Annotated in this window: 47 protein-coding genes; 31 read left to right on the top strand and 16 right to left on the bottom strand. The window is 42.8% G+C overall.

Features of this window, described 5'->3' with window-relative positions; translation table 11 throughout:
* Positions 1 to 29 precede the first annotated feature (29 nt).
* The 9 genes from yihA (at position 30) to nifJ (ending at position 12,579) form a co-directional block, all read left to right on the top strand.
* Positions 30 to 635 (top strand): ribosome biogenesis GTP-binding protein YihA/YsxC, encoded by a 606-nt coding sequence (gene yihA / locus NBH06_RS02350; protein WP_195634033.1) that lies wholly within the window; start codon positions 30 to 32, stop codon positions 633 to 635.
* Positions 636 to 863: 228 nt separating this feature from the next.
* Positions 864 to 1,334, top strand: a complete 471-nt coding sequence (locus NBH06_RS02345) for a nucleoside deaminase (RefSeq protein WP_195242106.1) — start codon at positions 864 to 866, stop codon at positions 1,332 to 1,334.
* Positions 1,335 to 1,377: 43 nt separating this feature from the next.
* Positions 1,378 to 1,842, top strand: coding sequence for a DUF4494 domain-containing protein (locus NBH06_RS02340; protein WP_040295839.1), 465 nt, complete (start codon positions 1,378 to 1,380; stop codon positions 1,840 to 1,842).
* Entirely contained in the window at positions 1,839 to 2,519 is a 681-nt protein-coding gene (locus NBH06_RS02335) for a YggS family pyridoxal phosphate-dependent enzyme (protein WP_155012153.1), read from the top strand. The genes NBH06_RS02340 and NBH06_RS02335 overlap by 4 nt, the downstream gene beginning before the upstream one ends.
* Positions 2,520 to 2,702: 183 nt before the next feature.
* Entirely contained in the window at positions 2,703 to 3,989 is a 1,287-nt protein-coding gene (locus NBH06_RS02330; RefSeq protein WP_021891911.1) for an MFS transporter, read from the top strand.
* A 133-nt stretch (positions 3,990 to 4,122) separates the two neighbouring features.
* Positions 4,123 to 6,156: a transketolase family protein gene (locus tag NBH06_RS02325; protein WP_250792585.1), complete on the top strand. Its 2,034-nt coding sequence runs from the start codon at positions 4,123 to 4,125 to the stop codon at positions 6,154 to 6,156.
* Positions 6,157 to 6,367: 211 nt separating this feature from the next.
* Positions 6,368 to 7,543, top strand: a complete 1,176-nt coding sequence (locus NBH06_RS02320) for an OmpA family protein (protein WP_021891909.1) — start codon at positions 6,368 to 6,370, stop codon at positions 7,541 to 7,543.
* A gap of 247 nt (positions 7,544 to 7,790) precedes the next feature.
* A complete protein-coding gene (locus NBH06_RS02315; protein ID WP_250792583.1) occupies positions 7,791 to 8,969 on the top strand; it encodes an ATP-binding protein in 1,179 nt (392 codons plus the stop codon).
* 46 nt (positions 8,970 to 9,015) lie between these two features.
* Positions 9,016 to 12,579, top strand: coding sequence for a pyruvate:ferredoxin (flavodoxin) oxidoreductase (gene nifJ / locus NBH06_RS02310; protein WP_250792581.1), 3,564 nt, complete (start codon positions 9,016 to 9,018; stop codon positions 12,577 to 12,579).
* 585 nt (positions 12,580 to 13,164) lie between these two features.
* Here the strand turns inward: nifJ and NBH06_RS02305 are convergent.
* Positions 13,165 to 13,860, bottom strand: a complete 696-nt coding sequence (locus NBH06_RS02305; protein WP_008861130.1) for a Crp/Fnr family transcriptional regulator — start codon at positions 13,858 to 13,860, stop codon at positions 13,165 to 13,167.
* Positions 13,861 to 14,066: 206 nt separating this feature from the next.
* Between NBH06_RS02305 and NBH06_RS02300 the strand changes: the two genes are divergently transcribed.
* The 6 genes from NBH06_RS02300 to NBH06_RS02275 all read left to right on the top strand — a co-directional run bounded on the left by NBH06_RS02300 (position 14,067) and on the right by NBH06_RS02275 (position 24,767).
* Positions 14,067 to 14,660, top strand: a complete 594-nt coding sequence (locus NBH06_RS02300; RefSeq protein WP_008861129.1) for a MarC family protein — start codon at positions 14,067 to 14,069, stop codon at positions 14,658 to 14,660.
* 280 nt (positions 14,661 to 14,940) lie between these two features.
* Complete coding sequence (locus NBH06_RS02295; protein ID WP_250792579.1) at positions 14,941 to 18,819, top strand: hypothetical protein; 3,879 nt, start codon at positions 14,941 to 14,943, stop codon at positions 18,817 to 18,819.
* A 281-nt stretch (positions 18,820 to 19,100) separates the two neighbouring features.
* Positions 19,101 to 21,047 carry a glycogen debranching enzyme N-terminal domain-containing protein gene (locus NBH06_RS02290; RefSeq protein WP_250792577.1) on the top strand — a complete coding sequence of 649 codons (1,947 nt, stop codon included), beginning with the start codon at positions 19,101 to 19,103 and terminating at the stop codon, positions 21,045 to 21,047.
* 16 nt (positions 21,048 to 21,063) lie between these two features.
* Positions 21,064 to 22,332, top strand: coding sequence for a glycosyltransferase family 4 protein (locus NBH06_RS02285; RefSeq protein ID WP_250792575.1), 1,269 nt, complete (start codon positions 21,064 to 21,066; stop codon positions 22,330 to 22,332).
* Between the two features lie 19 nt (positions 22,333 to 22,351).
* Positions 22,352 to 23,728: a glycoside hydrolase family 57 protein gene (locus NBH06_RS02280; RefSeq protein WP_008861124.1), complete on the top strand. Its 1,377-nt coding sequence runs from the start codon at positions 22,352 to 22,354 to the stop codon at positions 23,726 to 23,728.
* A gap of 169 nt (positions 23,729 to 23,897) precedes the next feature.
* Positions 23,898 to 24,767: a nucleoside phosphorylase gene (locus tag NBH06_RS02275; protein WP_250792573.1), complete on the top strand. Its 870-nt coding sequence runs from the start codon at positions 23,898 to 23,900 to the stop codon at positions 24,765 to 24,767.
* Between the two features lie 442 nt (positions 24,768 to 25,209).
* Here the strand turns inward: NBH06_RS02275 and rpsO are convergent, their stop codons facing one another.
* Complete coding sequence (gene rpsO / locus NBH06_RS02270) at positions 25,210 to 25,485, bottom strand: 30S ribosomal protein S15 (RefSeq protein WP_008861122.1); 276 nt, start codon at positions 25,483 to 25,485, stop codon at positions 25,210 to 25,212.
* Between the two features lie 327 nt (positions 25,486 to 25,812).
* Here rpsO and NBH06_RS02265 point away from each other — a divergent pair, with 327 nt between their 5' ends.
* The 5 genes from NBH06_RS02265 (at position 25,813) to NBH06_RS02245 (ending at position 32,307) form a co-directional block, all read left to right on the top strand.
* Positions 25,813 to 26,943, top strand: coding sequence for an acyltransferase family protein (locus tag NBH06_RS02265; RefSeq protein ID WP_250792570.1), 1,131 nt, complete (start codon positions 25,813 to 25,815; stop codon positions 26,941 to 26,943).
* 569 nt (positions 26,944 to 27,512) lie between these two features.
* Positions 27,513 to 27,746: a hypothetical protein gene (locus NBH06_RS02260; RefSeq protein ID WP_250792569.1), complete on the top strand. Its 234-nt coding sequence runs from the start codon at positions 27,513 to 27,515 to the stop codon at positions 27,744 to 27,746.
* 75 nt (positions 27,747 to 27,821) lie between these two features.
* Positions 27,822 to 28,826 carry a glycosyltransferase family 2 protein gene (locus NBH06_RS02255; RefSeq protein ID WP_250792566.1) on the top strand — a complete coding sequence of 335 codons (1,005 nt, stop codon included), beginning with the start codon at positions 27,822 to 27,824 and terminating at the stop codon, positions 28,824 to 28,826.
* Between the two features lie 101 nt (positions 28,827 to 28,927).
* Complete coding sequence (gene typA, locus NBH06_RS02250) at positions 28,928 to 30,724, top strand: translational GTPase TypA (RefSeq protein ID WP_250792564.1); 1,797 nt, start codon at positions 28,928 to 28,930, stop codon at positions 30,722 to 30,724.
* Between the two features lie 650 nt (positions 30,725 to 31,374).
* Positions 31,375 to 32,307, top strand: coding sequence for a leucine-rich repeat domain-containing protein (locus tag NBH06_RS02245; RefSeq protein ID WP_250792562.1), 933 nt, complete (start codon positions 31,375 to 31,377; stop codon positions 32,305 to 32,307).
* Position 32,308: 1 nt separating this feature from the next.
* Here NBH06_RS02245 and cdaA read toward each other — a convergent pair whose 3' ends face one another.
* The 4 genes from cdaA to NBH06_RS02225 all read right to left on the bottom strand — a co-directional run bounded on the left by cdaA (position 32,309) and on the right by NBH06_RS02225 (position 35,706).
* Complete coding sequence (gene cdaA, locus NBH06_RS02240) at positions 32,309 to 33,073, bottom strand: diadenylate cyclase CdaA (RefSeq protein WP_008861117.1); 765 nt, start codon at positions 33,071 to 33,073, stop codon at positions 32,309 to 32,311.
* Between the two features lies 1 nt (position 33,074).
* Positions 33,075 to 33,938, bottom strand: coding sequence for a dihydropteroate synthase (gene folP / locus NBH06_RS02235; protein WP_250792770.1), 864 nt, complete (start codon positions 33,936 to 33,938; stop codon positions 33,075 to 33,077).
* A gap of 134 nt (positions 33,939 to 34,072) precedes the next feature.
* Positions 34,073 to 34,363: a hypothetical protein gene (locus NBH06_RS02230; protein WP_195331383.1), complete on the bottom strand. Its 291-nt coding sequence runs from the start codon at positions 34,361 to 34,363 to the stop codon at positions 34,073 to 34,075.
* Positions 34,363 to 35,706 carry a sodium-dependent transporter gene (locus NBH06_RS02225; protein ID WP_250792560.1) on the bottom strand — a complete coding sequence of 448 codons (1,344 nt, stop codon included), beginning with the start codon at positions 35,704 to 35,706 and terminating at the stop codon, positions 34,363 to 34,365. The genes NBH06_RS02230 and NBH06_RS02225 overlap by 1 nt, the downstream gene beginning before the upstream one ends.
* 347 nt (positions 35,707 to 36,053) lie before the next feature.
* On the opposite strand from NBH06_RS02225, the gene NBH06_RS02220 reads away from it, so the two are divergent.
* On the top strand, positions 36,054 to 36,452 hold the full coding sequence (locus NBH06_RS02220; protein WP_250792558.1) for a VanZ family protein: 399 nt from the start codon (positions 36,054 to 36,056) through the stop codon (positions 36,450 to 36,452).
* 32 nt (positions 36,453 to 36,484) lie between these two features.
* On the opposite strand, the gene NBH06_RS02215 is transcribed toward NBH06_RS02220, so the two are convergent.
* Complete coding sequence (locus NBH06_RS02215; protein WP_008861112.1) at positions 36,485 to 36,823, bottom strand: MerR family transcriptional regulator; 339 nt, start codon at positions 36,821 to 36,823, stop codon at positions 36,485 to 36,487.
* Between the two features lie 11 nt (positions 36,824 to 36,834).
* Positions 36,835 to 37,806, bottom strand: coding sequence for a M23 family metallopeptidase (locus NBH06_RS02210; protein WP_195331381.1), 972 nt, complete (start codon positions 37,804 to 37,806; stop codon positions 36,835 to 36,837).
* Positions 37,807 to 38,018: 212 nt separating this feature from the next.
* Here NBH06_RS02210 and alaS point away from each other — a divergent pair, with 212 nt between their 5' ends.
* On the top strand, positions 38,019 to 40,637 hold the full coding sequence (gene alaS / locus NBH06_RS02205; RefSeq protein ID WP_250792556.1) for an alanine--tRNA ligase: 2,619 nt from the start codon (positions 38,019 to 38,021) through the stop codon (positions 40,635 to 40,637).
* Positions 40,638 to 40,717: 80 nt separating this feature from the next.
* Here alaS and NBH06_RS02200 read toward each other — a convergent pair whose 3' ends face one another.
* Complete coding sequence (locus tag NBH06_RS02200; RefSeq protein ID WP_008861108.1) at positions 40,718 to 41,263, bottom strand: DJ-1 family glyoxalase III; 546 nt, start codon at positions 41,261 to 41,263, stop codon at positions 40,718 to 40,720.
* Between the two features lie 158 nt (positions 41,264 to 41,421).
* Entirely contained in the window at positions 41,422 to 42,135 is a 714-nt protein-coding gene (locus tag NBH06_RS02195) for a YiaD family glycine zipper/OmpA-like lipoprotein (RefSeq protein WP_008861107.1), read from the bottom strand.
* A 342-nt stretch (positions 42,136 to 42,477) separates the two neighbouring features.
* Between NBH06_RS02195 and aroC the strand changes: the two genes are divergently transcribed.
* Genes aroC through mnmL form a run of 3 tightly spaced genes read left to right on the top strand, consistent with a single transcriptional unit; the run spans position 42,478 to position 45,852 of the window.
* A complete protein-coding gene (gene aroC, locus NBH06_RS02190) occupies positions 42,478 to 43,551 on the top strand; it encodes a chorismate synthase (protein WP_250792554.1) in 1,074 nt (357 codons plus the stop codon).
* A 10-nt stretch (positions 43,552 to 43,561) separates the two neighbouring features.
* Positions 43,562 to 44,920: a dipeptidase gene (locus tag NBH06_RS02185; protein WP_250792552.1), complete on the top strand. Its 1,359-nt coding sequence runs from the start codon at positions 43,562 to 43,564 to the stop codon at positions 44,918 to 44,920.
* Complete coding sequence (mnmL, locus tag NBH06_RS02180) at positions 44,920 to 45,852, top strand: tRNA modification radical SAM protein MnmL/YtqA (RefSeq protein WP_250792768.1); 933 nt, start codon at positions 44,920 to 44,922, stop codon at positions 45,850 to 45,852. Before NBH06_RS02185 ends, mnmL begins: the two co-directional genes overlap by 1 nt.
* 6 nt (positions 45,853 to 45,858) lie before the next feature.
* Here mnmL and queF read toward each other — a convergent pair whose 3' ends face one another.
* The 4 genes from queF to NBH06_RS02160 all read right to left on the bottom strand — a co-directional run bounded on the left by queF (position 45,859) and on the right by NBH06_RS02160 (position 49,149).
* Positions 45,859 to 46,314, bottom strand: coding sequence for a preQ(1) synthase (gene queF / locus NBH06_RS02175; protein ID WP_046412020.1), 456 nt, complete (start codon positions 46,312 to 46,314; stop codon positions 45,859 to 45,861).
* A 15-nt stretch (positions 46,315 to 46,329) separates the two neighbouring features.
* Positions 46,330 to 47,013: a queuosine precursor transporter gene (locus tag NBH06_RS02170; protein ID WP_195331376.1), complete on the bottom strand. Its 684-nt coding sequence runs from the start codon at positions 47,011 to 47,013 to the stop codon at positions 46,330 to 46,332.
* Between the two features lie 217 nt (positions 47,014 to 47,230).
* Entirely contained in the window at positions 47,231 to 47,857 is a 627-nt protein-coding gene (locus tag NBH06_RS02165) for a chloramphenicol acetyltransferase (protein ID WP_250792550.1), read from the bottom strand.
* Between the two features lie 11 nt (positions 47,858 to 47,868).
* Complete coding sequence (locus NBH06_RS02160) at positions 47,869 to 49,149, bottom strand: hemolysin family protein (RefSeq protein WP_021891887.1); 1,281 nt, start codon at positions 49,147 to 49,149, stop codon at positions 47,869 to 47,871.
* 340 nt (positions 49,150 to 49,489) lie between these two features.
* Here NBH06_RS02160 and NBH06_RS02155 point away from each other — a divergent pair, with 340 nt between their 5' ends.
* Together NBH06_RS02155 and NBH06_RS02150 are read left to right on the top strand one after the other, a co-directional pair.
* Positions 49,490 to 49,795, top strand: coding sequence for an HU family DNA-binding protein (locus NBH06_RS02155; RefSeq protein WP_270552212.1), 306 nt, complete (start codon positions 49,490 to 49,492; stop codon positions 49,793 to 49,795).
* A gap of 330 nt (positions 49,796 to 50,125) precedes the next feature.
* Positions 50,126 to 51,700 (top strand): Rne/Rng family ribonuclease, encoded by a 1,575-nt coding sequence (locus NBH06_RS02150; RefSeq protein WP_008861097.1) that lies wholly within the window; start codon positions 50,126 to 50,128, stop codon positions 51,698 to 51,700.
* A gap of 135 nt (positions 51,701 to 51,835) precedes the next feature.
* Here the strand turns inward: NBH06_RS02150 and NBH06_RS02145 are convergent, their stop codons facing one another.
* Positions 51,836 to 54,304 carry a bifunctional UDP-N-acetylmuramoyl-tripeptide:D-alanyl-D-alanine ligase/alanine racemase gene (locus NBH06_RS02145; protein WP_250792548.1) on the bottom strand — a complete coding sequence of 823 codons (2,469 nt, stop codon included), beginning with the start codon at positions 54,302 to 54,304 and terminating at the stop codon, positions 51,836 to 51,838.
* A complete protein-coding gene (locus tag NBH06_RS02140; RefSeq protein WP_250792546.1) occupies positions 54,301 to 55,290 on the bottom strand; it encodes a GSCFA domain-containing protein in 990 nt (329 codons plus the stop codon). The genes NBH06_RS02145 and NBH06_RS02140 overlap by 4 nt, the downstream gene beginning before the upstream one ends.
* Before the next feature lie 213 nt (positions 55,291 to 55,503).
* Between NBH06_RS02140 and NBH06_RS02135 the strand changes: the two genes are divergently transcribed.
* The 4 genes from NBH06_RS02135 (at position 55,504) to NBH06_RS02120 (ending at position 57,652) form a co-directional block, all read left to right on the top strand.
* Entirely contained in the window at positions 55,504 to 55,908 is a 405-nt protein-coding gene (locus NBH06_RS02135) for a hypothetical protein (RefSeq protein WP_021891884.1), read from the top strand.
* On the top strand, positions 55,905 to 56,354 hold the full coding sequence (locus NBH06_RS02130) for a hypothetical protein (protein ID WP_195492313.1): 450 nt from the start codon (positions 55,905 to 55,907) through the stop codon (positions 56,352 to 56,354). Before NBH06_RS02135 ends, NBH06_RS02130 begins: the two co-directional genes overlap by 4 nt.
* On the top strand, positions 56,351 to 56,863 hold the full coding sequence (locus NBH06_RS02125) for a hypothetical protein (RefSeq protein WP_021891882.1): 513 nt from the start codon (positions 56,351 to 56,353) through the stop codon (positions 56,861 to 56,863). Before NBH06_RS02130 ends, NBH06_RS02125 begins: the two co-directional genes overlap by 4 nt.
* Positions 56,864 to 56,941: 78 nt before the next feature.
* Entirely contained in the window at positions 56,942 to 57,652 is a 711-nt protein-coding gene (locus NBH06_RS02120; RefSeq protein ID WP_021891881.1) for a DUF3667 domain-containing protein, read from the top strand.
* The last annotated feature ends 19 nt before the right edge of the window (positions 57,653 to 57,671 follow it).

The following is a 57,671-nucleotide window of genomic DNA, read 5'->3' as shown; positions in this document are numbered from 1 at the left end:
TTGCATGGATTGTCAAAGTTAAATAATATATGGAAATAAAAAACGCCCGGTTTGTGATTAGCAGCAGCCATGTGAAAGACTGCCCATCGCACGGATTACCCGAATATGCTTTTATCGGACGTTCCAATGTGGGAAAGTCGTCGTTGATAAATATGTTGACTTGTAAGAAAGGGTTGGCGATGACCTCGTCTACACCGGGAAAGACGATGCTTATCAATCATTTTTTGGTCGATGATAGTTGGTACTTGGTCGATTTGCCGGGTTATGGATATGCCCGCCGAGGCAAAGAGAGCCGAGAGGCATTGCGGGAAATGATAGAGGGGTATGTGCTTTATCGCAAGGAAATGACTTGTCTTTTTGTCCTGCTCGATTGTCGGCACAAACCTCAAAAGATAGACCTCGAATTCATGGAATGGTTGGGTGAAAACAGCGTGCCTTTTGCCATTGTATTTACAAAAACGGATAAGATTGGCCCCGTAGTATTGAAAGAGCATATCGAGTATTACAAACAGGTGCTGCATGAATCTTGGGAAGAATTGCCTCCCATTTTCGCTACATCGTCGGAAAAAAAACGGGGGCGTGAAGAGTTGCTCGATTATATCGATCGCGTGAATAAAAGTTTGAAAGAAGCTTAAAATAGGGACATACTTTTTTAAGTATATTTTTTTCGTTGAATCTGTTTTGTAACTTTGCAAGTAATGCAAAATAGACAATATACAGTGCAATCGAATAAATTCGTTTTATTCATGTCGTCTTTTTGTAGTGAAAGTGAGAAATAGGCATAGTTATAAGCGGAGATGTGCAGCCCTTTTTATTTGCTCTCATTGAAGACTTTATAAATTAATGTGAATTGTTCTTGACGTATGTGTGAAAAAGAATCATTTATGAGAGAGGCTATAAAGTTGTCTCTCGATAATATAGATCACGACGGGGGGCCGTTCGGTGCGGTGATTGTGAAAGATGGAAAAATCATAGCGCGGGGGGCAAATCGTGTGACGGCATCGGTCGATCCTACGGCGCATGCAGAAGTAAATGCGATTCGTGAAGCAGCCCGGGTATTGGGGACATTCGATTTGAGCGGATGCGAGATCTATACTTCTTGCGAGCCTTGTCCCATGTGTTTGGGAGCCATTTATTGGGCGCATCTCGACAAAGTGTATTACGGAAATACGAAGGCGGATGCCAAGGAGATAGGATTCGATGACTCGTTTATTTACGACGAATTGGCTTTACCTTTGGAAAAACGCCATTTGAATGTAGTCCCGATGATGCGCGGCGAAGCTATCAAGGCTTTTGAAAAATGGGAAAACAAGAGTGATAAAATAGAATATTAACAACCGAGGGTGCAGGAGCACCTTCTTTTTTGAATGCAAAAATATGGCTAATTGGTTTGAGTGCAGAGTTAAGTACGATAAGATGCTGGAAAACGGCATGCAAAAAAAAGTGACAGAGCCCTATTTGGTGGATGCTTTATCGTTTACCGAAGCGGAAGCTCGTATTATTGAGGAGGTATCTCCGTTTATCTCGGGGGAATTTTCTGTTTCGGCGGTGAAGCGAGCTAATTTCAGCGAGCTTTTTTTCGATGAAACAGGTGATCGGTGGTATAAATGTAAACTCAATTTTATCACTCTCGACGAGAAAAGCGGTATGGAAAAGCGTACGGCATCGTATATGCTTGTGCAAGCCGCAGATTTTGAAACGGCATTGAAAAACTTGGTGGAAGGCATGAAAGGAACAATGGCCGACTGGGTGATTGTTTCTATTACAGAAACTCCGTTGATGGACGTTTATCCGTTTGATCCCGAAAGAAAAACAAAAGAAGAAGATCGTCCGCAAGAATGAGTGATATAGCCCGACATATAGAGCGAATTCGTCAAGAGTTACCTGCTGGAACTCGGTTGGTGGCGGTCTCGAAATTTCATACGGCCGAAACCATAATGGAGGCTTATGAGGCGGGACAGCGTATTTTCGGGGAGAGCCGAGTACAGGAACTTGTTGAAAAGTATGAGGTTTTGCCTAAGGATATAGAATGGCATTTTATAGGTCATTTGCAAACCAATAAAGTGAAATATATTGTCCCGTTCATTACTCTTATTCATAGCGTGGATAGCGAAAAGCTCCTTTCGGTTATAGAAAGCGAGGCGGCCAAATGCGGTCGAGTAGTCGATTGCCTTCTTGAAATCCACGTGGCGCAAGAGGATAGTAAATATGGCTTTACGCCTGATTCTTGCCGGGAATTGTTACAAGGCGGTTCCTCGGAGAAATATCCTCATGTAAGGATATGTGGATTGATGGGTATGGCCACCCAGACAGATGATGAGGATTGTATAGAGCGAGAATTCAGTGCTTTGAAAAAATTGTTCGATGAGGTGAAAGGTTCGAGCTCGGTCGATTCTTCGGCATTTTGTGAATTATCGATGGGAATGTCACATGATTATCCGTTGGCTTTACGACATGGCAGTACGTTGGTGCGTATAGGAACGTCTATATTCGGGGAACGTGTTTATTCATGTTTTTGAATGACAATCTGAATGTGAGTTTTGAAAGTTTTTATGCTCAAAAACATGCTGCTATCGTATCTGTTGATGGATAATTAACATTACTTTTGCTCTCAATTTTGTATTTTTTGATGTGCAAAGGGTAAAATATCTATTGTAAAAGAAATAAAACACACATAAATTCATTAATTAAAATCTTATAAAATGAGTACAGAGCAGAAAAAGAACTATGCACTTCCCATTATAGTGATGTTTGCATTGTTCGCCATGATTTCGTTTGTGACAGGGCTTCAGAATCCGATGGGAGTCATTGTTAAAAGTCAGTTCGGAGCCAGTAACTTTATGTCGCAGTTGGGAAATGCGGCTAACTTTATCGCTTATGCCTTTATGGGAATTCCGGCCGGTATGCTGTTGCAGCGCATTGGTTATAAGAAGACCGCGCTTCTTGCCGTAACCGTCGGGTTTATCGGTGTAGGTATCACTTTCTTGTCGGGTATCGCCGAAAGTTTCGCCGTGTATTTGGTGGGCGCTTTCATTTCCGGTTTTTCCATGTGTATGTTGAATACGGTAGTGAATCCTATGTTGAATACTCTTGCCGGCGGTGGAAACAAAGGAAATCAATTGATTCAATTAGGTGGTTCGTTCAACTCGATTAGTGCGACTATTGTACCGGTGTTGGTAGGTTATTTGATCGGTGATTTGGCTCAGGCTAAAATTTCCAATGCCGACCCTGCCTTGTTCTTGGCAATGGGTATTTTTGCTTTGGCATTTGTCGTTTTATATTTTGTAAATATTCCAGAACCTCATATCGTAAAAACTTCTGCCAAAAAGGAGAAGAGTAAACATAGCGCACTTTCTTTCCGCCATTTTGTGTTGGGAACTGTTGCTATCTTTATATATGTAGGTGTTGAAGTCGGCATTCCTAATTTTGCCAATTTGTTTATGACTTCACCTGAGATAAACATCGATCCAACGATTGCCGGATCGGTTGTAGGGACATATTGGTTCTTGATGATGATCGGTCGTTTGTGCGGGGCCTCTATCGGAGCGAAGGTGTCCAGTCGCGCGATGTTGACGGTTGTATCGACAGTGGGTATCGTGTTGGTATTGGGTGCGATATTCTGTGCAGATAATATATTGGTAAATATGCCTGTATTTAAGTCCGATATTTCATTCGGCTTTGCCCAAGTTCCTGTAAACGTGATGTTGTTGATTCTTTGCGGACTTTGTACTTCTGTGATGTGGGGCGGTATTTTCAACCTTGCAGTAGAAGGGTTGGGCAAATATACAGCAGCAGCTTCTGGTCTGTTTATGGTTATGGTTTGCGGTGGCGGTATATTGCCTTTGATTCAAGGCGGTGTAGCCGATTTCGCTGGATTCTTGAATAGTTATTGGGTAATTGCGTTGGGATTGGCTTATATTTTATTCTATGCTGCCATAGGTAGTAAGAATGTTAATACAGATATTCCGACCGATGATTATGAGGCGTAACTATTTATTTAATAGATAAGATTTAGTAAAGAGAGTGAAGATGCTTCTTCACTCTCTTTGTCTTTTTGTGAACTTTTGGCGGTTTTTGTGTTTGTATACTCATGAATTGTATTATTTTTGTAAAAAAATTCCCATGAACGATACGAACTTATTAAACAAATCGGCCGACAATATCAGAGTATTGACGGCGGCGATGGTTGAAAAAGCCAAATCGGGTCACCCCGGAGGTGCTATGGGGGGAGCTGATTTTATCAATGTGTTATATTCCGAGTTTTTAGTGTACGATCCGGCGGATCCGAAATGGATAAATCGTGATCGTTTCTTTTTAGATCCCGGGCACATGTCCCCGATGCTTTATAGTGTATTGGCTATGTCGGGGTTTTATACGATGGACGATTTGAAGTCGTTTCGTCAATGGGGCAGTATAACTCCCGGCCACCCCGAAGTCGATGTAATGCATGGTATTGAGAATACGTCGGGACCTTTGGGTCAGGGACATACGATGGCTGTCGGCGCTGCTATCGCCGAGCGTTTTATGGCTGCTCGTTTCGGCGAATGGTGTAGTCATAAAATTTATGCGTTTATTTCCGATGGAGGTATTCAAGAGGAGATTTCTCAGGGTGCAGGTCGTTTGGCCGGATTCTTGGGATTGCATAATTTGATTATGTTCTATGATAGTAACGACGTACAACTTTCGACTGATACAGATGCGGTAACCGATGAAGATACTGCTGCGAAGTATAGGTCGTGGAATTGGAATGTCGTGGAAATAGACGGAACCGATCCGGTAGCTATTCGTGATGCTTTGGCGTTGGCTAATCGTGAAACCGAGCGTCCGACTCTGATTATAGGGAAAACCATTATGGGACGTGGGTGTGTAACGGTTACGGGAGAGAAATTCGAGGGAAAATATTCTACGCATGGACAGCCTTTGAGTAAGTCGGGCGCATCTTATGAAAAGACCATTGAGAATTTAGGCGGAAATGTGGAAAATCCGTTTGTGATATTCCCTGAAACCGCCGGACTGTATGCCCGTCGAGCAGAGGAATTGAAAGCGATTGTCGCAGAACGTAAATCGGCGCAAGCTGCGTGGGAGAAAGAAAACCCCGAATTGGCCAGAGAGTTGCACGATTTTTATGCCGGAAAACTTCCTGCGCTTGACTTCTCATCGATAGAGTATAAACCGAATGTCGCTACTCGGACTGCTTCGGCAAACGTTTTGGCTTATTTGGCGGAACGGGTGAAAAATATGGTCGTTTCTTCGGCCGATTTGGCAAATTCGGATAAGACAGAGGCTTTTTTGAAGAAGACAGGAGCTTTTGCGAAGGGTGATTTCCACGGAGCATTTTTGCATGCGGGGGTCGCTGAATTGACTATGGCGGCGATTATGAACGGTATATTGTTGCATGGAGGAATGCAGGCTGCTTGTGGAACATTCTTTGTTTTCTCTGACTATATGAAACCGGCAGTTCGTATGGCGGCTTTGATGGAATTGCCCGTGAAATATGTTTGGACGCACGATGCTTTCAGGGTGGGAGAAGATGGGCCTACTCACGAGCCGGTAGAGCAGGAAGCTCAAATACGGTTGATGGAGCAGTTGAAGAATCATAGCGGCAAAAATAGTGTGTTGGTTCTGAGGCCGGCCGATAGTGCCGAAACTCTTGTTTCTTGGAAATTGGCTATGGAGAATAAGGATACACCGACGGCATTGATTCTTTCCCGTCAAGATGTCCCCGATTTACCGTCGGCTTCGGGCAGTCGTTATAACGATGCATTACAAGCAGAGAAAGGCGCTTATATATTGATGAAAGACGAGACTCCCGATGTTGTATTGGTAGCCAATGGATCGGAGGTCTCTACCTTAGTCGGCGCTGTAAATATATTGCATGATAAGGGAGTGCGGGTACAGATTGTCTCGGCTCTTTCGATAGGTCTATTTTTGGAGCAGCCTTTATCGTATAGAAACGCGGTAATACCTCCCGGGTTGCCGGTGTTTGGGTTGACGGCCGGTTTGCCTTCGACTTTGTTCCCGTTGGTGGGCAGTGAGGGCAAAGTGTATGGATTGGATCATTTCGGTTATTCTGCGCCATATAAGGTTCTTGATGAAAAATTGGGATTTACCTCGGATAATATCGCTCGGGAAATTATTGAATTTGTAGAGAAATAAGTATTTAGAGAAATTTAAGCAAAGTCGTTTTTCTTTTTTTTATAGAAGAACGACTTTGTTGTAAATTTAAATAAAATTTGTTTGTCGAATAAAATAAATCAATTATCTTTATCCCCAAATTCAATTGGGTCTATAAAATGATTGATTTTCATATCTTTTATATGCTGGTCGATCGAATGTTAAACATATATTAATTAAAAATAATAGTAGTATGAAGAAGACTGTATCTGCAATTTTGCTTACAGGTGTTTTTGCAGCAATGCCGGCAATGGTTGCAGCGGCTTCCCAAGAGGAGGCTAAGACAGAACCTTCCAAAGAAATTGTCTTGAATAAGTTTAAAGACAATTGGATGATTTCACTTGAAGGCGGGGTCGATTTTAGTTTAGGGAGATTTGATAGCCATGCCGATTTTGGTAAGCGTATTGCTCCTGTGTTTGGTCTTAATGTCGAGAAATGGTTTTCTCCTGTTATCGGGTTGCGTTTGGGCGCTGATTATTATGGAATGAAAGGAGCTGCTTTATGGGGTAATGGCATGAGTGGCGAGATGCTCGACAATACTTATTACAAACAATCGTATGCTTTAATAACGCCGGCTCTTGATGTGATGGGCGATTTGGCAAGTTTGTTCTGTGGATATCGCGAGCGCGTTTATTCTCCTATTTTATATGTCGGTATGGGAATTCCTGTTGCAGTTTCCGGTGATGGAGATATTGCCGATTGTGTCAATATGGGTATGAGAGGCGGTTTGTTAAACCGTTTCCGTTTAAGCGATGCTTGGGCTATCAATTTGGATCTCCGTTTCGATGTGTTTGAAGAGACTGTTGCCGGGGAAGGAAATCATGCTAAGACTCTTTCTGCTTTGGTGGGTGTAACCTATAAGTTCAAGGGCCGTGGTTGGAATGCTCCGGTTGTGCCTGTTGTAGCTCCGGTTGTGGGTAAATACAGCGATGCGGAAGGAGATGCTCTTGTCGCTCAATTGCGTGATGCCAATCGAAAAATAGCAGACCTCGAACAACAATTGGCCGAATGTAAGAATCGTCCGGCAGAAAAGATCGTTGAGGAGCAGGCTCCTGTGGTTACCGTTTATTATAATATAAATAGTTCGGAACTGCAAGGGAAAGACAGAGTAGTGTTGAAAGCTGTTGCAAAGGCTATTAAAGCCAACAAGGATACGAAGTATGTGATTACCGGTTATGCCGATAGCGAAACAGGTACGGCAGCCTTCAATGCTAAGTTGCGTAAAGCTCGTGCCGAGAGAGTCTATGATGCCTTAGTATCTTATGGCGTTAGCCCCGATCAGTTGGAACAAAAGACCAGCGATGCAAAACTCGATCGTTTTGGTTCTTATATTCTCGATCGTGCGGCAACGATTTCTCCTGCGAAGTGATAATTATAACGAATAAATAAATTAAGAGAGATTATCGAGGTTCGGTAATCTCTCTTGTGTTATATGGGTATTTCTGATGAAATATTATTGTGTTTGTTTATTATAGGAGCTTATGAGTGGGGAAGATACTTCTTTGAAATAATGTTAAAATAAAAAGTAATAAACACTATCATATTATAAATTGCAAAGTCGGCTTGCCAAAATAGTGGTGTTTTATTATCTTTGTGGCCTGTTTAAGAGAGAAGCCGTGGAATCGTTTTATAGAACACACAAGTATCTCGTCGAGCATGTAGAGTCTCCGGTGAAACGGGACTTAATGTATCAAATCGACAAAAACAGCCGTTTGGTAGGTATAAAGGGTAGCCGAGGGGTAGGAAAAACCACATTTTTGCTGCAATATGCCAAAGAAAATTACGGCTTAGACCGGTCGTGCTTATATATAAATCTCAATAATTTATATTTTACAGAGCATACTCTGAGAGATTTTGCAGAACGTTTTTATGGACAAGGGGGACGGGTATTACTGATAGATCAGGTATTTAAGTATCCGGGTTGGTCGGAGGAATTGAAATATTGTTATGATCATTTGCCCGAATTGAAAATAATTTTTTCCGGTTCGTCGGTTATGCGATTAAAAGAGGAGAATCCGGTATTGGCCGGATTGGTCGATTCTTATAATCTGCGAGGGTTTTCATTTCGGGAATATTTGAATTTGATGGCTTCGACTCATTTCCCTTCATATTCACTTAGCGATATTATAACCAATCATAGGGCTATCGCTCAGGAAATTTGTGCGCAAGTAAATCCATTAGATTATTTTCCGGGGTATTTGCATCATGGATATTATCCGTTCTTTTTGGATAAATCGAATTTCTCGGAAAATCTGGTTAAAAATATCAATATGATTATGGAGGTGGATATTCTGTTGATTAAGCAAATAGAATTGTCCTATCTCCCGAAGGTTCGTCGTTTAATGTATTTGTTGTCGGTTCATTCGCCGGCACCCACTAACGTGAGTCAGTTAAGCAAGGATATTCAAATTTCAAGAGCGACGGTTATGAATTATATTAAAAGTTTGAAAGATGCGAGGCTTATTAATATGCTTTATCGGGTAGGGGAGGAATTTCCTAAAAAACCGGCTATGGTGTATATGCATAATACGAATATTATATATTCCAATCGGTCGGTTCAGGCAGATCCTCAATCGATTCGCGAAACCTTTTTTTATAATACGTTGCACAAAGATCATCGTTTGAATATGGGTAGTAAAAACGCTCAGTTTTTGGTGAACCGAGAACTTTTGTTCAGAATACAAGGGAGTGTGCCCCGCAGTCGTATCAACCCTCATTTTTATTATGCGGTAGACGATTTGAAAATAGGTAGTGAAAACTTGATACCTTTGTGGTTGTTGGGGTTTGTGTATTGATTTAGAGATGAAAAAAACAATATTAATTACTTAATAACAAGAAAAGATGAGTAAACAGAAAAAATTTTTAACTTGCGATGGTAATCAGGCCGCAGCGCATATCTCGTATATGTTTTCTGAGGTCGCAGCCATCTATCCCATCACTCCGTCATCTACTATGGCTGAGTATGTAGATGAGTGGGCTGCTGCCGGACGTAAGAATATTTTCGGGGAAACCGTCCTCGTACAAGAAATGCAATCTGAGGGTGGAGCTGCCGGAGCAGTTCATGGTTCTTTGCAGGCAGGTGCGTTAACGACAACTTATACAGCGTCTCAGGGACTTCTGTTGATGATTCCCAACATGTATAAGATTGCCGGAGAATTGTTGCCTTGCGTGTTCCATGTATCGGCACGTACGTTGGCATCTCATTCGCTTTCCATCTTCGGTGATCACCAAGATGTGATGTCGACTCGGCAAACGGGATTTGCCATGTTGGCCGAAGGGTCTGTGCAAGAGGTGATGGATTTGGCCGGTGTAGCTCATTTATCAACGATTCGGTCGAGAGTGCCTTTTGTAAATTTCTTCGATGGATTCCGTACATCGCACGAAATACAGAAAATAGAGGTTCTTGAAAATGAGGATTTAGCTCCGCTTATCGATCAGAAGGCTTTGGCCGAGTTCCGCGCACGAGCATTGAATCCCGAGACTCCGGTTATGCGGGGTATGGCCGAGAATCCCGATACCTTCTTCCAACATCGCGAGGCTTCCAATAAATTTTATGAAGCTGTTCCTGCTATCGTAGAAGACTATATGCAGGAAATCAATAAGATTACCGGTCGTGATTATCATTTGTTCAACTATTATGGAGCCGAGGATGCCGATCGTGTAATTATAGCGATGGGTTCGGTAACCGAGGCTGCTCGTGAGGCAATCGACTATTTGATGGCAAAAGGCGAGAAAGTAGGTTTGGTCGCTGTTCATTTATATCGTCCTTTCTCGGCAGAACATTTCTTGTCAGCCCTGCCTAAGACGGTTAAACGTGTGGCTGTGCTCGATCGTACCAAAGAACCGGGCGCTAATGGCGAGCCTTTGTATCTCGATGTTAAAGATGTATTTTATGGTAAAGCCGATGCTCCGCTTATCGTTGGCGGTCGTTATGGTTTGGCTTCGAAAGATACGACTCCGACACAGATTTTGTCGGTATATGAAAACTTGTCTTTGCCTGAGCCCAAGAACCACTTTACTATCGGTATTGTCGATGATGTCACTTTCACGTCTCTTCCTCCAAAAGAAGAATTGGCATTGGGCGGCGAAGGTATCTTCGAAGCTAAATTTTATGGTTTGGGAGCCGATGGTACGGTAGGTGCTAACAAGAACTCTGTAAAGATTATCGGTGACAATACCGATAAATATTGTCAGGCCTATTTCTCCTACGATTCGAAAAAATCGGGAGGTTTCACCTGTTCTCACTTGCGTTTCGGCGATACGCCTATTCGCTCTACATATTTGGTGAATACGCCCAATTTCGTGGCTTGTCATGTTCAAGCCTATTTGCACATGTACGATGTGTTGCGCGGAATTCGTCAGAACGGTACGTTCCTGTTGAATACGATTTGGACTGCCGAAGAGCTGGTTAAGCATTTGCCTAATAACGTGAAACGTACATTGGCACAGAAAAATATTTCGTTCTATACGATCAATGCTACGAAGATTGCTCAGGAAATAGGTTTGGGCAATCGTACGAATACGATACTTCAATCGGCGTTTTTCCGCATAACAGAGGTGATTCCCGTGGATTTGGCTATCGAGCAGATGAAGAAATTCATCGTGAAGTCCTACGGTAAAAAAGGCGAAGATGTCGTAAACAAGAACTATGCTGCCGTAGATCGTGGAGGTGAATATGAGAAGGTGACGGTAGATGCTGCATGGGCAAATCTACCCGACGACGAAAAAGCCGAAAGCAAAGCTCCCGAATTTGTAGAAAATGTTGTGAAGGTTATCAATGCACAAGCCGGCGATGACCTGCCTGTTTCTGCATTCTCTGGAATCGAAGACGGAACTTGGCCTGCCGGAACCGCTAAATATGAAAAACGCGGTGTTTCTGCTTTCGTCCCTGTTTGGAACAGTGAAAACTGTATACAATGTAACAAGTGCGCTTACGTTTGTCCTCATGCTTCTATCCGTCCGTTCGTCCTTGATGAAGCCGAATTGGCCGCTTCTCCTTACAAGGCTGGCGAGACTCTCGAAATGAAAGCTCCTGCTGCCATGAAGGGTATGCACTTCCGTATGCAGGTAGATGTTCTCGACTGCTTGGGCTGTGGCAATTGCGTAGATGTTTGTCCGGGCAATAAGAACGGTAAGGCTCTGTCTATGTCCGATTTGGAAAGCCAGTTGGGCGAGGCTCCCCGTTGGGATTATTGTGCCGAGAGTGTGAAGAGCAAACAACACTTGGTAGATATTAAATCGAACGTGAAAAATTCGCAGTTCGCTACTCCGTTGTTCGAGTTCTCGGGTGCATGTTCGGGTTGCGGTGAAACTCCCTATGTAAAATTGATTTCTCAGCTTTTCGGCGACCGTGAAATGGTAGCTAACGCTACGGGCTGTTCTTCGATCTATTCGGGTTCGATACCTTCTACTCCTTACACAACGAACGATAAAGGTAAGGGTGTCGCTTGGGCCAATTCGTTGTTCGAAGATTTCTGTGAGTTCGGTTTGGGTATGACGTTGGCCGTTGAAAAAATGCGCGAGCGTTTGGTGAAATTGATGAATCGAGCCATCGAGGGCGATAGCTGTCCGGCAGAGACCAAAGAACTGTTCGCTGCATGGATTGCCGATAAAGACAATACCGAACGTTCTATCGAGCTCGAAGCTCAAATTACACCTATCGTGAAAGCTAATGCCGATAAGTGTGAAATATGTAAAGAGATAGCTTCATTGAGTCAGTATCTTATCAAAAAATCACAGTGGATTATCGGTGGTGACGGTGCTTCGTACGATATCGGCTTCGGTGGTCTTGACCATGTTTTGGCATCGGGCAAAAATGTGAATATCCTCGTTTTGGATACCGAAGTATATTCGAATACCGGTGGTCAGGCTTCGAAAGCTACTCCGGTGGGAGCTATCGCTAAGTTTGCCGCAGCGGGTAAACGGGTTCGTAAGAAAGACCTCGGTCTTATCGCTTCGACCTATGGATATGTATATTGTGCACAGGTGGCCATGGGAGCCGATCAAGCTCAGACCTTGAAAGCTATTCGTGAGGCAGAAGCCTATGATGGTCCTTCTATCATCATTGCTTATGCGCCTTGTATCAACCACGGTTTGAAAGCCGGTATGGGTAAGGCTCAGGCCGAGGAAGCTGCTGCCGTAGCATGCGGATACTGGCACTTGTGGCGTTACAATCCCGAGTTGGAAGCCGAAGGCAAGAATCCGTTCACATTGGACAGCAAGGAACCGCAGTGGGAAAAATTCCAAGACTTCTTGAAAGGAGAGGTTCGTTTCGCTTCTGTCATGAAACAATATCCTTCGGAGGCTGCGGAACTGTTCAAAGCTGCCGAGGACAATGCTAAGTGGCGTTACAATAACTATCGTCGTTTGGCAAAACAACAATGGGGTGTTGAACAGGAAGATTAAAATTCAGTCTTTCACATAATCGAAAAAGGGGCTTGCCGTGTGCGAGCCTCTTTTTTTATGCAACAAGCTATTCAACCTTCTCCCCCCTATCCTACCTGCCTGTCTTTTCTAACCCCTCCGTCCTTCGGACACCTCCCCTATATGGCTAACGCCACACAGGGGAGGTGTGTGATGCATTTCGTACTTTTGTTACAGTTCGGCGAATCTTTTATGTAACAAGTTATTCAACTTCCTCCCCTATAATTGCATAGTAAAGCACCCCGTAAGGCTACGGGACACGGCAGGGAGGAGGTTTAATCTCTATTGAGTCGCTACTGGGTATTGCCGGATAACGATATAAGAAGCTGTTTTAAATTTATTGAAAAATAATATTATCATTGCAAGCAGGTATATTTCGGCCATATTGAGCCCCTGTCTCTCATCTAGAATCCCTTGATTTTTGTCAATAGCCCGCTATTGACTGCGTATCTCGGACTCCAATCTGCTTCAACATAGGGCTCAATCTGTCTCGGAATAAATTTAAAACAGCTTCAAAAAAACGGAGCAGTAGTGCTGCTCCGTGGAATAAAATGGGATAGGGTTATGCTAAAAGTCGTCTTTGCTTGTGCCGAGTAACATATCTTTTAATCGGGACCGGTCTAAAATGATGATTTCTTTTGCATTGTAATCGATGATACCGTCTTCTTTCAATTCATCGAGGGTAGACAGGAATACCGACCGTTGCACACCGAAGAAAGCATATAAATCTTTTTGTTTGCAGATGATGCGTATGTCGACCGATTTTTGTTGCGTGAGACTCAACACCCAAAATGCCAGTCGTTCTTTGAGGTCGTTGGACGAAAGAGCCGTAAAACTTTCGAGTGCCTTTTGCGATCTGCGAGAGAGTATGTTCAACAAATTGATGAGGAAGATAGGCTCTTCTTGTAACATTTGTATGACCGAGGCTTTTTCTATTTGCATGATTCCTACGGTTCCTACGGCATAAAGATTAGCCGGGAAATAGGTGTCGCGGCCGAATAGATGGTCGGGAGCTATTACATTAGGAGCTTGTATCAGCTCTGTAATTCTCATTTTCTCGTTTTGTGTAATCAGTTCGGAGCGAATTTCTCCCGAGATGAGAAATTTCAAATGATTGCATTCTTCCCCACTCGTGACGATTTTTTCTCCGTCGGGATATTTGAGAAAATGAAATTTCATTTTCTCGATTAATTCCGAAATTTTATTTCGGCTGACTCCTTGAAAAATAGGGAGCTGTAATAAAACATCATACATGCTGTCCATACGCTATACGATTAGATTCTTCAAAACTAACAAAATTTTTTTACTATGTTTCGTTATAAAAGCTAAAACATCTTCTTTGTTTAGAAACTATTCATTTCTTTTTTTTTCATTAACTTTGTACCGGATAAGATAGAAATCGTGTAAATGTGAGTGTATATAGACTCTTGTATTTACCTTGTTGTCGTACACCTTAAACTATGTAGAATATGGAAATAATATCGTTTCGTTTTCAGGATTTCCTGAGTGCTTTTATTATTTTGTTTGCTGTAATCGATATAACGGGGCTTACTCCTATTATTATCGATATGAAGCAGAAGGGACAAAATATTATCGCTTGGAAAGCGGCAGTCTATTCGTTGGTTACATTCCTCGCCTTTCTGTTTATGGGGAATATGATACTCAATCTGTTTCAAGTCGATATTTCTTCGTTTGCCATTGCCGGCGCGCTGGTTATCTTCGTGATGGCCATAGAGATGTTGCTTGGGGTGGAGATTTTCAGGAATGACGGGCCCGAAGGTGCAGCATCGATCGTACCGATCGTTTTCCCTTTGATTGCCGGCGCCGGCTCTTTTACTACTCTGTTGTCGTTGAGGGCTCTGTATGGGTTAGGTAGTATTCTGGCCGCTTTGTTCTTGAATATTCTTGTTATCTATGTTGTTATTCGCAATGTCCATATTTTGGAGCGTGCTTTGGGGAAAACGGGGGTTTATGTATTGCGTAAGTTCTTCGGTATTATTTTATTGGCACTTTCGGTTCGCATGTTTTTGCAGAATCTTTCCATTGCTCTCGAATCATTCTGATGCATACCGATTATATATTTGAAAAGAGGGGTGGCGATTTCGTCACCCCTCTTTTTATGACATTTATTTATATAATATATAGAATATTATGAAAACCAATACTTTGTTATGCTGTAATATGTTATTTTTTATTTAATTTGCAATTCAGAAAAAAGGGAAATCTGTAAAAGAGGGACTTATCGCAGGTCGGGAATGTTTTTCCTATTTTTTTCAGTTTTATAGGTTGTGAATGAGAAAGGCTTACAGGACTCAATTCGTGCATAATTTTAATATATACGATATGAAAAAATGGTTTACATTAATCGGGTTGTGTTGTCTAATGACCGGTATGATTTCGGCGACTAACCAACCTTTGAAAAGAATCTCTCCTGTGCAGGCGGCACAGATGCGATTGGGGGTATTGAACGAGGGGACTACCCGAATGGAAGGGACTGTTCGGCCGGTCGATACGAAAAACATCGGCCGGATATTATCGCGGTCAGCCGTTTCTTCGGTTACCGGGAATTCGTCGGCGTTTCGGAATGCCGTTTCCGCCGACTCTTGGCTCGCTGATGGGAATTACGATATTTCTTGGTATGACGAGACGAAAGACGAATTTTCTCTTTCCTCTCCGGCACAGTTAGCCGGGTTGTCCTATTTGGTCCGTGCAGGTAAGAATTTCCAATATTGTACGGTACGTTTGTCTGCAGATATCGATTTGTCGAATTACAAATGGATTCCGATAGGTACAAGAGGAGTTGAGTTTAAAGGTCTGTTCGATGGTGGCGGCCATACGATCTCCGGTTTGCATACGGATATGGAGAAGTTTTCAGGATTGTTCGGGGCGGTTGCTTCTACCGATATTCGTAATGTCATGCTCTCCTCGTCTTGCGTGGTGGTCGGCTCTGTGGCCGGTTCCATAGCCGGGAGTATGAATGAAAGTGCGATTATGAACTGTCGTTCCGATGCTGCGGTGCAGGGATATACCGCAGGCGGTTTGGTCGGGAATGCCGACAACTCTTCGGTATTGGCATCTATCTTTAACGGTCGTGTGTCGAAACTCGAAGCTGCGAATGCTTGGGAGGGAAGCTATACGGCGACTGCGGCTTCTCCTTTTGAGGGAGAGGGAACTCAAAGTTTCGAGATGACCATCGAAGCCGATGATTCGTCTCCCGAAAGATTGACTATCGATTGGAGGTCTTCGAGGTATGATTTTACTTACACGTTGACAGGTTCTATCGGAGGGGACGGTTGTTTGCATATTTCCATAGGGGAACAACAATTAGGATATACCATGATGTTGGTCAGATATACCAATGACGGGATTTTTGCCTCCGGGGAGGTTGTCGGTAGCCTGTCCGATGACGGTAACACCATCACTTTTTCTGTTTCTCCCGCCTCTTATTTGATGATTGCTTTGGTTGAAAATGATCAGGTAACCGGTTGGTTGGAAGGCTATGTACCGCCGTTCATGGCTGTTAAGAACGAAGCGCAGATAATGACGGGCGGTATTGTCGGGACGTCCTACAATACCTTTTTGGAGAAATGTTTTTATGGGGACGGTTGTGCCGGAGACGGTTACAATGATATAGGAACTGCGTTACCTTCGGACGAATTGCTTTCCGATGCGCAGGTGCGTACGATGAATTCAGCTGCGTCGGGTATCGTTTTGAGCGATCCTTTCGTATCTTCTTTGAAGATGTGGAGACCGGGAGAAAACGGACCTGCATTGATAGAGGAGGATTATGTGCAGTCCAATTGGTGGACTTCGGAAGGAAACTACGATGTCTCGTGGTATGACGAATCTCGTACCGAGTTCACTATTTCTACTCCGGAGCAGTTGGCGGGATTGGCTTATTTAGTGAATACGTATCACCAATTCCGGGGAAAAACCGTTACACTGGCGAATGATATCGATTTGGCGGAACATTTATGGGTTCCTATTGGCCGTTACTTTATTTCTTCGCGATGGCAATCGCAGGCGTTTTTTGCCGGAACATTCGACGGTGGTGGTCATACGATACATAACTTGAACGTGAATATAAAGATTTATTCCTATATAGATCCCGAAGTATCGGGATTGTTCGGTCTTGCTACTGGTGTTATTAAAAATGTGACTTTGGCGGAGGATTGCGCAGTGCAGGTTACCGCTACCGGTTCACAGTTTGTTCAGGTAGGAGGCCTTTGCGGAGTGTTGGGTGGTAATTATATTACGAATTGTCATAATCGGGCATATATAGAGGTTAGAAGCCTTTTCGGTAATATATTCGCCGCCGGTATTTTGGGATTTGACAACTCATATAATCCGGTTTATAATTGCTCCAATGCGAATGATGTTGTAGGCGTTTCGACTTGGGGTTTTGTGTATGTCTCGGGGCTGGTGGCAGCTAATGCGAAGGTAGTGAACGGGTATAATATCGGGAATATATCGGGTACGGGACCGAGTGTGGAGGTCGGGGGAATAACCCCCTCGTTTGCGCAGTTGAATAATGTGTATAATGCCGGTCGACTTACGGCGACAGGACGATCGATTATTCCTGAGTCGGAGCCGGTTGCAACGGCTTTCCCGATTGCCGCTTCTTACGGTGCGAGTGTTGAAAATGGTTATTACGATATCGCTTGTGTGGAAGATACGACCGGAATGAATGTCAAGGGTACGGCGATGACGGCCGATGAAATGAAATCCTTTGCGTTTGCCGAATTGCTGACCTCCTATGCAGCCTCTCTTGTCGAGAGTGATCCCGACCTGCCCGACCTGCTTTCTTGGACGGTTCGATCGGAAGAGAACGATGGTTTCCCCGTATTCGGTGAGGCCGTAGAGGCCGGCGGTTGGTGGACTTCGGCCGGAAATTACGATATTTCGTGGTATGACGAGGCCGAGGATTCGTTCTCCATTTTCTCCCCGGCACAACTGGCGGGTGTGGCTTACTTGGTGAAGAACGGCCGGACTTTCGAGGGTAAAACAGTCACTTTGACCGGGAATATCGATTTGGACGGGCTTAAATGGGAACCGATAGGAAAAGCGAATTTACAGCAAATTTTTAAGGGTGTCTTTGACGGGGGTGGCTACGAAATACATAACCTTCGTTCGGAAGTGATATCGACCGGTGAGGCTTATTCCGGACTTTTCGGAGCTATTTATCAGGCACAGGTCACCCGTGTGGTTTTAGCGGAAGATTGTGAAATACGGACTTCCTATTATGGCGGCGGTGTTGTGGCTTATGCTCAGGAGTCGGAAATTGTTTCATGCGAAAATCGGGCTTCTGTTTCGTTTGAAGGCCCCGCCGGATATGTAGGTGGGATAGCCGGGTATGTTGTTTCGACTTCTTCGATCGATCGTTGTGAGAATCTCGGTATTGTAACCGGTACGGTTCAACCTTCCGATAATTATGCCTCTTGCCTTGTTTATGCCGGCGGTATTGCGGGAGTTAATCAAGAGTCCGCGATTATAAACAGCAGCAATCATGCAGTTGTCGCGGTAGAGGCTTTGCCGGAATATGATTCTTGTGCAGGGGGGATTGTCGGGTATAACTCCGGGAGTTCGACGTTTATTGCGAACTGTTATAATGTGGCAGGAGTGCGGCTGTCGGGATCTGGTTTTGCCGGAGGAATATTATCTTATACCGATAATGCCGATATTCGTGTGGCAAATTGTTATAATATAGGAACCGTATCGGGTGTCCCCGGAAAATCGTACCCGGTCGTACCGATTTTATCGGCCGATTCGGAGGATTGTTATTATCTGATGAATTGTGTGGAAGGGGAAGGCTCTTATGCCGGAACGGCGTTGACGGTCGACTATATGAAATCGACGGCTTTTGCCGTAAGATTGAACGATTGGTCCAAGACAAACAATTCCTCGGAAACAGGCCGGCAGACTCTATATTGGAAAGTCGAGGATGCCGAGAATGACGGGTATCCGGTATTTACCGATCAGGATCCCGGTTATACCGGTGTAGAATCTGTGGTATCGGGCGTGCGGATATATCCGACGACTGTATCGGGAGAGCTTTTCGTTTGTGGAGCCGAGAGTCCGATTTATATTTGTAACCTTGCCGGGCATATCGTTTCGATTATCGATCCGACAGAAGAAATTACAGTCGTGGATATGTCGAGACTGGTAGCCGGTGTTTATTTGGTGAGGACGGGAGATAAAGTCGTACGTTTGGTAAAACTATAAATAATTAGTCGTTATGAAAAAGGTTCCGATGAAAATCGGAACCTTTTTTGTTTTAGAACGGTTATAAGGTGTTGATATATTGTCGATTGTAACTATATGTTTAAGAACATACCATTTTCGCTGTCAAAATGTTTGCATTTTATTTTCTGTTATGTTAAATTCGTAACAATATTAATAGCTTATTTCAAATTCTTTGAAAACTTGTAGTTTGTGAACATTTACGATTATAAGTTCGTTCGGGAATTTTTAGAAAGGAATAAGAGAAATTTGATTGTAGAGATATGAGTTATCTGAAATTTGACAAGAATCTGATGATAAATCTCGAATGGTCTTTGCCAAAAGAGATGTTGCGGACCAATAAGTCGGGGGCCTATCATTGTACGACAATCGTTGATTGCAATACTCGAAAACAGCATGGGTTGTTGGTTATCCCGATACCCGAGTTGGACAAGGATAATCACGTGATGCTGTCGTCTTTGGACGAAACCGTGATACAGCATGGAGCGGCCTTTAACTTGGGGTTGCATAAATATCGAGGCGATTGTTTCAGTCCTAACGGACACAAATACATTCGGGAGTTTAATTGCGAATCTGTCCCGCAAACGATGTATCGCGTGGGCGGGGTAATTATGACCAAAGAGAAAGTGTTTATTTCACATGAAAACCGTATATTGATCAAATATACTCTTGTCGATGCTCATTCCCCTACGGTGTTACAGTTTCGTCCGTTTCTGGCGTTTCGTAATGCCAACGAGCTGTGTGTCGAGAATTACGTACTCGACCAACGTTACGAGGAGGTGGCGAACGGAATAAGTTGTTGTCTGTATCAGGGGTATCCCCGGTTGTATATGCAATTTAATAAGGCTCCTCAGTTTATATTCGATCCCCATTGGTATAAAGGTATAGAATATATCAAAGATCAAGAACGCGGCTATCCTTATCAGGAAGATTTATATGTGCCGGGGTATTTCGAGCTCCCGATAAAAAAGGGCGAGAGTATTATTTTCTCGGCCGGTACGATAGAAGCGAAACCGCGTTCGTTCGCCCGTACTTACAATGAAGAACTCGCCAACCGTCACATGTGTCGGTCCAGTTTCTTCAATTGCTTGAAAAATTCGGCTCAGCAGTTTTATTTCAAAACTAAAAAAGGTCACTATTTATTAGCCGGTTATCCGTGGTTCGGGGTAAGGGCTCGCGACCAGTTCATCGCTTTGCCGGGATGTACGTTGGCTGTCGGAGACGACAAGACTTTTGAAGATGTGATGCATTCGTCGGAAAAAGCGTTACGTCACTTTATGACGAGCGGAGAGCTCGATGAAAATATCGGAGAAATAGATTTGCCGGATATTCCTTTGTGGGCGTTATGGACAGTGTATCATTATGCCAAAGAGAAAGGTATGGAGATTTGCCGACAGAAATACGAGAAGTTTGTTTGCGATATTCTGGATTATATCGTAAAAGGTGGGCATCCCAACCTGTTCTTGCACGATAACGGATTGCTTTATTCCAATGGAAAGGAACGGGTAATTTCATGGATGAACGCGGTTGTCGACGGACGTCCCGTGAATCCGAGAAGCGGCTATTTGGTCGAATTTAACGGACTATGGTATAACGGATTGAGGTTTGCCGCCGCACTCTTTGCCGAAGACAGCGAGATGGCATCGAAGGTCGAGCAGTGGAACGCTATCGCCGATAAGACGGCAGAGTCGTTTGTACATACTTTCTTGAACGATTATGGTTATCTGGTAGACTATGTGGACGGTGCGATGTCCGATTGGAGTGTACGTCCCAATATGTTGATAGCTCTGTCGCTCGATTATTCTCCGTTGGACAAACGGCAGAGGAAACGTGCATTGGAAGTGGTTACACGGGAATTGCTGACCCCCAAAGGTATCCGCACTTTGAGCCCTAAGAGCTATGGCTACAATCCTACTTATGTAGGGTCGCAGACCGAACGCGAATATGCTTATCATCAAGGACCTGCTCGCCCGTGGTTGATGGGAGCGTATGCCGATGCCTATTTGAAGATATTCGGTATTAGCGGGGTATCGTTTTTGGAACGTATGCTGATAGGGTTTGAAGATGAAATGTCTCAGACTTGCATTGGCTCTATCTCCGAGCTGTTCGACGGGAATCCACCTTTCGCAGGCCGGGGAGCTATCAGCTATGCCGCCAATGTCGGTGAAATATTGAGAGTATTGAATTTATTGAAAAAGTATAACATGTAAAGCCTGATTCCTATCTATGAAAGCGCTTATGTTCGGTTGGGAGTTTCCTCCTCATATCTTGGGTGGTTTAGGTACGGCCAGTTATGGGCTGACCAAAGGCATGGCAGAGTGTGGCGATATAGACATCACGTTTGTCATACCTAAACCATACGGAGACGAGGATAAAACTTTTGCCCATATTATCGGAGCTGCGAATACACCTGTCGCATGGAGAGATGTAAGTTGGGATTATGTACAGCAGCGTTATGGCTATTGTATGGATCCCCAAGAATATTTCGATCTTCGCAGCTATATTTATGCGGATTTTAATTATCTGAAAACCAATGATCTGGGGTGTATCGAATTTTCGGGACGTTACCCCGATAATCTGATGGAGGAGATAAATAATTACTCGATTGTAGCCGGGGTGATTGCTCGTACGGTTCAGTTCGATGTCATTCATTCCCACGATTGGCTCACCTATCCGGCCGGTATTCATGCCAAGCAAGTGAGCGGTAAACCGCTGGTTATTCACGTGCATGCGACCGATTTCGACCGAAGCCGGGGTAATGTAAATCCTACGGTGTATAATATCGAACGGGACGGTATGTTGCATGCCGACCATATTATTACGGTAAGTAATCTGACTCGTCAGACGGTTATCGAAAAGTATCATATCGATCCGGCGAAGGTGACGACCGTGCACAATGCCGTAGAGCCTTTGAGCGACGAGATTAAATCGATAGAAGTTCCTCACAGTCCGAAAGAAAAGGTGGTTACTTTCTTGGGACGCATTACCATGCAAAAAGGCCCTGAGTATTTTGTGGAGGCTGCGGCGCGGGTGTTGAAGAAGACCAATAGGGTGAGGTTCGTCATGGCCGGGAGCGGAGATATGATGGATAAGATGATTCTCTTGTCGGCTCAGCGTAATATATCCGACCGTTTCCATTTTACCGGATTTTTGAGGGGAAAGCAGGTTTATGAAATGTTGAAGGCCAGCGATGTGTATGTGATGCCTTCGGTTTCGGAACCATTCGGTATTTCTCCGCTTGAAGCCATGCAAGTGGGTGTGCCTTCGATTATTTCGAAGCAGTCGGGGTGTGCCGAGATTTTGACCAATGTCATTAAGACCGACTATTGGGATATCGATGCTATGGCCGATGCCATTTATTCTATAATCACTTATCCTGCTATCTATAAGCAACTGCGCGAAGAAGGAGAGCGGGAGGTGAACGAAATCAAATGGAAATATGCCGGACAGAAAGTAATCGATATTTACCACAAGGTAATGCACAATAATAACTAATGAAAAAACTCGACCTTATATGAAAACTATTTGTTTCTATTTTCAAATTCATCAACCGTTTCGATTGAAACGATACCGTTTCTTCGATATAGGTAACGATCACTATTACTATGATGATTTTGCCAATGACGATATTATCACTCGCATAGCTCAGCGTTCTTACCTCCCGGCAAATGCGACATTACTTGAAATGATTAAAAATGCCAATGGTAAGTTCAAGGTGGCTTTTTCCATATCGGGGGTGGCTTTGGAGCAACTCGAAGTTTGTGTGCCTGAATTTATCGACAGCATGAAAGAATTGGTCAAGACCGATTGTGTGGAGTTCTTGTCCGAAACTTATGCGCACTCGTTGGCATCGTTGTGCGATCCGGAGGAGTTCAAGATGCAGGTGAGACAACACGACGAGAAGATAGAGCAGCTTTTCGGCGTGAAGCCCAAAGTGTTCAGAAATACCGAGTTGATATTTTCCGACGACATAGCCTCTATGATAGCTTCGATGGGATTCAAAGGCGTTATTACAGAGGGCGCGAAGCATATTTTGGGTTGGAAGAGCCCGAATTATTTGTATAGTTCGGCAGCTGCTCCCAAGCTGAAAATGTTGTTGAAAAATTACAAAATGAGCGATGATATTTCATTCCGTTTCTCTAATTACGAATGGAGCGATTATCCTTTAACGGCAGAGAAGTTTATTTCGTGGGTAAAGAATTATCCCGAAGAAGAACCTATCGTCAATCTTTTCATGAATTACGAAACATTGGGCGAACTGCAACCTCGCGAATCGGGTATTTTCGAGTTTATGAAAGCCCTTCCTCGTTTTGCTGAACAAGAGGGTGTCGGGTTCTGTACGCCGACCGAGGCGATCAGTAAATTGAAACCGGTCGATATGCTGTCGGTTCCTTATCCGATGTCGTGGGCCGACGAAGCACGGGACACCAGTGCATGGTTGGGAAACACGTTGCAGAACGAAGCGTTCCGCAAGCTCTATTCAGTTGCCGAGCGCGTCCGCTTGTGTGACGACCGTCGTTTGAAACAAGACTGGTATTATTTACAAGCCAGCGATCACTTCTATTATATGTGTACGAAGTATTTGTCCGACGGAGCTGTGCATAGCCATTACAGTCCTTACGATAGTCCGTATGAGGCTTTTACCAATTACATGAATGTGCTCAGCGATTTTATCGTACGGGTGGAAGCGCAATATCCCGAATCGATAGAAAACGAAGAGTTGAATGCTTTATTGACGACGATTCGGAATCAGTCGGCCGAAATAGAGATGTTGCAAAAGGAGCTGAAATCGGCTCGGATTGAGCGACACTCTAAACGAGCGGAAGCAAAAAAAGCGAAGGAGGCAAAGGCTGCTGAAAGTTCAAAGAAAGTCGTTTCTAAGAAAGATTGAGTGGAAATTTGTATATATCGAACCTTTTTTTGATAGAGAGTACGGGTGTTATATCTTAAAGAGATGTTTTTTATATATAATTAGAATAAACCATTTCGAATATACAGATTTATATCTGTATATTCGTTTGCTATCACGCAATGATGTGTTAGTATAAAAGAAGAAATATATGAAACATTTTCCAGAATCGGAGTTTATTATCAATGCAGACGGTAGTGTATTTCACTTGCATTTGCAGCCCGAACAGTTGCGGGATAAAATAATATTGGTGGGAGACCCGGGACGGGTCGATTTGGTCGCATCGTTTTTCGATACACGTGAATTTGAAGTTTCGAGCAGAGAGTTTCACACGATTGGCGGTACTTACAAGGGGAAATCGGTGATGTGTTTGTCGCATGGTATCGGAACCGACAATATCGATATCGTAGTGAATGAACTCGATGCTTTGGCGAATATCGATTTTTCCACTCGATATGAGAAACCCCAATTTCGGCAGTTGACTCTGGTGAGGGTAGGTACTTCGGGGGGATTACAGCCTCATGTGCCAATCGGGACTCCCGTAATAGCCGAGAAATCTATCGGTTTCGATGGCGTGCTTAATTTTTATGCCGGTCGGGAGAGGGTCTGTGACCTTGATTTTGAAAGAGCTTTTTGTGAGTTTGTGAAGTGGAATCCTTTATGGGCTGCTCCTTATGTAGTAGATGCCGATTCGGAATTGGTCGCTCGTATCGGCGGTGAAGATATGGTGCGAGGTGTCACGATCTCTGCCAATGGTTTCTATGGGCCACAAGGCAGGGAATTGAGAATTCCTTTGGCCGATCCTGAACTGAACAAGAAAATAGAGGCTTTCAAATATGGTTCGCAGGTCGTGACTAATTATGAAATGGAAAGCTCGGCATTGGCAGGTCTGGCTAAACTTATGGGCCACAAGGCAATGACTGTGTGCAGTATTATTGCCAATAGGGTAGCACATCATGCTAATCCTAATTATAAAACAGCCGTATCGGATCTTATTCAAACGGTTTTGGAAAGAATATAGGCGGAGGGGATTTATAGCTGCGGTTTTAAAGAATATTATTCTTTAAAACCGCAGCTTTGTTGTGTTTATTAGTAACTCGTTTGCGATTCGGGGAGGGGCGGTGTGTATAATTTTTTTGCATCTTCGCTCGACTGTTGTTTAACCCCCTCGCCCTACGGGCACTCCCCCCTATATTTCCTTATGGAAACACAGGGGGAGAGGATTGAAAGTGGCGTTTCAGTTTCGGTATAAGGATACATTGTGCACTTTTCCCCTGTGTTGCGTTAGCGGTATGGGAGAGGGGGTAGAGATATATAAAGATAATCCCCTCTGATTTTCTATTGAGCCGATATCCCCACGAATGATCGACTGAACCGCGAATAGGGTTTACCGTCGATGTGAGGTAACAAAAAAAGCGATTCGGAAAATACGAATCGCTTTTTTGTTGCTGTGTAGCGAAAAATTACTTTCTGATACCCAACTCTTTTTGTGCAATGATGGCACGGTAGCGGTTGATGTCGACTTTGATGAGGTAGTCGAGCAAACGACGACGTTTACCAACCAACATTTTAAGAGCTCGTTCAGTGCTATGATCTTTATGATTTGACTTCAAATGTTCAGTCAAATGAGCAATACGGTAGGAGAATAATGCAATCTGAGCTTCGGGTGAGCCAGTATCAGTATTGGACTTTCCGTATTTCTCAAAGATCTCTTTCTTTTTCTCAGAATCTAAATACATTTCTTTGAGTTTTGTTGTTAATAAATTATTGAGCGCACAAAGGTAAGCATTTGTTTCGGATTTTCAAAAATAGTTTCATTCTCTTTTTTTCTTTTTTGCGGTGTTTGGGAGCCATGTTTATAAACAGGTTGTCTCTTATGTGGCAATTCGCTATCTTTGCAGGGGATAAGATGGGGTTGGGCGTAATCAAGTTGGAAATGAGACTTCCGTTTGCTTCTGCACCTATTATTCGTTATATTTGTAGATATGTCTTGATGTCCGATCGTTGCATGCGGTGGAAACTGAAATATCGATATGTTATTGTTTTATAATAATCTTAATTCTTGTATGTTGGGAAATGCGACACAGCCAGTCGGCCAGCGTTTGGCATCATTGGATATTCTGCGGGGATTCGACTTGTTTCTGCTGGTGTTTTTACAGCCTGTATTGGTCTCGTTGGGAGCGTGTGTGGATAGCTCTGTGATGAATGCTGTTTTGTATCAATTCGACCATGAAGTGTGGGAGGGATTCCGTTTTTGGGATTTGGTGATGCCATTGTTCCTTTTTATGACAGGTGTTTCGATGCCGTTTTCTTTTTCGAAGTATGAAAGGGAGGAAAACCGATGGTTCATTTATAAAAAGGTATTGAGGCGTTTTGTCATACTTTTCTTGTTGGGCATGGTTGTTCAAGGTAATTTGCTGGGACTCGATTTTAAATACATTCGATTGTATTCAAACACGTTGCAGGCTATCGCTGCCGGATATTTGATCGCTGCGCTCATTCAATTGAACTTCTCTTTAAAAGGGCAGATTGGTGTGACGTTTCTGTTGTTGTTGGCCTATTGGTTCCCTATGACATTTTGGGGGGATTTCACGCCGGAAGGGAATTTTGCCGAGAAGGTGGACCGTTTTGTCTTGGGCCGATTCCGTGACGGTGTTTATTGGAATGCAGACGGTACATGGAGTTTCTCATCGGACTATCATTACACTTGGATATTGAGCAGTCTCACTTTTGGGGTTACCGTTATGTTGGGCGTGTTTGCGGGTCGAATGATGAAAGAGGGCGCATTTCATCGGCAGAAGGTGGCTCGCCGGTTGTTTTTGGTAGGGGTAGCCCTTATCGTTGCGGCTTGGGCATGGAGTTTTCAAATGCCGGTTATCAAACGTATATGGACTTGTAGTATGACGTTGCTGTCTGGCGGATATTGTTTTTTATTGATGGCTTTGTTTTATTATTGGATAGATTGTAAAGGCCATGATTGGGGATTGAACTGGCTGAAAATATATGGTATGAATTCTATAACGGCTTATCTGTTGGGGGAGGTCGTTAATTTCCGGTGCGTAGTGGCATCGGTCAGTTATGGCTTGGAACAGTATTTGGGTGGTTATTATTCGGTATGGCTGTGTTTCGCCAACTATCTCATAGTCTTTCTTATACTCCGGCAGTTGTATAAGCGAAATGTCTTTCTTAAAATATAGACGGTTTCAACTGCTCGTTTTGAGGGGTAGTATATGGCTTGTTTGTCAAAGATGAGGTCTGCTTTTTTTAAGAGATGTTTGTCTTTTTATTTTCATTAAATAGTTGAGGAAAACGATTGTTTTCTCATTTCTAACTTATGGAATACGCTTTGAAATGAAAAATGAATTTGTTCATTTTGTCTTTCTTTTACCTTTCGCTATATTTGCAAAACTTCACGCTGAATACCCCGGTTTCGGGATAGGTCTTGTTTGTTTTCAAACCAGATGGAGGGGTGGAGTTTTTTATTAGGAAAGGCGTTTACAAGCGTTTGTCTTTGGAGTGTCGAATCTCGCAAATTTGAACTTCTATACAAAGATGAGGGCAACCGAACGTCTACGGGATATGTTATATAGTAGGGCATGCCGATTTATCGCATGCCGTATATGCATATCGGCGTGGGCTTTCAGCGTTGCTTATCTCTATAGAAGGGCGATGCGAGAGCCTGACACCGAGATAGGCAGGAGTGTGATTCTCACGCCTTTTTTGTGTTTGTTTAGCTCGTGTAGGGGAGTCGCACGATGTCGATACGATGATACACATCGGTTCTCTCATAGAAAAAAAGTTGCGCGAACAAGGTCGTACAGTTACTTGGTTTGCCGCCGCCTTACATTGCGATAGAACCAATGTGTATAAAATTTTTCAAAAATCGAGTATCGATTCATCGATGTTATATCGTATCTCTTGTATTTTAGGTTACGATTTTTTTACGGAATATACCCAGTCTTTCGATAAAGGTGTAGCTAAAAAGTCTACAAATTCGTAGCGATCGCAGCGATACATTATTTTAAAAATATTTAATCCTGTTTTGTTCTTTTGCCCATACTAAAAATGCTTTGTTATGGGTGTGTTTTTTTCTATTATTATTCCGGTCTATAATGGGGAGCAGTATATAAAAAATTGTTTGGACAGCATTTATCGGCAGGGACTGGGAGACGATGATTTTGAAGTGATTTGTGTCAATGATTGTTCAACAGATAATACGGCACAGGTTATTTCGGAATATGGGAAATTTCATCAAAATTTACGATTGATTAATCATGAAACAAACCGACGGCAGGGTGGCGCTCGCAATACAGCTGTAAAAGTTGCCAAGGGTGATTATATTTTGTATATTGATGCAGATGATACTTTTGAGTCGAATGCATTGCCTTTGTTGAAAAAGGAATTAGAAAAATATGAGGGGATAGATATACTGAAATTTGATTATTTTCTTGTTAAGGATAGTACAATAAAAACGTGTATCGCGGTGTCCGATAACCAAGATGTGATGAGCGGCCGTGAATTTCTAAAAAGGAATTCTATACCGTGGGTTCCCTGGCTTTGCGTTTATCGTCGGAGGTTTCTGGTAGACAATAATTTGTTTTTTGAAGAGAATGTATTGTTTGAAGATTCCGATTATGTCATAGATTGTATAAGGCGTGCAGTATCGATAAAATATGTTCCAATTATAGTATATCGATATAGGGTGTATGATACTCAAACTTCGCAAATAGGTGCAGACATAAAGAAGGTGGTCGGGTTGTTTGAGTTGAATGAGCGGATAAAATCCCTTTGCTTAGACGAAAAAGAGAGGGATTATGGTGTAGCGATGGTGATAAATACACATTATGAATTTCGGTTTAAAAGTATTATTCTCCGTTATTGGTGGCGTTTGTCATATAAAGATAGAAAAGAATTATTAGTAACCTATAAACCGATGTTACCTTGTAAAGACAAGTTGGTTTCATTTATCGGGAGATATCCCCGGCTGTTTTTAATGGCGAGTACTGTTGTAAAGCCGTTGTTGCCGGGTTTGAGATATGTTTATTTAAAAATCAAAGATAGAAAGTCATCGTTGTTATAGCTTGTTCCGTACGCTCGCAAAGTCTTCTAAATACTAAATGAGGGAAAGTGATATACCATTTTAAAAAAATGTAGTAACTTTGCGCGGTTAAAATAGGTTATATGCAAAAAATCAGAAACATTGCGATTATCGCTCACGTCGACCACGGTAAAACTACGTTGGTGGATAAAATGTTATTGGCCGGGCATCTCTTTCGCGAGAACCAGAATTCCGGGGAGTTGATATTGGATAATAACGATTTGGAAAGGGAGCGAGGAATTACGATTCTTTCGAAGAATGTTTCTATCCGTTATAAGGATTACAAGATCAATGTTATCGATACTCCGGGGCACGCCGATTTCGGTGGGGAGGTAGAGCGTGTACTCAACATGGCCGACGGCTGTTTGCTGTTAGTCGATGCTTTCGAGGGCCCTATGCCTCAGACTCGTTTTGTTTTGCAGAAGGCTATTGAAATGGGATTGAAACCGGTTGTGGTCATTAATAAAGTGGATAAACCCAATTGCCGCCCGGACGAAGTTCAAGAGATGGTTCTCGACCTTATGTTTAGTCTCGATGCAACCGAAGAGCAACTTGATTTCCCCACGATATACGGTTCGGCCAAACAGGGTTGGTTTTCGACAGATTGGAGGAAACCGACCGACAATATAACCGCTTTGCTCGATGCGATTATCGAGTATATACCCGAACCGCAGTATCTCGAAGGTACACCCCAGATGTTGATTACTTCGCTCGATTATTCTCCTTATGTGGGACGTATTGCTGTCGGCCGTGTTCATCGCGGTGAGCTGAAAGAGGGTATGGACGTGGCCTTGTGTAAGAAAGACGGATCGGTCGTTAAACAGCGGATAAAAGAGCTCGATGTCTTCGAGGGTATGGGACGTGCCAAAGTTCAGTCGGTAGGTTCGGGGGATATTTGTGCACTCATCGGTATCGAGAATTTCGAAATTGGCGATACCGTAGCCGATGTCGCCGAACCGGAGGCTTTACCGAGAATCGCTATCGATGAGCCTACCATGTCTATGTTGTTTACAATTAACGATTCTCCTTTTTTCGGTAAAGATGGAAAATATGTGACTTCGAGGCACATAGCCGATCGTTTGACAAGAGAGTTGGATAAAAATCTGGCTTTGCGTGTGGAGCGGGGCGATACCGATGATGCGTGGACTGTTTATGGCCGTGGAGTGTTACATTTGTCGGTCTTGATAGAAACTATGCGACGTGAAGGATATGAGTTGCAAGTAGGACAGCCCCAGGTAATTATTAAGGAAATTGACGGGCAGAAATGTGAGCCGGTGGAGTTGTTGACAATCAATCTTCCAGAGGAATATGCCAGCAAGATTATCGATATGGTTACACGCCGGAAAGGAGAGATGGTATCGATGACTACGCAGAACGATCGCATACACATCGAGTTCCATATTCCTTCGCGTGGTATTATCGGATTGCGAACCAACGTGCTGACCGCTTCGGCGGGAGAAGCTATTATGGCTCACCGCTTTTTGGAATATCAGCCCTGGAAAGGCGATATAGACCGCCGTACAAACGGCTCGTTAATTGCGATGGAAGCGGGTACGGCCTATGCCTATGCTATCGATAAGTTGCAAGATAGAGGTCGGTTCTTTATTTTCCCTCAGGAAGAAGTTTATGCCGGACAGGTTGTTGGGGAAAATGCTAAGGATAACGATATAGTGGTGAATGTTACCAAGTCGAAGAAACTGACGAATATGCGAGCTTCTGGTGCAGACGATAAGGCTCGTATCGTTCCACCGGTTATATTCAGTCTGGAAGAAGCTCTCGAATATATAAAAGAAGACGAATATGTGGAGGTGACTCCTCATCATTTGCGTTTACGTAAAATTATCTTAGATGAGACGGAGCGTAAGCGGGCTAATCGATAAAATAGTTACAATATAATAGGGTATTGAGGCGTAGAATATTTTCTACGCCTCAACTGTTTTAATGAGTTCAAGAAATGCGATATATAATGGGGCAGTAGAAAAGTGGGGACAGCTATTTTCTGCCATATTAATTTAGCGAATGAAATGGGATTGTATTTACTCTTCTTCCCTGTGTTGCGATACAGGAAAGATACCGGAGAAACACCCGTTTCTGAGGAGAGGGGTTGGAGTTACAAGGACAATTCCCATCAATTATCGAGTGAATCTATATAATATATATAAAATTGTGTATTACAAATAGGATTCATATCTGTTATAACAGATTTTATTATATTTGCAAATACGAATATAGGATACGGTTCGGCATAGTCGAGTCGGAAATAAGATTTCCGTTTGTCTCTGCACTCACTATTTCCAATATTTGTGATGCTATACAAAAATTACTTCGAAGTATAGCGATCGTGTTGTGTTGAAGTATTTAGTTTTATTTATAAAGAGGGAATAAAGTTTTTTTGACGGAGTCGAATTTACGTTTGGGTTGCGTATGATGTTGTTGTCATACTGAGTTTGTATTTCTAGTGGGTGGACAAACGATTTCTTATATTTTTAATTGTTGGGGGAATTGTTCTTTTATAGAGTTTATTGCATTTATGAAAAATTTGAAATGTGTTATATGGTCGTTAAGGGCGTTGATCGGAAGATTAAGGCCCAGTAACAAGAGTATGGTTATTTGTGTGAATGAAGCTGGTACACTACCGTCGTTGATAGCGTCTCATTTGAAATACAGAATCGTAGAGCTTACACTGATAGGGGAATTAAATGGCACAGACCTAAGATACATTCGCGAGATGAGCGGGTGTGATGCAAACGGAAAGGAGACAGGCGGTTGTTTGTCCGTTTTGGATTTGTCGGGGGTAAATATTGTAGATGGGGGAAATACCTATTATGGGAATTATAGTGCCTCGGATAATAAGATAGGAGATTATACTTTTTATAAATGTGCTCGATTGACAAGGGTGATAATGCCCGATAATCTATTGTCTATCGGAGAAGGAGCATTCGGGTGTTGTTATAATTTATCGTCGGTTGTTATACCGGATAAAGTTCGGGATATAGGTGAATTGGCTTTTTATAGATGTGAGTCTTTGGGGGTGGTGTCGATAGGGTGTGATGTGAACACGATAGGAGTGTACGCATTCAGGAGTTGTATTTCTTTGAAAGAGGCGATATTTGTCGATGGGAATAAACCTTTGCAGGTGGGAGATAATTTGTTTTATAATTGTCCTTTGGAAAAACTTTATGTGGGGAGGGATTTGAAATTTGAAAATTTTTCTTTCGGTAAAATCAAGACTCTTATGACTGTGGTTTTCGGTAAGGAGGTGACGTGTATCGGCGATCATCTTTTTATGGGCTGTCTCCGGTTGAAAGATATTTATATCGAGGCTCCGATACCTCCTGCGGTGGCCGATGGTTTTAATCCGTCCATTCTTTCGGAAGTGGTTCTTCATGTCCCGAGCTGTTCTCGCATGATTTATGCTGAACGATTTCCGTGGAGCGATTTTGTTTCGATTCAGACGTTTTGAGTCAATCGATAGATTCTTGTGCCAGCATACGTTCGAGGTCCTTGCCTGAGATTTTGGTCGTTATTTTTCCATTGTGAGCCAAAGAGATATTTCCCGTTTCTTCCGATACGACGACGGCAAGGGCATCGGTTACTTCGGTTATACCTAATGCCGACCGATGTCTTAGCCCCATCGATTTGGGTATTCTCGTATTGTGCGAGACCGGTAATATGCAAGCTGCCGAGGCTATTCGATCATCGGCGATAATCATGGCTCCGTCGTGTAAAGGACTATTTTTGAAAAATATATTCTCGATGAGCCTTGCATTTACATTTGCGTTGATCGTGTCGCCGGTATTTTTGTAATTATCGAGTGAAACTCCTTGCTCGATGACTATCAGGGCTCCGGTTTTTGTCTTGGACATATTCATACAGGCATGTACGATGGGCATGATATAGGGCTTTTCTCCGGTATCTTTGTGTTTAAGGAAGAAATTGAAAAAGAATCTCCATCGTTTGTGCGACCCGAGTTGTACGAGAAAGCGCTTGATTTCATCTTGAAACAAAATAACGAGTATAAGGAGACCTACACTCATAAATTTGTCCATGATAGACCCGATGAGACGCATGTCGAGAATTTGCGTTACAACGATCCATACTCCCACGAATGCTAATACACCGGTGAATATACTTATTGTTCCCGACTCTTTCATCATTTTGTAAAGAGTGTACAGAAGCAGGGCTACGATGAGTATGTCGATAATATCTTTTATGCCGAATGAGAACATTTTATTTTACGGATTGTATGGTTTTTGAAACTATTTTTACCGCTTCCACAGCTTCTTTTACGTCATGCACTCTCAAAATGTCGGCTCCTCCTAATAAAGCCAGCGTGTTTAAGATTGTAGTTCCGTTTAGACTTTCTTCGGGAGTGTATCCAAAGTATTTATATATCATTGATTTACGAGATATTCCCACCAATAAGGGGTAGCCTGTACGGGTAAATTCGTCGAGTCGGTTCATGAGCAAGTAGTTGTCGTCGACCGATTTGCTGAATCCGAATCCCGGATCGATAATGATATCGTTGACACCGAGGCTTTCGAGTCGGGCGATACGTTCTGAGAAATAGTAAAGCATTTCGGGAATGATATGCTCGTATCGGATTTGTTGCATCATGGTTTGGGGCGTCCCTTTCATGTGCATCAAAATATAGGCGACTTTCAACTCGGCTATGGTTTCGAACATTTGAGAATCGAGTTCTCCCCCCGATATGTCGTTGATCATCTGTACTCCGTATTCCCGGACACAGCGAGCGGCTATATCGGCACGAAATGTATCGACCGAGACTCTTGCCGTGGGATATAGTTTGCGGATAATATCGAGTCCCTTCGAAAGTCGTTTCATCTCTTCGTCGGGTGAGATATCGTCGGCATTAGGTCGCGAGGAGTAGGCTCCTATGTCTATGATGTCGGCGCCTTCATTCATCATTTTACGCAGTCGCTCGGCGATTTGTTCTTCTTCCGTAGTACGGCTTCCGGGGTAAAAAGAGTCGGGGGTGATATTGAGTATTCCCATGATTAATGGTCTCGATAGGGAAACCAATTCTCCACCAAGATTCAAAGACAACGGTTCTTTTTGTATCCACTGGAACATAGTACTGTACGTTTTGAAATCATATAACAAGACCTGCCGATACAGGCATTGCATACCGGCCTGCTGTTATGTTGAGCGAAGATAATTCTTTTTGCTGAATAGTAAGGTATGGATTAAAAAAAACTTCTTTGACACTATTCTTCCCGGGGAACCGGTTTTAAACTTTTAGGAGGACGGGGGCTTTTAGAGGTTTGCCGTTCGGCATTTTTTGCTTTTTCGTTTTGATGGTTCAAAGAACGATTGAATTCTTCCAGCTCGGATTGAAATGATTCGTATTCCGTTGTAACTTCAACCTTTTCTCGTGAATGATAGTAGTATTGCGCAATGCGAGCTCCTGTGAGGATTAACAGAATGATAATCAATAACAGAGTCGCTCTGCGTTCGCTTTTCGATAATGAGAAAAAAGAATCGTTTTTAAGTGCCATCAGATAATACCAAATCCCGATAAAAAGATTAAAATGATGATGATTGGAGCTATGTATTTGATACAGAAAAAGATTGCGTTGAATAGTGGCTCGTGCAATTTATTTCGGTTAGTCAATTCCTCCCGGGAGATATTTCGTTTCAGTATCCACCCGATGAAAATACTTATCAACAGTCCGCCTACTGGCAACAAGATGATAGCTGAGAAGTAATCGCAGGCATCGAATATGGTTTTCCCAAAAATGCGTATATGGCTCCATGAACCGATAGAAAGAGAGCAGACAGTGCTTAATATGGCAACAATGATCATCATTGTCCGGGTTGCCTTTTTCCTTGACAGATGCATGTGGTTGATAAAAAATGCAACTGCAACTTCGAAAAGAGAAACGGTGGAAGTAAGAGCTGCCACAGTGAGGAGTAAGAAAAACAATGCAGACCATAACGCAGATACCGGCATTTGATTGAATACATTGGGGAGGGTGACAAATACAAGGTCGGGACCGGCGACAGGATCCACACCATAAGAGAAAACAGCCGGGAATATAATTACTCCGGCCAGAATGGCAACGGTTGTGTCGAGTATCGCTACCGTGCTGGCTGTTTTTATCAGATGAGTTTTATTATTGAAGTAGGAGGAATAGGTGATGAGGATACCCATACCTAAACTTAAAGAGAAGAATGCTTGCCCCATTGCCCGTACGATGACTTGGGGTGTGATTTTCGAAAAATCGGGGTGTAGGAAAAATTTCAGACCTTCGTTGGCTTCGGGTAGTGTTAACGACCGTATGCAAAAAACGATGAGAATAATGAACAATATAGGCATCAATATGTTGGACATTTTTTCGATTCCTTTCTGTACACCCTTAGATATGATGATATAGTTGATAAAGAGAAAAATGTATATCCATAGTAACGGCCGAAAATCGTTCTGGATAAATGCGTTTTGTTCAGCTTTGAATTCTGCTGCCGTTTTTCCGGTCAGATTGTTACAGGCTGCTTGAAAAAGATATTCGAGCGTCCAACCCGATATGACCATATAATATCCTAAAATAAGAATCGAGGCCAATATTCCTATATATCCGATGTAGTACCATCGACTGCCGGGGATTAATTTTTTGAATGCGTCTACCGTGTCGGATTTGGATTTTCTTCCGATAATGAATTCGGCGCACATAACCGGAACACCTAATATAAGAACACATAGAATGTAAATCATTAAGAATGCTCCCCCTCCGCTCATTCCGGCTTCATAAGGGAATCTCCAAATATTTCCTAATCCTACCGCCGATCCTACCGTGGTGGCTATTACTCCTAACTTGGTCGCGAATTTTGCCCGTTCTCCCATTTTTAGTTCAAGATATAATTACAAAAGTATAAAATTTAAATTTATTTGTTCATATAATAGCTTAATAAAAAGGGAATAGAGTCCTTTTTCTATAAAAGTGTAATTCTTTTTGTAAAAAATGAATGATAGATTATATAACCAAATACAAATGGATTTGGTTTTGTCGTAAATGAAAATGCGGCCTTTGTGACAGGAGGTACAGGTAGATTGATTCTTGGCAGAAATCGCGTGATTTGTTTTTATTCTTAGCTTACTTTATCTTTGTCAAAGGATTGCAAAAGCAAGTATTTCTGTAAAAAGGAGATAATTCTACCTTTTTGTTTGTTGTAAAGATTACGTGAATAGATATGAGGCCTTTTAGATTTTTGGCGTTTGTCCCTACGATTATAGTATTGGCTGTAATTACATATTTGTCTCTGGCTAAGAATCCGGTACATAGTCAGGAGTTTTATTTATTCGAAGGAGCCGATAAGCTGGTGCACGGTTGTATGTATTTGGGGCTTGTTTGGATAGGCTGTTTCGATATATATCGGGTATCGAAGTTTACCGCTCCCAAGTTGATTTTGCTCGTGTGCGGGGCTATTGTGTGGGGTGGCTTGATGGAGTTGTTGCAGGGTGCTATGTCTATGGGGCGAAGCGCGGACTGGTATGATTTTCTCGCCAATAGTTGCGGGGCTATTCTGGGACTTATCCTCGGTGCGAATAGTGTACCATATTTGTTTAAGAAGTGTAAGAAACTTTCTTGAAATTGTCAATATCTTCCTTCTTAATAGCCAAGCTATTCCAGTTCTTCCATAATGGCAATTAGTTCGGAACGCAGTGATTTCAGTCGTTCCACTACTTGTTGGGACCGAACGGTACTTTCTCTTTTGTGTTTCAATACTTGTTTCGCTCCTTCTATTTTCAGCTTTCTTTCTTTCAGCAAATAGTGAATGAGCTTTATTTCTTCGATATCTTTTTGGGAATAATAACGAGTCCCTTTGGGGGATCGTTTAGGATTGATTGTTTTAAACTCTGTTTCCCAATATCGGAGTAAGGATTGGTTTACATTGAACATGTCCGATACCTCACCGATCGTGTAATATAGTTTTTGTTTATTTGTTACAGGTTCTTTCATACGATTTGTTTTTAATCCATTACACGCCCTTGATTTTCGGCAAGTTGAGTCATGCGGTCGTAATCTTCGGGTGAAAGGTCGAAGAAATAGTAATTGATAGGATTCTGTGCTTTCCCTTTGTATAGAACTTCGTAATGTAAATGCGGCCCTGTGGATTTCCCCGTATTGCCTACTTCGGCTATTTCTTCTCCTCGTATGACTTCTTGTCCTTTACGGACTAATATTTTACTGAGGTGAGCATATCGGGTTTTATAATCATATCCGTGATCGATGACTACCGTGTTCCCAAATCCTTGTTGCCAGCCGGTTTCAACGACACGGCCGTTCCCGGTTACGTAAACAGGGGTTCCCACATTGGCAGAAAAGTCCATTCCCTGATGGAATTTTGTGGTCTTGTAGATCGGATCTATTCGATAACCATATCCCGATGCTGTTCGTTTCAAATCTTTGTTAGAAACGGGTTGTATGGCCGGAATGTGTTTTATGCGCTCCTCTTGGCCTTGTGCCAGTTTGACGAGTTCGTTCATGGAATTGCATTGTACATATACTTGCCTCGCAAGGTTGTCTACTTTTTGACTGGTAGAAACAACCAGCTCTGCATCGCTCATTTGCAACAGATTCTCGTACCGGCTAGGGTTGTATATTCCGTTATTTCTGATTTCGTCGTTTACAGGCTCGGCTTGCAGAATGACCCGATACATGTTGTCGTCTCGTTGTTGTAAATCATTCAGAACTTCCAGCGCAGCGTCGACTCGTTTGGAAAGTACTTTATATTGTGTCTGCATTTGCTCGTTTTCCATTTTCAGAAGCTCTTCTTTGGGTGAACCGAGCCAAAAATAAAATGCGACGATGACCCCTATACTTAGTATGCTACCGACGAACAAATGGCGTAAAACAACGATGATGCGCTGGCGAAGTGAAGGATATACCCGTTCGTATGTCAGTGTTTTAGGATTGTATATGTAGAATATTTTTTTACTCATTGATTATTTGTCGGCTCATTCTTATTGGCAAAAGCTTTTATAGACCGTAAAAAAATATGTTTCTAAGCATTTTTTTATCTGCACATGGGTACAAAAATAATAATTTGGGCTATTTTTGCAAATTGTTTTTGGTAATATTAATATACCGTATTGGCGATTTCTATTTCGATAACGAAAAAGAAAGCCGTGGAACTTAATATAATTAAATTGTTATGCTGACAGCAAAAGAGATTCGTGAATCTTTTAAGGATTTTTTCAGAGAACGAGGCCATCAGATCGTGCCTTCGGCTCCGATGGTGATTAAAGATGACCCTACGTTGATGTTTACCAATGCGGGAATGAACCAGTTTAAAGATATTATCTTGGGAAATGTTCCGGCAAAATATAAGCGGGTCGCGGATTCACAAAAATGTTTGAGAGTGAGCGGTAAGCACAACGATTTGGAAGAGGTGGGACTGGATACCTATCATCACACCATGTTCGAGATGCTCGGTAACTGGTCGTTCGGGGACTATTTTAAGAAAGAAGCGATCGATTGGTCTTGGGAATATTTGGTCGACGTATTGAAAATAGATCCGGCCCGATTGTACGCTACCGTATTCGAAGGATATGCGTCCGAAGGTTTGGAGAGAGATAACGAGGCAGCCTCGTATTGGGATGCGCATTTGCCCAAAGATCATATAATTAACGGAAATCGACATGATAATTTTTGGGAAATGGGAGATACGGGACCTTGTGGACCCTGTTCTGAGATTCACATCGATTTGCGGAGTGATGCCGAGAGAGCCGAAGTCGACGGATTGAAATTGGTTAACCAGAGTCACCCGCAAGTGATAGAGATATGGAACCTTGTGTTTATGCAATATAACCGTAAAGCCGATGGTTCGCTCGAACCTCTTCCTGCTCGGGTAATCGATACCGGTATGGGATTCGAACGGCTTTGTATGGCGTTGCAAGGAAAGACGTCTAATTATGACACCGATGTATTCCAACCGATTATCGGGGAAATCGGGCGTCTTTGCGGTAAGAAATATGGCGACGATCCTAAGGCCGATATTGCTATGCGTGTCATTGCAGACCACATACGTACGATTGCATTTTCTATTACCGACGGGCAGTTGCCGTCGAATGCGAAAGCCGGTTATGTAATTCGTCGTATTTTACGTCGGGCTGTGCGTTACGGGTATACATTCTTGGGTCAGAAACAGGCTTTCCTTTATAAATTATTGGACATTCTTATTGAAACGATGGGAGATGCCTATCCTGAATTGAAGGCTCAAAAGGTCCTTATCGGAAAAGTAATTAAAGAGGAGGAAGATGCTTTCTTGCGTACTCTCGAAACCGGGATTAAGTTGCTCGATAAAGTAACTGCCGATACAAAGGCTGCCGGTAAGAGCGAGATTAGCGGGCGGGATGCTTTCGTGTTGTATGACACTTATGGTTTCCCTCTTGACTTGACCGAGTTGATATTGAAAGAAAAAGGGTTAGGAGTGGATATCGACGAGTTCAACGCCCAAATGCAACAACAAAAGGAACGGGCTCGTAATGCGGCTGCCGTAGAAACGGGCGACTGGGTTGTATTGAAAGAGGGTGAGCCCGAATTCGTGGGATACGATATGACCGAGTGCGACGCCGAGATATTACGCTATCGTAAGGTAAAACAAAAAGCTCGCGAGTTTTATCAGATTGTTTTGGACAGAACCCCTTTCTATGCCGAAATGGGTGGTCAGGTAGGCGATACAGGAAAGTTGATTTCTGGAAATGATATCGTGGAGATATTACAGACCAAGCGGGAAAATAATTTGAGTATTCATATAGCCGAGCGATTACCCGAAGATGTGACCGCTACATTCCATGCCGTTATCGATAAAGAGGCACGTCGGGCGACTGCATGTAATCACACGGCGACTCATCTTTTGCACGAAGCTCTGCGTGAAGTTTTAGGAACTCATGTAGAACAAAAAGGTTCTTATGTCTCTCCGCAGTCGTTGCGTTTTGATTTTTCTCATTTTCAAAAAGTCACAGATGAAGAGTTGAGAAAAGTCGAGATGATAGCCAATCGAAAAGTGCGTGAAGCTATCCCGTTAGATGAACATCGTAATGTTCCCATTGCCGAGGCTAAGGCTATGGGAGCGATGGCTCTGTTTGGTGAAAAGTATGGAGAAGAAGTCCGGGTGATTCGTTTTGGATCTTCTGTCGAGTTGTGCGGTGGTACTCATGTATCCAATACCGGAAATATCGGTATGATAAAAATTATAACCGAGAGTTCGATTGCTGCGGGAATCCGTCGTATCGAGGCTATAACAGGAGCTCGGGTGGAGGAAACGATGAACGCCTTGCAAGATTCGTTGAAAGAGATAGGAATCTTGTTTAATAATGCTCCCAATTTGTTACAAGCGATTCATAAAGCCATCGATGAAAATGCCGAATTGAGGAAACAGGCCGAGGAATATGTTAAGGAGAAAATGATTGTCTTGAAAGATCGTATGGTTAAATCGGCCGAGAGTATAGACGGCGTGAAACTTATTCGTTTCATCGGTCCGATGCCGTCCGATATGGTTAAGGGAATCGCCTTTTTACTTCGGGGTGAAGTCTCCAAAGGATTGGCTTTTGTCGCCGCGACCCGGGATAAAGATAAACCTCTATTGACTGTTATGCTGAGCGATGACTTGGTTGCCGATGGGAAGAATGCTTCTGCGATTGTTCGGGATGCTGCTAAGTTGATACAAGGTGGCGGAGGCGGGCAACCCTATTTCGCACAAGCCGGCGGAAAGAATGCCGACAAATTGACCGAAGCGTTGGATAAGATGGTTTCGTCTATTGTGGGATAATTCGATAGTTGAATTTGTAATATGACAAAAATAGCCCCGACAATGCCGGGGCTATTTTTTATCTGTATGGTTTTGAAGATTTACAATAACATGCCGCTCGTGACCTCACGGGCTTTTTCTTCCCCGGCAATTTGGGTGATGATGGCTGTGGCGAACGATATGGCGGCTCCCGGACCTTTTCCTGTGGTAATGTTTCGGTCGACAGTCACGTTGTCGCCTGTTACAGTTGCACCAGTGAGGAATTGCTCAAATCCGGGATAACAGGTAGCTTTATATCCGTTAAGCAATCCTGCCTGGCCCAGAACCGACGGAGCGGCACAAATGGCAGCGATGTTCTTGTTGGCAGCGGCTTGGCGTTGCAATAAAGAAACCAACGGTTTGCATTCTCCCAAGTGTTTTGTTCCCGGCATTCCTCCGGGTAAAATTAACCAGTCTGCATCTTCGGTCGATAGTTCCACCCATGTACAATCGGCTGTAACAGTTATTCCATGAGCTCCTTCAACTTGAAGATTTCGCGATATGGAAACGGTTGTAATATCGATTTCGGCTCGTCGTAACATATCTACGATCGTGAGAGCTTCTATTTCTTCAAATCCTGTTGCGAGAAATAAATAAACGGTTTTCATTATTCGGATCTTTTTTAGTGTCAAATTAATGTTTGGAGAAACTCATTCTGATTTTATATCGTATATACAATCGAATGACATAAATAGTTGTTGGACTCATATTTTATAAATCCACTGACAGAATATACTTGTCAGTGGATTTATGATGGCGTTATTCCTTAAAGGGTTCCGGCTTCGGCTTGTTGAATCATTTGTTGGCTTGCATACAAATAGATTTCTACACGACGATTTTCTTGTCGGCCTGCTGCCGTGGAGTTGTCGGCTATGGGATTGGCTTCGCCCATACCTTGCACAGATTTGATCTGGTTCGTGGAAACTCCGCATGCCAGCAGATAGCTTGCTACACTTTGAGCTCGCTCCTGAGATAAGTTCAGATTTTTCTGGTAACTTTGTTCTGCTGTCGAGTTTTTCCAGCCCTGATTATCTGTATATCCGTAGATAGTGACGTCCATATCACGATTTTGGTTCAGTACGTCGTTAGCGAATTTACTTAAAGACGATTTAGCCGATGAACTGAGGTTTGAACTGCTTGTCGAGAAAAGGATTCCCGAGTCGAATGTCACTTTTACAGCTTGTAATCCATTGTTGTCGGTAACTTGCTCGACTTGTGCACCTTCTACCTGTTTGGCTTGTTCGGCCGCTTTGTCCATTTTCTTTCCGATAAGGGCTCCTGCCGTTGTTCCTACGGCAGCACCCACGGCAGCACCGATAGCAGCTCCTTTGCCTTTTCCGAAAATCGCACCTAATCCGGCGCCGACAGCGGCCCCGCTACCTCCCCCGATAAGGGCTCCTTTTCCGGTATTTGACATGTTACAGCTTGTAAATAGCATGCCGGCAGCCAATATACAAGACATAATTTTAATGCTCTTCATTTTTTTAGTTTTAGAAATTGATTTACAAAAATAAGGAAAAAATCGATATGATATTTGTTTATATTATTTTTTTGAGGAAAGGAGTATATGGCTCCTTTGAAAATAAATAACAGTATTTGAGATTATTATGTTCGATGTTATGGAAAATGTACTATCGTCGAAAAATGGAGCCGTTCGCTTTTAAGTTCTCTTATCTATATTTGTAACAATAGGATTAAGGTTCTATATGGAAGATAAATATTTGTATTATAAGTTATAGAATGACCGGTATAATTCATGCGAGTATTGTTTTTGCTTTTAGTTTGTACTATCTTTGTTTAATTAACTAATACAATAATCGAGATGAACACGTTCGGAAATCTCTTTACGCTTACTTCATTTGGAGAGTCTCATGGTAGGGCGATCGGTGGGGTGGTAGACGGTATGCCTGCCGGTATTCCTTTGGATATGGAGTATATACAGCGAGAGTTAAACAGGCGTCGTCCCGGGCAATCGTCGATTGTCACCTCTCGTAAAGAAAACGATCGGGTAGAATTCCTCTCCGGGATTTTCGAAGGGAAAACAACTGGTACGCCTATCGGTTTTCTTGTGTATAATGAGAATCAACACTCATCGGATTATGATAATTTGCGGGAGGTGTTCCGCCCTTCGCATGCCGATTATACATACACCCAGAAATACGGGGTACGGGATCATCGGGGAGGTGGTCGTTCTTCGGCTCGCGAGACGATAGCTCGCTGTGTCGCCGGAGCTCTTGCAAAACTTGTTTTAACTCGGCTGGGCATAGAAGTCTGGGCGTATACTTCGCAGGTGGGGGAATTGTCTTTGTCCGGCGATTATAATCGATATGACTTCGACGAGATAGAGAAAAATCCGGTACGTTGTCCCGATGCGGATATGGCAAAACGAATGGAGGAATATATCGGAAAAGTAAAGTCAGAAGGCGATACAGTGGGAGGTGTCGTTACCTGTGTCGTTCGACATGTTCCGACAGGGTTGGGCGAGCCTGTGTTCGACAAGCTGCATGCCGCATTGGGTAGTGCGATGTTGAGCATAAACGCTGTAAAAGGCTTTGAATATGGTATGGGTTTTAGAGGGGTGAGATATAGAGGTTCTCAAATGAATGATGTATTCGAAACTCAACAGGGCAAAATCGTAGCGAGAACCAATCATTCGGGTGGGATTCAAGGTGGAATTTCCAATGGAGAAGATATTTATTTCAGAGTCGCGTTCAAGCCGGTCGCTACTTTATTGAAAGATATAGAGACAGTCGATTCGCAAGGAAACCCGACCGTGTTGAGGGCAAAAGGACGTCATGACCCTTGCGTATTGCCCCGTGCCGTACCTGTGGTGGAAGCTATGGCAGCAATGGTTATTCTCGATTATTATTTGTTGGCACAAAGTCATAAATTATAAATTAAAAAATATGGATACAAAAAAGTATATAGACAGTCATAGAGAGCGTTTTTTCAACGAGTTATTTTCGTTGCTTCGTATTCCTTCTATCAGTGCGTTGCCTGAACATAGAAAGGACATGCAGCTTTGTGCCGAACGATGGAGGGATTTGCTTTTGGAAGCCGGAGCCGATAGAGCCGAAGTGATGCCTACCTCGGCCTCGCCTGTGGTTTTCGCCGAAAAGATAGTTGATAGGAGTTTCCCTACGGTACTGGTATATGCTCATTATGATGTGATGCCTGTCGAACCGCTTGAACTGTGGCATACCGAGCCTTTCGAGCCGGTAGTAAAAGACGGGAAACTGTGGGCTCGGGGGGCCGACGATGACAAAGGGCAAGGGTTTATCCAGTTGAAAGCCTTTGAAATTGCGGTCAAAGAGGGGTTGTTACGCTGTAACGTGAAATTTTTGATAGAGGGTGGCGAGGAAATCGGTTCTCCCGGAGTGGAGGCTTTTTGTAAGGAACACCTCGATTTGTTGAAATGCGATGTAATACTGGTCTCAGACACGAGTATGGTCGGTTTGGATACTCCGTCTATCACGACCGGATTGCGAGGATTGGCTTATTGGGAGATAGAGGTCACGGGTCCTAATCGGGATTTGCATTCGGGAATTTTCGGGGGAACGGTAGCTAATCCCATTAACGAGCTTTGCAAAATGCTGGCCGGTGTCGTAGATGAAAATGGTTGTATAACTTTACCGCATTTTTACGACAAAGTAGAAACTGTTTCGGCGCAAGAACGAGCCATGTTGGGAGCTGTGCCTTATGATGAAGAGAAATATAAAGCGGCGATCGATGTGGAGGCTCTTTCGGGCGAGATCGGTTATTCACCTTTGGAGCGTACCGCCATTCGTCCTACGTTCGATATTTGCGGTATTTGGGGCGGGTACACGGGAGAAGGTGCAAAAACGGTGTTGCCGTCAAAAGCCTATGCCAAAGTTTCTTGCCGGTTGGTTCCCCATCAGAATCATGAGGAAATATCCAAGATGTTTATCGATTACATATACTCTGTCGCTCCTCGCAGCGTAAAGGTGAAAGTGAGCCCGATGCATGGGGGTGAAAGCTATGTATGTCCTATCGATTTGCCGGCTTATCGGGCTGCGGAAAAGGGGTATGAGCTGGCGTTCGGAAAACGTCCATTGGCGGTACGTCGTGGAGGAAGTATCCCTATTATAGCAACTTTTGAAAAAGTTTTGGGTGTGAAATCGGTCTTAATGGGATTCGGATTAGAATCGGATGCCACGCATTCGCCGAATGAAAATTTCCTGATCGAAATGTATGAGAAAGGAATTATTGCAGTAGTCGAATTTTATAATCAATTTGGGCATTGATGGTGACGGGAGAAAAACGGTATCGGGATTTTTCCGATTTTTTGAATCTCCATTTCGATTGCAAAGTCCAAAAAATATCGTTACATGCAGGGTTTACTTGCCCTAATCGGGACGGGGGTATTGGGGTCGGTGGTTGTACTTATTGCAACAATCAGACGTTCAGTCCTGATTATTGCCATACTGGGAAGAGTATCACTTCCCAGTTGGAAGAGGGGATAGCTTTTTTTGCCCGTAAATATCCTGAGATGCACTATTTGGCCTATTTTCAGGCTTATACGAATACGTATGGAGAGCTTGCTGTTTTGAAGCAGAAGTATGAGGAGGCGTTGTCTCACCCCGGTGTCGTGGGGATTATTGTCGGTACTCGCCCCGATTGTATGCCCGACGGACTGTTGGAGTATTTTGCGGATTTGTCCCGACATACATTCGTATTGGTGGAGTATGGCGTGGAGAGTACTTGCGACGAAACTTTGCGTAGGGTTAACCGGGGACATGATTTTGCCGCTTCGGTCGATGCTATTTGTCGTACGGCTGAAATGGGTATTGCAGTGGGGGCTCACATGATATTGGGATTGCCGGGAGAGAATCGGGAGATGATTTTATCTCATGCCGATAAGATGTCCCGGTTGCCGCTCGACACGATTAAGTTGCATCAGTTGCAGCTTATTCTCCATACCCGTATGGCTGCCGAATATAAAAGCAATCCGAATGATTTTCATTTGTACGATGTCGATGAGTATATCGATCTGGCAATCGATTTTGCTGAGCGATTGTCTCCGCACATCGCTATCGAACGTTTTGTCTCTCAGTCCCCGGCCGAACTGCTTATCGCTCCGAATTGGGGGATAAAGAACTATGAGTTTACGGCTCGTCTGTTGAAGCGAATGAAAGAACGCGATACTTGGCAAGGAAAGTTGTTCACCGAAGTCTGAGCCGGTTTAACGGTGGTTTTGTAATCTCTGTTTCGCCATTTGCTCGTATTCTGTACCCGGTTGTCCGTAATTACAATACGGATATATGCTGATACCGCCGCGGGGCGTGAAGAAGCCTGTTACTTCGATGTATTTGGGATTCATGAGCTTAACGAGGTCTTTCATGATGATGTTCACGCAATCTTCATGAAAAGCGCCGTGGTTACGGAAACTGAATAAATAGAGTTTCAGACTCTTGCTTTCTACCATGTGTTCTCCGGGAATGTAGTCGATTTGTATGGTAGCGAAATCGGGTTGTCCGGTAATCGGGCACAGACTGGTAAACTCCGGGCAGTTGAATCGCACCCAGTAATCGTTTTCCGGGTGTTTGTTTATAAATGTTTCCAAGACCTCGGGTGCATAATCCTGTTTATATACTGTCTTATGTCCCAGCAGGGTCAGTTGTGATGTATCTGATTTCATAATAAGTCGTGTTGATTATTGTAGTTCTTTTATCTTGAATATGTTGTATGAAACTTTCTGGTCGTAGACATCGCTGCCGTCTATCTTTTTTACGAATCGTACGACTCTTATCGTTACCGGTAATATGACGATTTCATAGGCCGTTTTAAGGCAGGCTTGTGTTACAATGAGAATCAATAGTTCGTTTACAGGGACTACTCCACCGAATGCGATAGGAAAAAACAAGAGCGAATCGGCACTTTCGCCCACTACGGTCGATGTAATGGCTCGCAATGAAAAATGTTTACCCTTACTCGATATTTTCATTTTACTCATGACATAGGCGTTCAAAAAGGAGCCTACAAGGAAAGCTATGAAACTTGCTAATAAGATGCGGGGAGTTGATGAAAATACGGTTTCGAACGATTTCTGTCCGTCCCAAAATGGAGCTGATGGTAATATAATCGCTATCTGTATAAAGATGACAGCCATTAAATTCATCAGGAATCCGAGCCAAATAATGAGTCGGGCTTTTCGATATCCCCAGACCTCGGCGATACAATCGTTGATAATGTAAGAGATGGGGAAAACGATGAGACCTGCGGTCGCAGTAATACCTCCTAACGAAATCATCTTTACTTCGAGTAAATTCGAGCAGATGAGGCAGACACAAAAGACGACGCCCATGATTAAAAAGGGCAGGGAAAAAGAACGATTCATAATTCTTGTTTTTTACGTGGTGTTCAAGCACACGGAGGATATTTATCCTCTCCTGTTTTATACTAAATCTTTTAGAGGTGCAAAGATAATACAAACGAAGGTAAAAACAAATTCATCGGGGATATACCTCGTTTCGTTTGTCTCTACCATTGGTACAAATAGTATATCTATATCATAACAAGACAGGATTGGAAGACTTATGGGGAGCAGAGATTCTTTATGGTTCGGATAGTTTATTTAAGAATTGGGCAATATGTTTCCCGTCCATGAGTCCGTGATGGGCACAGATCGATATGGGAAGAAGCATTTTCCCATTTGTGTCGATGAGTTTTCCTGTCGATATGCTAGGAACCGAGTCTCCGTTCTTGAAAGAAACAGCGTGTTTCATTTCGGAGAAGGAGAACCACGGAATAGAAGAGTATCTGATAACGTCTTCTCTTCCTGTATTTTTCGAAAAGGATAATCCTGTACTGTTTTTTACTCTTGTTATCTCTTGAATTGCTTGTTGAATGAAATCGTTGCGATCGGGGATATATTCGAAAAAAGCAAAACCGAATGTTCCGTCTTCTCTTCCTATTGTCGGAGATACGTGTATGGTATCGTATTTAACGACAGAATTCCCTCCCTCGATTCTTAATTTGAATTCGTCTGTTTCATTGGCTTTTGTCAATATATGATGGAGCGAGTAAAGGAAAAAAGATTGAGAATCATGTTTGGCTTCGAGATATATAGTAGTAAAATCTACGTTTGTAGTTATTCCGAAAAAGGGATCGTCAAAAGCAGAAAAGAACCGGAAGTGTTCCTTCCGGTTCCAAGATTCGATATTTAGTTTGGTCTTTGTCATTGAGATCGATGTTACAAGGTTATGTTATCCGTTTCATTTTTTTGAACCAGAACTTTATCGATGCGGGCTCCGTCCATGTCGACGATTTCGAAAGTGAAGCATAGCCATTCTATCTTTTCTCCTTCGGTCGGAATGTGTTGTAATAATTCGAGGATAAGCCCGCTCAGAGTATTGTAATTGTATTCTTGATAACGATCCGTCATGTCGTAGTGGTCTAGAAAATCATAGAAAGAGCATTGTCCGTCGATGAGACAAGAGCCATCTTCCCGGATAATAATATCTGCCGAAGGTCCCGATGATACAGAACCGACCAAAGCTCCCAAAATATCGCTTATCGTCACAATTCCTTCAATACTCCCAAATTCGTCGGTTACTAATCCATAGCGTTGATTTTCATTGCGGAGCCTTTCCATCGCAGTATATACACTCATATTTTCCGGCAGGAAATAAGGGGTTGAGGCGACGGCTCTGATATCGAAATTTTTATCATCGATCTTTCCGAATAAATCTTTTAAAGAAACTATTCCGATAATATTATCGAGGCTGTCTTCGCATAGCGGATATACGGCATGAAGATCACTGGTAATCTTTGATTTCAGAGTAGTGTTGTCATCTTGCACATCGAGACAAATTAAATCGCTCCGGTGGGTCATGATAGAGGATATATTGCGATCTCCCAAGTTAAAAACTCGTTCTACAATGTCTTGTTCCACCTCCTGTACACACCCTCCCTCTGTACCTTCTCGAACGATAGCTTTTATTTCGTCTTCGGTGATTCCTTCTTTTTGAGATGAAAGCCCTAAGAAACGGCATACCCCGGCTGTACTTTTGGTGAGTATCCACACGAAAGGCGATGCAATATACGATAACCACGACATAGGTCTCGATACGATCTTTGCTACTCGTTCCGAGGCTATCATACCGATACGTTTGGGAACCAATTCGCCGATAATAAGGGTTAAATATGTAACTATAATAACAATGATGGCTTGTGCCAAACCTACTGCATAAGGAGCTAATAAGGAACTTTTAGCTAATAGTTTTGCAAGGCTTTGGGCTAAGGCTTCGCCAGAGTAAAGACCCGTTAAAATTCCGATGAGGGTAATACCTATCTGTACGGTTGAAAGAAATCGGTCGGGGTCTTGTGATAGTTTTAAGGCTGATAATGCCGCTTTGCTACCTTTTTTCGCACTATTTTCTAATTTGACTTTTCGTGCTGAAACCAGTGCAATTTCAGACATAGAAAGTACTCCGTTACATAAAATAAGAAGTACTATAATTATAATTTCCATGTGAGAATAGAGATTTACAAGGGCGAATATACGAAAATAAATCGGAATGTTACAAATTTGTTTATATAAGAGTCTTTTTTTATTTTATTTAGGTGGTTTATTTTCAGATTCGTTAAGATGTAACGATCGAGTAAATGGTTTTACTTGCTGTCTTAAACCGGTGAGTGGAACATTCCTATAAGAATAAAATAATATAAGTTGCTGAAAAGTAAAAAATAAGTACGATATTTGCACTCGCAAAACAGTATGGATTGAGGCTTTTAATTTGAGAAAAAAAAGTGTTTTTGCTTTTTTAGATGGGTAAAAAGCTATATATTTGCAGTCCAAAAAATTAAAAACAATATTATTCGTAAATATTATAATTTATAGCAAAATGACTAAGGCTGACATTGTAAACGAAATTTCTAAAAACACAGGAATAGAAAAAGCTGTTGTTCTTGAAACCGTTGAAAAATTTATGGAGAGTGTAAAGGGCTCTTTGGCAAAAGGTGAAAATGTGTACCTGAGAGGTTTTGGTAGTTTCATCGTAAAGAAAAGAGCACAGAAAACGGCTCGCAATATTTCCAAAAATACTACGATAATAATTCCGGCCCACAACATTCCGGCATTTAAGCCTGCAAAAACTTTTATGGGTGAAGTAAAATAAGAAAATCAATAAATATAAGTATTAATCTTTAAAAGCATACCGTTATGCCGAGTGGAAAAAAAAGAAAAGGCCATAAGATGGCTACTCACAAACGCAAAAAAAGATTGAGAAAAAACAGACATAAGAAGAAATAATGTCTGTCGGCTCAATGAATGACAGAACACGAAGAACAAATTTAATGCGATTTAGTCATTAGATTTGTTCTTTCTGCTTTATCGAAACCATTTTGTATAACAAATGGTTAGTATTAAAAACTCTTTTGGCAGGATGCCTGTTCTTTTTAAGAAGGCCGACATGCTGCGTGAATATCAGTAATCTAAATAACAATTTATGTCCAGCGAACTTGTAGTAGACGTACAACCCAAAGAGATTTCTATTGCATTGCTCGAGAATAATCGATTGGTGGAGCTTCAGAAAGAGGCTCGGAACATATCGTTTTCTGTGGGCGATATCTATTTGGGACGGGTCAAAAAGCTGATGCCGGGACTTAATGCTGCATTTGTTGATGTAGGTTACGAAAAGGATGCTTTCCTGCACTATCTCGATTTAGGTACACAATATAATTCGAGTGCAAAGTTTCTTAAACAGTCGCTTGCCGATCGCAAACGAGTGTTGTCTCTTTCTAAATTTGATTTATTGCCCGATATTGAAAAAGACGGTACGATTAACGATGCTTTGAAGGTGGGTCAAGAAGTGTTGGTTCAAATTGCTAAGGAACCTATTTCGTCTAAGGGACCTCGCCTTACGGCAGAGATTTCTTTTGCCGGTCGTTTTTTAGTGTTAATCCCTTTTTCAGATAAAGTATCTGTATCGCAAAAGATTAAATCGAACGAGGAAAAATTGCGCCTTAGGCAGCTCATACAAAGTATTAAACCCCGCAATTTCGGTGTGATTGTCAGAACTGTTGCCGAAGGGAAACGGGTCGCAGAGTTGAATAACGAACTTAAAACGTTGGTAAGGTGTTGGGAAGATATGTTAGTGAAGTTGCAAAAGGCTCAGCTTCCGTCGCTCGTTTATGAGGAAACGGGTAGAACCGTAGGGATACTGCGTGATATATTTAGCCCTTCTTTCGAAAATATTTATGTAAACGATAAGGAGACATATAACCAAATATACAACTATGTGAGTCTTATTTCTCCCGATCGAAAAGATATAGTTAAACTTTACGATGGGGAGTTGCCTATTTTTGATAATTTCGCTATTACCAAGCAAATAAAATCTTCATTAGGAAAAACCGTTTCTTTTAAAAGTGGAGCGTATGTCATTATCGAACATACAGAGGCTCTGCATGTTATCGATGTAAATAGCGGAAATCGTTCGAAGGCTTCTTCCGATCAGGAGAGCAATGCCCTTGATGTAAATATGAATGCCGCCGAAGAAATAGCACGGCAACTGAGGTTGCGCGATATGGGCGGTATTATCGTGATCGATTTCATCGATATGGACGAAGCCGAGAACCGTCAGAAACTATATGACCGCATGCGTGAGCTGATGGCTAATGATAGGGCAAGGCACAATATTTTGCCGTTGAGTAAATTCGGATTGATGCAGATTACCCGCCAGCGGGTGCGGCCGGCACTCGATATTATTACCAGTGAAGATTGCCCGACTTGTCATGGTAAAGGTACTATTCCTCCTTCCTTACTTTTTACCGATCTGTTGGAGTCGAAGATTCATTATCTGGTGTATAAGTTGAAAATAAAGAAATTCACATTACACGTACATCCTTTTGTAGCTGCATATGTCAATCAAGGTGTATTTTCTTTGAAGATGAAGTGGCGTTGTAAATACACTTTTCAGCTGAAAGTAATTCCTAATCAGTCTCTCGCTTATCTCGAATATAAATTTTATGATGCCGAGAGAAATGAAATTGACCTGAAAGAAGAAATTGAAATTAAAAAATGAGAGAGTATTATCTCAGTTTATAGAGGCCCCGAAGGGCCTCTATTTTTTTTGAATCGGTAAAAGAAAAATTGTTTTTTTGAACGATTGGAATTTTGTAAAAAAGGAATGTATAATAATTCCTTAAAACGCCTGTATTTATTCTCTGTAATAGATTCGCTTCACCCGGGTAGAAACCGAAGTGAGAATTTCATAAGGGATTGTATCGAGTTTTTCTGCGATTTCGGTGACGGGCAGTTGTTCTCCGAATATTTCAACTCGGTCACCCGGTTTACAATCTATATCGGTTACATCGATCATGCATACGTCCATACAAATATTACCTACGATGGCAGCTCGTTTTCCGTTTACAACGACACACCCTTTTCCATTTCCCAGATGGCGGTCGAGTCCGTCGGCATATCCTATGGGAATCGCTGCTATGCGGGAATCACGAGATAATACACCTTTTCTTCCGTACCCTATGGTTTCTCCGGCAGACAGTGTTTTGATTTGAAGGATAGTTGTTTTCAATGTGCTGACTGTTTCCAGCCCGCAAGGTGTGTCGATAGGGGAGACTCCGTATAATCCTATACCCAGCCTTACCATATCCATTTGGTATTCGGGGAAGCGTAATATTCCCGCCGTATTTAGTATGTGTCGCAGTATTTTATGCTTGGAGTGTTGTTGTAGGTAGTCGGCACAACGAGAGAATGTTTCGATTTGACGATGAGAATAATCGTCGAATCTTTTTTCGTCGCTTCCCGCGAAATGAGAAAAGACCGAACGGGCGATGACGACGGTTTGGTCGTTGAGAATTTCCACGACTTGTTCCATATCCTTTTCTTCGAATCCGAGCCGATGCATGCCTGAATCTATTTTTATGTGCACAGGATAGCCCGCTAAACCTAATTTTTCCCCTTCTGCGATAATCGCTTTCAGCAGTTCGAAACTATATATTTCGGGTTCGAGATAATAGCTGAACAGTGTTCTGAAACTGCTCATTTCGGGATTCATCACCAAGATGGGCATGGTTATTCCCGCTTTCCGCAATTCGGCTCCTTCGTCGGCAACGGCTACTGCAAGGAAATCGGCTCCTCTGTCCTGTAAGGTCTTTGCCAATTCATAAGAACCGGCTCCGTAGCCGAAAGCCTTTACCATACAGATGATTTTTGTTTCGGGACGTAATTTCGATTTGAATAGGTTGTAATTGTGGACGATGGCGTCGAGATTTATTTCCAGTATGGTTTCATGCTGTTTCAGTTCTAAGGTCTCGGAGATGAGCTCGAAATGGAATTCTCGCGCACCTTTGATTAGAATCAGTTCATTATGAAAGTCGGCTGGGTCAAGTTGTGCAAGGAAACTTTCGGTCGTCGGATAAAATTCTTTTTCGAGATTGAAAAGGTAAGCGTTATCCGAGATTACCGGGCCTATCCCGATGAGTCGTTCTATTCCTTTGTGCAATATGATATCGGCGACTTTCCGGTATAGGCTGGCCGGGGGTAGTCCCGTCTGGTAAATGTCCGACAGTATAAGCGTGCGGCGCATACCTTTGGCTGCCGCCCTTCGATTTTGAAAGTCGAGGGCTATGGTGAGTGAATTGATATCTGAGTTATAGCTGTCGTTTATAATTAGGCAGTTGTTTATCCCTTCTTTGACTTCCATACGCATGGCTACCGGAGTCAAACGCTTCATGCGGTCGGTTATCGTTTCGGGCGGTCGGTTGTAGTAAAGCATGACTGCCAGACAGTGAATCGCATTTTCGATGGAAGCATCTTCTACGAATGGGATAGTAATATAACTGTGGTATTGTAAGTAAGTATATTCTATTTTTGTAGAATCGTTACCTTTGATTATTTTGGAGATGTACAGCGGTTTGTCCCGGTCTTTTCTGGACCAAGCAATCTCTCGACACCCGAAGCAGAGTTTCTCCACGCATTCGCAGATAAGTTCGTTGTCTCCATCGTAAATAATGCAATCACAGGCTTTCAATAAAGTGAGTTTTTCGATGCATTTCTGCTGTATGGTTTGGAATCCCTCTTGGTGGGCTTCTCCGATATTGGTTATCAAACCGAGCGTCGGTTTGATGATTTCTTCCAAATGAATCATTTCATCGGGTTGAGAAATTCCGGCTTCAAAAATAGCCATCTCGGTTTTCGACCCTATTTGCCATACCGATAACGGGACTCCTATTTGAGAGTTGTAACTGCGGGGAGAGCGCACCGTATTGTAGTCTGGTTGGAGAAGTTGATAAAGCCACTCTTTGACTGTGGTCTTTCCGTTGCTTCCCGTAACACTGATTACCGGTATATCGAATTTTTTTCGATGTGTCGCAGCTAATTGTTGCAAGGCATCTAATGTGTTTTTTACGATGATGAAATTTGCTTCGGGCATAAGCTCTTCATCGGCTATCCGATGTTCTACCACGAAGTTTCGTACTCCTTTTCGGTAGAGATCTTTGATGTAACGGTGACCGTCGTTTCGTTCGGTAACCAAGGCGAAAAACAAAGTCTCCTCGGGAAACGTGAGAGAACGGCTGTCGGTTAATAGAGCCGTGATAGTATAGTCTTTGTAGGCTCTTTTCTGTGCCTTGACGATAGTTGCTATTTCGGTAATCGTGTAATTCATATTTGACTGATTCTTGTGTTTAATTCTGTAATTTCGTTCGATACATTTATGTAAGGATACATTTGTTGAAATCTCATGACCTTGTCGAGCGTATGTTGTAAAAAAATAGTGTACTCGTCTTTATCGGGCATCAGGGGACGATGTTCCAAAGCTCTTTGTATCTTGTACCATTGAGAGGCTATTTCTTTGCTTTCGGGAGAAAGGTATGCTTCCTCCAATATTTCGGTTATATAAGCGATCGCCGATTTCGAGGGGTGCGTCATGTCGGTATCGTAGAAACGATAATCCCTCAGATCGTCCATCATGATTTCATAAGAAGGAAAGTAATCGCAAATCCCGAACTCTTGTTGTAATCGGTTTATCGCCAGTAGCAGCGTCGATTTGCTTATTTGGTTGCCGTGTGCTCCGTCGCTAAGGTGACGTATGGGGCTCACGGTGAACAATATACGACATTGAGGTAGATTGTTTTCGATGTGTTTTGTGATGTCTCTCCATCGGGAAACTATTTCATCGACCGATAACAGCACTCGGTCGAATATCGAGGCCGGTTGTTTGTGGCAGTTGGCGACAACTTTACCCGTCTCTTTTAATCGGAATACATAAGCGGTTCCCCATGTGATGATTATTCGGTCGATATTCGGTACTTGGCGGTGGCTTTTTTCGATTCGGCGGTTCATGAGCGATAACGTGGCCTTCTTGTCGCACCCCGAGAATCGGGAATGGTGATCGTAACTGTGCCATAGATTATTGAAAGCGAAAAGTTCGTTTTCAATAATCGCTTTTCCCTCGACGATTCGTTCCCAGCTTTGGGCAATGGAAAGGGGATTGTATAATGTGCCGAATGGATTTATATCGACATTGAATTTACGCTGTTGCAGCCATAAGCCTATGTTTTCGGCAAAGCACGACCCCAGCAACAAAATTTGTTGCCGATGGTCGATATATCCGGGATTACCGGGAAAATTTATGGCCGTTCTGAAATTCATTTTATTATTTGGTTTATCACCTCAAAAATACATATTTTCTACTCCATCTCGTCTCTAAATTAACATCTGAAAAAATAAAAAAATATAATATTGTGGTAAAATAACCATAAATATTTGTATTTATACCAATTTGGATATATATTTGTGTTACCCGTTTCGTAGAGGCTTTTGAGAAAGCTATGTTTTTGTATCTCTTCTTGTAATAAGAATTATATGGAACTATATTACAAGGAAGAAAGAGACCGAGATTTGTTTAGGGCATACAACGAAGCCCTTAAATCATTGGGAAAAATGGCCGTGAATGTTCCCCGGGAGCAGATTGTCAGGCGTGTGGTTTATTCCATAGCTCCTCGTTTCTATATCAGTTATGAGGAAGCGAGGCGGAATGTGAAACGAATTTTCAAAGGCTATTCACCTCGATGTGTGTCATCGACAAGAACAGAGATGTACAACGATTTGGCCAATATGTTGGCGAGCTATTTGAGGCGACGTCCCCAAGTCCCGTTTAACGATGCGCTTTGTACGATATTGGCTGAAAAACGAGCTCCTCGTTTTTATTTGTCCGAGCGGTCGGCTCTGTTGACAATTTACCGTATGCAAAAAGGAGGTGTATCGTGAAAAGGTTTCCTTATATTTTGTGTATTGTTTTTCCGGTTTTTGTTTGGGCTTGTCATACGTCTCGTCAGACAATCGGTGAGGCTCGGGAAAATCGCGTGCATTCTATTGATCGCGATTTACATGTCGTCATTGATTCGCTGTGTCGGAATGAATGGTCGGGGCTTACCGAATGGGAATGGATACATGTAGATGTATTCGATTCCATGCAGGACAAAACTGTCAATCCTTCCATTTCGATTACTCGTTTGAAACAATCGAAAAAAGTTGTCGCTCGGAACGAGACTGCCGTTTCTGATTCGTTAAACGAGACAGCTGCCTTACAATCTCGTTCGGAGAAGGAACAGAACCATCGTAGTTCAAAGGAAATGGACACTCATAGAGTGTCGGGGTGTGTCCTAATGATTTTTATTGTCATATTGTTTTTTTATATCATAAGAAGGAAATGAAAAAGATAAGAAATGTAGAAAATCCGTTTGAGTTTGAGACAGTCGTATTTTCATTCTCAGAAGAACAGATATTGCGTGAGTTGATTGCCGAAAGTTCCTATGTGGCAAAAAGTTTAGTGGGACAGTCTGATTTGAAGTCGGGGTGGAGTCGTTCTATAATTTTTTCCGAAGATGATAAACCATTTCTTTCCCGTTGGCTTGCCGATGCCCGAGACGAAATGATGCGGTCTTTGTCTGCCTATTTATCCGATGAGTCTGTTTCCACCGAAACAGCACTTGTTTTTGCCGTTCTTTTGTCTCGGCAACGCCCGTTGGCGCTCGATGAATCAATTTGTCATCAGCTCGAACGGGCGATAGTACATCATGTTTTGAATCAATGGTTTGCTACGAAACAACCCGAAGAGAGCGCTCGCCGTCAGTTGCAATACAAGGGGGCGATGTCGGCCGTGAAGAGCGATATCCGGTTGGCCTGTAACCGCCGGCCACACCGCCCGACGAACTATTTTTGAAAATTCGGGCTGTTGTTTGTTGGCGAGAAGTGCGTGACGATGTATCTTTGTCTCCCGATTTTTAATGACGAGAAGGAGATGATTTGCAAAAACTGCGGAACCGAATTTGAAGGTAACTTTTGTAACCATTGCGGTCAAAAATCCACGGTGGAGCGATTGACTTGGAGGAGTGTGTGGGACAATATTCTGCATGGTATTTTTCATGTCGACAATACCTTTGTTAAGACAACGCGCACGTTGGTCGTCCACCCCGATCGGCTGATAAGTGATTACTTCGCCGGACGTCGCAAAGGCTATATGGCTCCTATCCCGTTACTGGCGGTATGGTGTGTAATCCTTCTTTTCTTCGGACATATCGAGGGTGGGGCCGGGACTATTTCGACTATCGAGGGATCGGCTACTCACAATTGGATTGTCGAGCACTATACTTTACTCACTATCGTCACGGTTCCGTTCATGGTGTTGGCTGTCAAGATTGCCTTCCGCAAGGCCGGTGCTGCGCGGTACAATTGGGTAGAGTATCTGCTGGGTTGTTGTTACCTGTCGGTGTTGTATATTTTGCTTTCGTTGGTGTTAACGCCTATCGGGTGGGTGTTGGACGCCTCGTATTATACGGTGTATGGGTGGACTTCGATGGTTCTTTGCTTGCTCCCCACTTATTGGGCGGCGTATTCGTTTTTCCCCGATAAGTTTTGGAAAACGTTGGGGCGCACACTGTGGGCTTCGGTCCTTTATCTCCTGTTTTCTGTGATAATCGCTGTCGGGGTTATGTTGATAATCGGATATTAGCTTATTAGTAGGAAACGAT

The sequence above is a fragment of the Barnesiella sp. B2-R-119 genome (genome assembly GCF_023656675.1).
Lineage (GTDB): Bacteria > Bacteroidota > Bacteroidia > Bacteroidales > Barnesiellaceae > Barnesiella > Barnesiella intestinihominis.
This window is presented reverse-complemented; position numbering and strand designations above follow the sequence as displayed.

Excerpts from the sequence above, each read along its gene's own strand:
- NBH06_RS02260 (WP_250792569.1), top strand. The coding sequence starts at position 27,513 with ATGATACACATCGGTTCTCTCATAGAAAAAAAGTTGCGCGAACAAGGT.
- NBH06_RS02215 (WP_008861112.1), bottom strand. The coding sequence starts at position 36,823 with ATGAAAGAACCTGTAACAAATAAACAAAAACTATATTACACGATCGGT.
- NBH06_RS02255 (WP_250792566.1), top strand. The coding sequence starts at position 27,822 with ATGGGTGTGTTTTTTTCTATTATTATTCCGGTCTATAATGGGGAGCAG.
- NBH06_RS02325 (WP_250792585.1), top strand. The coding sequence starts at position 4,123 with ATGAACGATACGAACTTATTAAACAAATCGGCCGACAATATCAGAGTA.
- aroC (WP_250792554.1), top strand. The coding sequence starts at position 42,478 with ATGAACACGTTCGGAAATCTCTTTACGCTTACTTCATTTGGAGAGTCT.
- NBH06_RS02220 (WP_250792558.1), top strand. The coding sequence starts at position 36,054 with ATGAGGCCTTTTAGATTTTTGGCGTTTGTCCCTACGATTATAGTATTG.
- NBH06_RS02170 (WP_195331376.1), bottom strand. The coding sequence starts at position 47,013 with ATGAATCGTTCTTTTTCCCTGCCCTTTTTAATCATGGGCGTCGTCTTT.
- NBH06_RS02275 (WP_250792573.1), top strand. The coding sequence starts at position 23,898 with ATGAAACATTTTCCAGAATCGGAGTTTATTATCAATGCAGACGGTAGT.
- NBH06_RS02335 (WP_155012153.1), top strand. The coding sequence starts at position 1,839 with ATGAGTGATATAGCCCGACATATAGAGCGAATTCGTCAAGAGTTACCT.
- nifJ (WP_250792581.1), top strand. The coding sequence starts at position 9,016 with ATGAGTAAACAGAAAAAATTTTTAACTTGCGATGGTAATCAGGCCGCA.
- NBH06_RS02120 (WP_021891881.1), top strand. The coding sequence starts at position 56,942 with ATGATTTGCAAAAACTGCGGAACCGAATTTGAAGGTAACTTTTGTAAC.
- NBH06_RS02165 (WP_250792550.1), bottom strand. The coding sequence starts at position 47,857 with ATGACAAAGACCAAACTAAATATCGAATCTTGGAACCGGAAGGAACAC.
- NBH06_RS02140 (WP_250792546.1), bottom strand. The coding sequence starts at position 55,290 with ATGAATTTCAGAACGGCCATAAATTTTCCCGGTAATCCCGGATATATC.
- NBH06_RS02230 (WP_195331383.1), bottom strand. The coding sequence starts at position 34,363 with ATGGCACTTAAAAACGATTCTTTTTTCTCATTATCGAAAAGCGAACGC.
- NBH06_RS02330 (WP_021891911.1), top strand. The coding sequence starts at position 2,703 with ATGAGTACAGAGCAGAAAAAGAACTATGCACTTCCCATTATAGTGATG.
- NBH06_RS02225 (WP_250792560.1), bottom strand. The coding sequence starts at position 35,706 with ATGGGAGAACGGGCAAAATTCGCGACCAAGTTAGGAGTAATAGCCACC.
- NBH06_RS02340 (WP_040295839.1), top strand. The coding sequence starts at position 1,378 with ATGGCTAATTGGTTTGAGTGCAGAGTTAAGTACGATAAGATGCTGGAA.
- NBH06_RS02280 (WP_008861124.1), top strand. The coding sequence starts at position 22,352 with ATGAAAACTATTTGTTTCTATTTTCAAATTCATCAACCGTTTCGATTG.
- NBH06_RS02185 (WP_250792552.1), top strand. The coding sequence starts at position 43,562 with ATGGATACAAAAAAGTATATAGACAGTCATAGAGAGCGTTTTTTCAAC.
- mnmL (WP_250792768.1), top strand. The coding sequence starts at position 44,920 with ATGGTGACGGGAGAAAAACGGTATCGGGATTTTTCCGATTTTTTGAAT.
- folP (WP_250792770.1), bottom strand. The coding sequence starts at position 33,938 with ATGTTCCAGTGGATACAAAAAGAACCGTTGTCTTTGAATCTTGGTGGA.
- NBH06_RS02210 (WP_195331381.1), bottom strand. The coding sequence starts at position 37,806 with ATGAGTAAAAAAATATTCTACATATACAATCCTAAAACACTGACATAC.
- NBH06_RS02145 (WP_250792548.1), bottom strand. The coding sequence starts at position 54,304 with ATGAATTACACGATTACCGAAATAGCAACTATCGTCAAGGCACAGAAA.
- NBH06_RS02285 (WP_250792575.1), top strand. The coding sequence starts at position 21,064 with ATGAAAGCGCTTATGTTCGGTTGGGAGTTTCCTCCTCATATCTTGGGT.
- queF (WP_046412020.1), bottom strand. The coding sequence starts at position 46,314 with ATGAAATCAGATACATCACAACTGACCCTGCTGGGACATAAGACAGTA.
- NBH06_RS02305 (WP_008861130.1), bottom strand. The coding sequence starts at position 13,860 with ATGGACAGCATGTATGATGTTTTATTACAGCTCCCTATTTTTCAAGGA.
- NBH06_RS02245 (WP_250792562.1), top strand. The coding sequence starts at position 31,375 with ATGAAAAATTTGAAATGTGTTATATGGTCGTTAAGGGCGTTGATCGGA.
- NBH06_RS02300 (WP_008861129.1), top strand. The coding sequence starts at position 14,067 with ATGGAAATAATATCGTTTCGTTTTCAGGATTTCCTGAGTGCTTTTATT.
- NBH06_RS02195 (WP_008861107.1), bottom strand. The coding sequence starts at position 42,135 with ATGAAGAGCATTAAAATTATGTCTTGTATATTGGCTGCCGGCATGCTA.
- NBH06_RS02160 (WP_021891887.1), bottom strand. The coding sequence starts at position 49,149 with ATGGAAATTATAATTATAGTACTTCTTATTTTATGTAACGGAGTACTT.
- NBH06_RS02320 (WP_021891909.1), top strand. The coding sequence starts at position 6,368 with ATGAAGAAGACTGTATCTGCAATTTTGCTTACAGGTGTTTTTGCAGCA.
- alaS (WP_250792556.1), top strand. The coding sequence starts at position 38,019 with ATGCTGACAGCAAAAGAGATTCGTGAATCTTTTAAGGATTTTTTCAGA.
- NBH06_RS02295 (WP_250792579.1), top strand. The coding sequence starts at position 14,941 with ATGAAAAAATGGTTTACATTAATCGGGTTGTGTTGTCTAATGACCGGT.
- NBH06_RS02290 (WP_250792577.1), top strand. The coding sequence starts at position 19,101 with ATGAGTTATCTGAAATTTGACAAGAATCTGATGATAAATCTCGAATGG.
- NBH06_RS02135 (WP_021891884.1), top strand. The coding sequence starts at position 55,504 with ATGGAACTATATTACAAGGAAGAAAGAGACCGAGATTTGTTTAGGGCA.
- NBH06_RS02265 (WP_250792570.1), top strand. The coding sequence starts at position 25,813 with ATGTTGGGAAATGCGACACAGCCAGTCGGCCAGCGTTTGGCATCATTG.
- typA (WP_250792564.1), top strand. The coding sequence starts at position 28,928 with ATGCAAAAAATCAGAAACATTGCGATTATCGCTCACGTCGACCACGGT.
- NBH06_RS02200 (WP_008861108.1), bottom strand. The coding sequence starts at position 41,263 with ATGAAAACCGTTTATTTATTTCTCGCAACAGGATTTGAAGAAATAGAA.
- rpsO (WP_008861122.1), bottom strand. The coding sequence starts at position 25,485 with ATGTATTTAGATTCTGAGAAAAAGAAAGAGATCTTTGAGAAATACGGA.
- NBH06_RS02345 (WP_195242106.1), top strand. The coding sequence starts at position 864 with ATGTGTGAAAAAGAATCATTTATGAGAGAGGCTATAAAGTTGTCTCTC.
- NBH06_RS02125 (WP_021891882.1), top strand. The coding sequence starts at position 56,351 with ATGAAAAAGATAAGAAATGTAGAAAATCCGTTTGAGTTTGAGACAGTC.
- yihA (WP_195634033.1), top strand. The coding sequence starts at position 30 with ATGGAAATAAAAAACGCCCGGTTTGTGATTAGCAGCAGCCATGTGAAA.
- cdaA (WP_008861117.1), bottom strand. The coding sequence starts at position 33,073 with ATGTTCTCATTCGGCATAAAAGATATTATCGACATACTCATCGTAGCC.
- NBH06_RS02150 (WP_008861097.1), top strand. The coding sequence starts at position 50,126 with ATGTCCAGCGAACTTGTAGTAGACGTACAACCCAAAGAGATTTCTATT.